The organism is Amycolatopsis sp. NPDC104587 (genome assembly GCF_055583645.1).
Map to the genome: position 1 here is coordinate 253,256 of NZ_JBVJNO010000009.1, position 57,671 is coordinate 310,926.

The 57,671-nt window shown below is 70.5% G+C and carries 43 protein-coding genes and 4 pseudogenes (2 of these 47 running past the window's edge); 22 read left to right on the top strand and 25 right to left on the bottom strand.

Annotated elements, in window-relative coordinates; translation table 11 throughout:
* The 3 genes in view from ACZ61C_RS28655 to ACZ61C_RS28665 are tightly spaced (each overlapping or abutting the next) and all read right to left on the bottom strand, a layout consistent with a single transcriptional unit that may run on beyond the window.
* A protein-coding gene (locus ACZ61C_RS28655; RefSeq protein ID WP_465310944.1) for a glycosyltransferase family 2 protein crosses the window boundary here: on the bottom strand, nt 1-622 show its 5' portion. The gene continues 677 nt to the left of window position 1, outside the view; 622 of the gene's 1,299 nt are visible here — the first part of the coding sequence; its start codon is at nt 620-622; the stop codon falls past the left edge of the window.
* Nucleotides 616-1,608 (bottom strand): glycosyltransferase family protein, encoded by a 993-nt coding sequence (locus ACZ61C_RS28660; protein ID WP_465310945.1) that lies wholly within the window; start codon nt 1,606-1,608, stop codon nt 616-618. Before ACZ61C_RS28660 ends, ACZ61C_RS28655 begins: the two co-directional genes overlap by 7 nt.
* Nucleotides 1,602-2,654 (bottom strand): glycosyltransferase family protein, encoded by a 1,053-nt coding sequence (locus ACZ61C_RS28665; RefSeq protein WP_465310946.1) that lies wholly within the window; start codon nt 2,652-2,654, stop codon nt 1,602-1,604. The genes ACZ61C_RS28660 and ACZ61C_RS28665 overlap by 7 nt, the downstream gene beginning before the upstream one ends.
* Nucleotides 2,655-2,983: 329 nt before the next feature.
* Here ACZ61C_RS28665 and ACZ61C_RS28670 point away from each other — a divergent pair, with 329 nt between their 5' ends.
* The 5 genes from ACZ61C_RS28670 (at nt 2,984) to ACZ61C_RS28690 (ending at nt 8,508) form a co-directional block, all read left to right on the top strand.
* Nucleotides 2,984-4,051, top strand: a complete 1,068-nt coding sequence (locus ACZ61C_RS28670; protein WP_465310947.1) for a glycosyltransferase — start codon at nt 2,984-2,986, stop codon at nt 4,049-4,051.
* Nucleotides 4,048-5,073, top strand: coding sequence for a glycosyltransferase (locus ACZ61C_RS28675; protein ID WP_465310948.1), 1,026 nt, complete (start codon nt 4,048-4,050; stop codon nt 5,071-5,073). Before ACZ61C_RS28670 ends, ACZ61C_RS28675 begins: the two co-directional genes overlap by 4 nt.
* Entirely contained in the window at nt 5,070-5,951 is an 882-nt protein-coding gene (locus ACZ61C_RS28680; protein ID WP_465310949.1) for a glycosyltransferase family 2 protein, read from the top strand. The genes ACZ61C_RS28675 and ACZ61C_RS28680 overlap by 4 nt, the downstream gene beginning before the upstream one ends.
* A 9-nt stretch (nt 5,952-5,960) precedes the next feature.
* Nucleotides 5,961-7,343: a UDP-glucose dehydrogenase family protein gene (locus tag ACZ61C_RS28685; protein ID WP_465310950.1), complete on the top strand. Its 1,383-nt coding sequence runs from the start codon at nt 5,961-5,963 to the stop codon at nt 7,341-7,343.
* Nucleotides 7,344-7,419: 76 nt separating this feature from the next.
* Nucleotides 7,420-8,508, top strand: coding sequence for an iron-containing redox enzyme family protein (locus ACZ61C_RS28690; protein WP_465310951.1), 1,089 nt, complete (start codon nt 7,420-7,422; stop codon nt 8,506-8,508).
* Here the strand turns inward: ACZ61C_RS28690 and ACZ61C_RS28695 are convergent.
* Nucleotides 8,470-8,592, bottom strand: a pseudogene (locus ACZ61C_RS28695) (hypothetical protein); the annotation flags it as partial. The gene ACZ61C_RS28690 and the pseudogene ACZ61C_RS28695 overlap by 39 nt on opposite strands.
* 48 nt (nt 8,593-8,640) lie before the next feature.
* Here ACZ61C_RS28695 and ACZ61C_RS28700 point away from each other — a divergent pair.
* A complete protein-coding gene (locus ACZ61C_RS28700; protein WP_465310952.1) occupies nt 8,641-9,774 on the top strand; it encodes a carboxylate-amine ligase in 1,134 nt (377 codons plus the stop codon).
* On the opposite strand, the gene ACZ61C_RS28705 is transcribed toward ACZ61C_RS28700, so the two are convergent.
* From ACZ61C_RS28705 to ACZ61C_RS28750, 10 genes and pseudogenes are all read right to left on the bottom strand, one after another.
* Nucleotides 9,722-9,946 carry a DUF6480 family protein gene (locus tag ACZ61C_RS28705; protein WP_465310953.1) on the bottom strand — a complete coding sequence of 75 codons (225 nt, stop codon included), beginning with the start codon at nt 9,944-9,946 and terminating at the stop codon, nt 9,722-9,724. The two genes, ACZ61C_RS28700 and ACZ61C_RS28705, sit on opposite strands and share 53 nt — an antisense overlap.
* Nucleotides 9,947-10,016: 70 nt before the next feature.
* Nucleotides 10,017-11,205: pseudogene (locus ACZ61C_RS28710) on the bottom strand (zinc-dependent alcohol dehydrogenase).
* Between the two features lie 22 nt (nt 11,206-11,227).
* Nucleotides 11,228-11,812 (bottom strand): alpha/beta hydrolase, encoded by a 585-nt coding sequence (locus ACZ61C_RS28715; RefSeq protein WP_465310954.1) that lies wholly within the window; start codon nt 11,810-11,812, stop codon nt 11,228-11,230.
* 556 nt (nt 11,813-12,368) lie between these two features.
* The gene (locus ACZ61C_RS28720) at nt 12,369-13,880 is read right to left on the bottom strand and encodes a hydroxysqualene dehydroxylase (RefSeq protein ID WP_465310955.1); all 1,512 of its coding nucleotides are present in this window, start codon (nt 13,878-13,880) and stop codon (nt 12,369-12,371) included.
* A complete protein-coding gene (locus ACZ61C_RS28725) occupies nt 13,877-14,584 on the bottom strand; it encodes a class I SAM-dependent methyltransferase (protein WP_465310956.1) in 708 nt (235 codons plus the stop codon). The genes ACZ61C_RS28720 and ACZ61C_RS28725 overlap by 4 nt, the downstream gene beginning before the upstream one ends.
* The gene (locus tag ACZ61C_RS28730; protein WP_465310957.1) at nt 14,565-14,897 is read right to left on the bottom strand and encodes a lycopene cyclase domain-containing protein; all 333 of its coding nucleotides are present in this window, start codon (nt 14,895-14,897) and stop codon (nt 14,565-14,567) included. Before ACZ61C_RS28730 ends, ACZ61C_RS28725 begins: the two co-directional genes overlap by 20 nt.
* A complete protein-coding gene (locus tag ACZ61C_RS28735) occupies nt 14,897-15,232 on the bottom strand; it encodes a lycopene cyclase domain-containing protein (protein ID WP_465310958.1) in 336 nt (111 codons plus the stop codon). The genes ACZ61C_RS28730 and ACZ61C_RS28735 overlap by 1 nt, the downstream gene beginning before the upstream one ends.
* Nucleotide 15,233: 1 nt before the next feature.
* Complete coding sequence (locus tag ACZ61C_RS28740) at nt 15,234-16,181, bottom strand: phytoene/squalene synthase family protein (RefSeq protein WP_465310959.1); 948 nt, start codon at nt 16,179-16,181, stop codon at nt 15,234-15,236.
* Nucleotides 16,178-17,689 (bottom strand): phytoene desaturase family protein, encoded by a 1,512-nt coding sequence (crtI, locus tag ACZ61C_RS28745; protein WP_465310960.1) that lies wholly within the window; start codon nt 17,687-17,689, stop codon nt 16,178-16,180. The genes ACZ61C_RS28740 and crtI overlap by 4 nt, the downstream gene beginning before the upstream one ends.
* Complete coding sequence (locus ACZ61C_RS28750; protein ID WP_465310961.1) at nt 17,686-18,765, bottom strand: polyprenyl synthetase family protein; 1,080 nt, start codon at nt 18,763-18,765, stop codon at nt 17,686-17,688. The genes crtI and ACZ61C_RS28750 overlap by 4 nt, the downstream gene beginning before the upstream one ends.
* A gap of 143 nt (nt 18,766-18,908) precedes the next feature.
* Between ACZ61C_RS28750 and ACZ61C_RS28755 the strand changes: the two genes are divergently transcribed.
* On the top strand, nt 18,909-19,901 hold the full coding sequence (locus tag ACZ61C_RS28755) for a DUF5914 domain-containing protein (protein WP_465310962.1): 993 nt from the start codon (nt 18,909-18,911) through the stop codon (nt 19,899-19,901).
* Between the two features lie 393 nt (nt 19,902-20,294).
* Here the strand turns inward: ACZ61C_RS28755 and ACZ61C_RS28760 are convergent, their stop codons facing one another.
* Both ACZ61C_RS28760 and ACZ61C_RS28765 read right to left on the bottom strand, forming a co-directional pair.
* Nucleotides 20,295-20,774: a hemerythrin domain-containing protein gene (locus tag ACZ61C_RS28760; RefSeq protein WP_465310963.1), complete on the bottom strand. Its 480-nt coding sequence runs from the start codon at nt 20,772-20,774 to the stop codon at nt 20,295-20,297.
* Nucleotides 20,775-20,924: 150 nt separating this feature from the next.
* Nucleotides 20,925-21,401 carry an Lrp/AsnC family transcriptional regulator gene (locus ACZ61C_RS28765; protein ID WP_465310964.1) on the bottom strand — a complete coding sequence of 159 codons (477 nt, stop codon included), beginning with the start codon at nt 21,399-21,401 and terminating at the stop codon, nt 20,925-20,927.
* A gap of 151 nt (nt 21,402-21,552) precedes the next feature.
* Between ACZ61C_RS28765 and ACZ61C_RS28770 the strand changes: the two genes are divergently transcribed.
* Complete coding sequence (locus tag ACZ61C_RS28770) at nt 21,553-22,710, top strand: MBL fold metallo-hydrolase (protein WP_465310965.1); 1,158 nt, start codon at nt 21,553-21,555, stop codon at nt 22,708-22,710.
* A gap of 449 nt (nt 22,711-23,159) precedes the next feature.
* On the opposite strand, the gene ACZ61C_RS28775 is transcribed toward ACZ61C_RS28770, so the two are convergent.
* Nucleotides 23,160-24,035 carry a TIGR03621 family F420-dependent LLM class oxidoreductase gene (locus ACZ61C_RS28775; protein WP_465310966.1) on the bottom strand — a complete coding sequence of 292 codons (876 nt, stop codon included), beginning with the start codon at nt 24,033-24,035 and terminating at the stop codon, nt 23,160-23,162.
* A gap of 471 nt (nt 24,036-24,506) precedes the next feature.
* Here ACZ61C_RS28775 and ACZ61C_RS28780 point away from each other — a divergent pair, with 471 nt between their 5' ends.
* From ACZ61C_RS28780 to ACZ61C_RS28835, 12 genes are all read left to right on the top strand, one after another.
* Nucleotides 24,507-24,755 carry a hypothetical protein gene (locus ACZ61C_RS28780; RefSeq protein WP_465310967.1) on the top strand — a complete coding sequence of 83 codons (249 nt, stop codon included), beginning with the start codon at nt 24,507-24,509 and terminating at the stop codon, nt 24,753-24,755.
* A 45-nt stretch (nt 24,756-24,800) separates the two neighbouring features.
* Nucleotides 24,801-26,123 (top strand): crotonyl-CoA carboxylase/reductase, encoded by a 1,323-nt coding sequence (gene ccrA / locus ACZ61C_RS28785; RefSeq protein WP_465310968.1) that lies wholly within the window; start codon nt 24,801-24,803, stop codon nt 26,121-26,123.
* A 43-nt stretch (nt 26,124-26,166) separates the two neighbouring features.
* Nucleotides 26,167-26,433: an acyl carrier protein gene (locus ACZ61C_RS28790; RefSeq protein WP_465310969.1), complete on the top strand. Its 267-nt coding sequence runs from the start codon at nt 26,167-26,169 to the stop codon at nt 26,431-26,433.
* 54 nt (nt 26,434-26,487) lie between these two features.
* Entirely contained in the window at nt 26,488-27,840 is a 1,353-nt protein-coding gene (locus ACZ61C_RS28795; RefSeq protein ID WP_465310970.1) for an NAD(P)/FAD-dependent oxidoreductase, read from the top strand.
* Between the two features lie 117 nt (nt 27,841-27,957).
* Nucleotides 27,958-36,222 (top strand): type I polyketide synthase, encoded by an 8,265-nt coding sequence (locus tag ACZ61C_RS28800; protein WP_465310971.1) that lies wholly within the window; start codon nt 27,958-27,960, stop codon nt 36,220-36,222.
* Nucleotides 36,222-40,817, top strand: a complete 4,596-nt coding sequence (locus tag ACZ61C_RS28805) for a beta-ketoacyl synthase N-terminal-like domain-containing protein (protein WP_465310972.1) — start codon at nt 36,222-36,224, stop codon at nt 40,815-40,817. The genes ACZ61C_RS28800 and ACZ61C_RS28805 overlap by 1 nt, the downstream gene beginning before the upstream one ends.
* 55 nt (nt 40,818-40,872) lie before the next feature.
* Nucleotides 40,873-42,543: an NAD(P)/FAD-dependent oxidoreductase gene (locus tag ACZ61C_RS28810; protein ID WP_465310973.1), complete on the top strand. Its 1,671-nt coding sequence runs from the start codon at nt 40,873-40,875 to the stop codon at nt 42,541-42,543.
* Nucleotides 42,544-42,650: 107 nt separating this feature from the next.
* Nucleotides 42,651-44,132 (top strand): NAD(P)/FAD-dependent oxidoreductase, encoded by a 1,482-nt coding sequence (locus ACZ61C_RS28815; protein ID WP_465310974.1) that lies wholly within the window; start codon nt 42,651-42,653, stop codon nt 44,130-44,132.
* Nucleotides 44,133-44,210: 78 nt separating this feature from the next.
* Nucleotides 44,211-45,350: an acyl-CoA dehydrogenase family protein gene (locus ACZ61C_RS28820; RefSeq protein WP_465310975.1), complete on the top strand. Its 1,140-nt coding sequence runs from the start codon at nt 44,211-44,213 to the stop codon at nt 45,348-45,350.
* The gene (locus tag ACZ61C_RS28825; RefSeq protein ID WP_465310976.1) at nt 45,347-46,816 is read left to right on the top strand and encodes an amino acid adenylation domain-containing protein; all 1,470 of its coding nucleotides are present in this window, start codon (nt 45,347-45,349) and stop codon (nt 46,814-46,816) included. Before ACZ61C_RS28820 ends, ACZ61C_RS28825 begins: the two co-directional genes overlap by 4 nt.
* Entirely contained in the window at nt 46,813-47,334 is a 522-nt protein-coding gene (locus tag ACZ61C_RS28830) for a flavin reductase family protein (protein WP_465310977.1), read from the top strand. Before ACZ61C_RS28825 ends, ACZ61C_RS28830 begins: the two co-directional genes overlap by 4 nt.
* 86 nt (nt 47,335-47,420) lie before the next feature.
* Entirely contained in the window at nt 47,421-48,656 is a 1,236-nt protein-coding gene (locus tag ACZ61C_RS28835) for a cation:proton antiporter (protein WP_465310978.1), read from the top strand.
* Nucleotides 48,657-48,793: 137 nt separating this feature from the next.
* Here the strand turns inward: ACZ61C_RS28835 and ACZ61C_RS28840 are convergent.
* A pseudogene (locus ACZ61C_RS28840) lies at nt 48,794-48,901 on the bottom strand (IS481 family transposase); the annotation flags it as partial.
* A gap of 83 nt (nt 48,902-48,984) precedes the next feature.
* Here ACZ61C_RS28840 and ACZ61C_RS28845 point away from each other — a divergent pair.
* Nucleotides 48,985-49,155, top strand: a pseudogene (locus ACZ61C_RS28845) (lipase); the annotation flags it as partial.
* An 86-nt stretch (nt 49,156-49,241) separates the two neighbouring features.
* Here ACZ61C_RS28845 and ACZ61C_RS28850 read toward each other — a convergent pair.
* Nucleotides 49,242-50,069: a DUF3592 domain-containing protein gene (locus tag ACZ61C_RS28850; RefSeq protein WP_465310979.1), complete on the bottom strand. Its 828-nt coding sequence runs from the start codon at nt 50,067-50,069 to the stop codon at nt 49,242-49,244.
* Between the two features lie 139 nt (nt 50,070-50,208).
* Here ACZ61C_RS28850 and ACZ61C_RS28855 point away from each other — a divergent pair, with 139 nt between their 5' ends.
* Entirely contained in the window at nt 50,209-50,442 is a 234-nt protein-coding gene (locus tag ACZ61C_RS28855; protein WP_465310980.1) for a hypothetical protein, read from the top strand.
* A 733-nt stretch (nt 50,443-51,175) separates the two neighbouring features.
* Here ACZ61C_RS28855 and ACZ61C_RS28860 read toward each other — a convergent pair.
* The 6 genes from ACZ61C_RS28860 to ACZ61C_RS28885 all read right to left on the bottom strand — a co-directional run.
* On the bottom strand, nt 51,176-52,432 hold the full coding sequence (locus tag ACZ61C_RS28860) for a COG1470 family protein (protein ID WP_465310981.1): 1,257 nt from the start codon (nt 52,430-52,432) through the stop codon (nt 51,176-51,178).
* A gap of 33 nt (nt 52,433-52,465) precedes the next feature.
* Nucleotides 52,466-53,386, bottom strand: coding sequence for a discoidin domain-containing protein (locus ACZ61C_RS28865; RefSeq protein ID WP_465310982.1), 921 nt, complete (start codon nt 53,384-53,386; stop codon nt 52,466-52,468).
* A 968-nt stretch (nt 53,387-54,354) separates the two neighbouring features.
* Complete coding sequence (locus ACZ61C_RS28870; protein WP_465310983.1) at nt 54,355-54,894, bottom strand: phage tail protein; 540 nt, start codon at nt 54,892-54,894, stop codon at nt 54,355-54,357.
* Complete coding sequence (locus ACZ61C_RS28875; protein ID WP_465310984.1) at nt 54,894-56,846, bottom strand: putative baseplate assembly protein; 1,953 nt, start codon at nt 56,844-56,846, stop codon at nt 54,894-54,896. The genes ACZ61C_RS28870 and ACZ61C_RS28875 overlap by 1 nt, the downstream gene beginning before the upstream one ends.
* Nucleotides 56,847-56,848: 2 nt before the next feature.
* Nucleotides 56,849-57,253: a GPW/gp25 family protein gene (locus ACZ61C_RS28880; RefSeq protein ID WP_323333550.1), complete on the bottom strand. Its 405-nt coding sequence runs from the start codon at nt 57,251-57,253 to the stop codon at nt 56,849-56,851.
* Nucleotides 57,253-57,671 carry the end of a phage baseplate assembly protein V gene (locus tag ACZ61C_RS28885; RefSeq protein WP_465310985.1) on the bottom strand. 1,894 nt of this gene lie beyond the right edge of the window, so only the last 419 of its 2,313 coding nucleotides appear in the window; its start codon lies off the right edge, out of view; its stop codon occupies nt 57,253-57,255. The genes ACZ61C_RS28880 and ACZ61C_RS28885 overlap by 1 nt, the downstream gene beginning before the upstream one ends.

Below are 57,671 nucleotides of genomic sequence, written 5' to 3' on the forward strand. Positions count from 1 at the left end.
AACCGACGAACCGCTCGTCGAAGCCGGCCACGTCGTGGAAGAGCTCGCGGCGGCAGGCCAGCACCGCGCCGATCACGAAGCGGAAGCTGCGGCCGTCGGCGTGCAGCAGGTTTCCCGAGGTGGCGTAGGCGTCCTTAAGCCAGGCGGGCTCCGGCAGCTCGGCCGAGACGTCCGGTTGTTCGTCCTCTGCCAGCTCGGCGAACGAGGCGTGCCGGCGACGCCCCACCGCCAGCACATCGGGACACACGGCGATGTGACGGACTATTTCCTGGAGGTAACTCGCCTCCGGCACGGTGTCTGCGTCCAGGAAGACGAGCACTTCACTCGTGCTCTCGCGAGCGGCCAGATTCCGAGCGGCTCCGGCGCGGAACCCCTCGTCCGGCTGGCTGACGACGGTGGTTTCGACGCCGGGCACTGCGAAGACCGGAGCAAGCGCCGAGCCGTCGTCGGCCAGCACGACCTGGGCGGGACGCAAGGTCTGGCGGCTCAGCGCCGAGGCCATGCGGGGCAGCAGGTGGTGCTGCTCGTAGTGGGTCACGACCACGGTCACGGTCGGGATTCGCCGTGGCCGGCCCGTCAGCAGGTCCCAGCGGTTGTGCGGAACCAACACGTCGGTCAGCACGAGAGCACCCGGCTTCCGGCGAGCACCGACCGGTAGAGCGCGACGTGCGCAGCACCGACGTCACGCCAGCGCGGGTAGTCCGGCAACCGCGTCGCCTGCGGCTCGTCGAGCGCCCGAGCGGTCTGCTCGACCACTTCTGCCTCGGTCGCCGCCAGCAGGAGGTTGCCCGGGTAGCGGCGCTCGATTTCGCGGCCGTAGGGGCCGGCCGAGGTGATGGGCCGCCGCCGGCAGGACAGCCAGGACAACAGCGAGCCGCTGGCACTGACCTCGCGGTTGAGCACGAGCGGCGCTCCTGCCGCACGTGCCACAGCTGCGAACCGCGAGTCGGTCAGGTGACCGGTGATCGCGAACGGGACGCGGCGGACCTCGGCGTAGCGGCGCAGCTCGCCTTCCAGGTCGACGTGACCGGCGCTCGTGGCGCCCGCGGCGATCACCTCGGGTGGCCCGCCGGACCGGACCCGGCCCAGCGCCGCAGCCACGTCGATCGCCTCGCGGTGCCCCTTTCCCGGGTAGAGGTAGCCGAGCACGACCAGCGACGACGCCAAGCCGGCCGGAACTTCGAACGGGACGGGGCCCGGCTCCGCCGGCAAAGGGAGGTCGATGTGGTGCGGCGCGCTGCCGGTCAACCGGCTGATCTTGCGGGCCTCGTGCTCGGCCGAGACGACGACGACATCGCTGGCTGCCACGACCGCGGCGTAACCGGCCGACCGCACCACGTCCCGCCGGCCGCGGCCGGCGGGATCGGGGACGTCGTGCACCGTGACCACCAGCGGGCGCCGCGCTCGTGCAGCCCAGCTCCGGTAGGCCCGGGCGGCTTCCGCGATCGACGGGCCGAACAGGGTGTCGGTGAAGTGGGCGTGGGTCAGGTCCGGTTCGCGATCTGTCTCCAGCATCCCGTGGGCCGCGCACAACCGGGCCACCGAGCGCGCGTGCCGGACCACTCCGTGGCCCGCCGGGCCGGGCGCATAGGTGTGCACTTTCACCACGAGCCGCCCGCCGCCACCCCGGCCGTGAGCACCGAGTGGTAGACGGCGAAGTGGGCGTCGGCGATGACCTCGCGCTCGGCCGCCCGCCGCACTGGGTCGGCGCGCCACCGGGGACGTCGCCCGTAGGCCTGCCGCAGGACCCGGTCCAGGCTTTCGCGGTTCACTTCGGCTTCGGTGCGGTGGTACAGCAGGCACGGGGCCTGCTCGTCGAAGAACCCGCAGTCCGGCGCCAGCACCGTAGTGCCCAGGTCATAGCACGCTTCCAGCCATCCCGAGTGAGTGCCGAACCGGTGCGGGAGCACGGAGACGTCGAGGCCTTCGAGGTAGTCGAACAACTCGGCGTCGGAGAAGCGCGGTCGCACGGCGACCGGCACGCCTCGCCGTGCGAGTTCGTCGGCAGCGCGTCGGCCGCCGTCGTCATCGTGGGCGTGCACGACCAGCCGAGCCTCGGGCAAGGTGGCCACGGTGCGGGCCAGCTGTTCGGCGACGGCCACCGCGTCACAGTTCGCGCGCACGCTTTTCGCGTGCACCCCGACGACGAAGGAGTCACCACGCCGGGAAACCCGTCTTGCACGAGCGGGTTCCACCACGTGGGGATGCGGGATCACCTCCGCCGTGCGTCCCCACGCCTGGGCGATCCGGGTGGCCGCTCCCGGGGTCAAGGTGATCACGGCGTTGGCCGCGGGAACCAGGGTATCCAGGGCGGCGCGGTGCGGGCGGGGATCGGCATGGTGCGGATTGCGGAGGTCGTGGACGGTCAGCACCAGGGGCTTCCTCAGGGCGCGCACGGTCTCGACCATCGCCCGCAGCTCCGAAGTGGACCGGTGCTCGTACCCGAAGTGCAGGTGCAGCAGGTCGAACCGGTCTTGGTGAGCGTGCAGCCACGCGGGTTCCAGCGAGCGGTGCGGCCACCACTGGCCGACGGCGGCCCCGGGCACCGGCGGATCGGGCAGCACCCGGAACCGCGGTTCCGCACGCGTGTCCGCGATATTGCGAATATAGGAATGCCCCGCCGGGACCGAAGCAATCGTCAACGGCCTGTTCACCGAGGGCGAGTATCCACTCCTCCGACGGGTAAACACCGGTTCACCCCCATCGGGTGCTCCGCGAGGTCCTCCCGCAACCCGCGTTTATCGTTCCACCGAAGGGGAACCAGCCAACAGCTTGAGCGGTAAATTCGACGACTTGAGATTTCACGGGACCTCAGCGAGTGGAAACAGTTTCGACCGCAGGTAGCGGGCACCTGCAGGATCGTGAATGAGCAAACCCCCCAGAAGGAGCACAGGCGGTGGTACGCGCAACACCCACAGTGGACCGAACCGAACGGGATACCCGGCCGGTCGCCGAGATACTCGTCGGCTCAGCGAGCCGCGAGATGTGCACCGGCCCGGTGCTGACGGTCGGCCTGGTCGCCTCGGCGCGCTACCCCATTCGCGAGCCGTTCGCCGGCGGTCTGGAGGCGCACACCTGGCAGCTGGCCACCGGGCTGCGGAAGAGAGGCCACGACGTGACGGTGTTCGGCGGGACCGGATCCGACCCTGAGCTGGACGTGAGAGCCATGCCGGCCCTGCCCGGGTTGTCGGCGCAAGCCCGGCTCGACGTCAGCATGCCCGCCGACTACTTCATGGCCGAGCACCACGCTTACCTCGGCCTCATGCTCGACCTCGCCGCCACCTCGGAATGCGACGTCGTGCACAACAACTCCCTGCATTACCTACCCATCGCGATGGCGCCCGCCCTCGGCACCCCGATGGTGACCACACTGCACACCCCGCCCACCCCGTGGCTGGAGTCGGCGATCCGGCTGCGGTCCGCCGGCCGCAACCGCTTCGCCGCCGTCAGCGCCCACACCGCACGGCAGTGGTCGTCGCTGGTTCCGGTGGCCTCCGTGGTGCACAACGGGGTCGACCTGGACCGGTGGGTCCCCGGCCCCGGCGGCGCCCCACCGGTCTGGTTCGGCCGTTTGGTGCCTGAAAAGGGACCCGAGCTCGCCATCAAGGCCGCGAGAGCGGCCGGAACCGGGCTCAGGCTGGCCGGCCCGCGACCGGATGCCGGGTACTTCCGGAACTGCGTCGAGCCGTTGCTGGGGGGTGACATCGAGTACCTGGGTCACCTCACCCACTCCGATCTGGTCCGGCTGGTCGGCTCGGCGGGCGTCGCCGTGGTCTCGCCGCGGTGGGAGGAGCCCTACGGCCTGGTGGTCGCCGAGGCGTTGGCCTGTGGCACGCCGGTCGCCGGGTTCGCCCGGGGAGCGTTGCCCGAGATCCTCGACGAGTGCACCGGCGCCCTGGCCGCCCCCGACGACGTGGCCGGGCTCGCCGCGGCCATCACCGACGCTATGACGCTGGACCGTGCCGCGGCGCGCCGGCGGGCGGAAGACACGTGTTCGGTGGACCGGATGGTCGACGAGTACGTGCGGATCTACCGGGAGCTGCTGTCGTGATCGCCTATTATGTGCACCACCACGGCTCCGGGCACCTTCAACGGGCAAGCGCCATCGCCTGCAACCTCGGCGAGGAGGTGCTCGGGCTCTCCAGCCTGCCGACGCCGGCAGGCTGGCCGGGGCAGTGGACCACGTTGCCCGACGACTCCGCCGGAGCCGACGCAGCGCAGGACGACGTCACGGCCGGTGGCACCCTGCACTGGGCGCCCACCCGGCACGCGGGTCTGCGCGACCGGATGGTTCTCGTCGGCGCGGAGCTGCGCCGGTACGGGGTTCGCCTGCTCGTGGCCGACGTATCGGTCGAGATCGCGGTGCTGGCCCGGCTGCACGGCGTGCCCGTGGTGGTCGTCGCGCAGCCGGGACGACGGACCGACCGGGCCCACCGGACGGCCTACGACCTGGCCGAGGCGATCCTCGCGCCGTGGCCACGACGGCCCGCGCCGGACTGGCCGCCCGGATGGCTGGCCAAGACCGTGCACGTGGGCGCGTTCTCACGCTTCGACGGACGAACCACCTCCCCGGCCGGCGCAACGCGACGCGCCCTCGTGCTTTGGGGGTCGGGGGGCCTGGCGGTGACGACCACCCAGCTCCACGCCGCCGCGGCCGCCACGCCGCGGTGGCGGTGGGACGTCGCGGGTCCGGGCCGTTCCGGGGAGTCTTCCGGCAGCCACCCGTCCAACCTGCACCACCACGGATGGGTAGCCGACCCGTGGCCCCTGCTGACCGAGGCCGGCGTCGTGGTCACGCACGCCGGCCAGAACGCCCTCGCCGAGCTGGCGGCCGCCCGGCGGCCCGCCGTCGTCATCCCGCAGCCTCGCCCGTTCGACGAGCAGGAAGCGACCGCGGAAGCGTTGGTCCGCGCTTCGCTGGGCGTGGTCGTGCGATCGTGGCCGGCTCCATCGCGGTGGCCCGGGGTGCTGGCCGAAGCACGAACCCGCGGCGGCGATTGGGCACCGTGGTCGTCCGGCGACGGCGCGGCGCGCGCCGCAGCCCTCCTGCGCGACCTGGCGCGGTTCCGGTGACCGGCCCGGGGTGGCGGCCACGCACCGCCGTCATCACCATCACGGCCGGGCGGGACTCCCACCTTCAACGCCAACGCGACGCGCTCGACGTCGCCGACGCCGAGGTGCACGTCGTCGTCAGCATGGCCGGCGTCCCCCGGCTGCGCACGTGCCCCTCGGCACCCCCTCTCCTCCCGGTCACCGTCCACTCCGGACACCGAGGGCTCCCCCTGGCCGCGGCCCGCAACGCCGGGGCGGACGCGGCCCTCGGCCGGGGCGCCGAGCTGCTGATCTTCCTCGACGTCGACTGCGTTCCCGGTCCCGGATCGCTGGCCCGCTACGCGACCGCGGCGGGCCGGGTGCCCCCGGCAACGGTGCTGTGCGGGCCCGTGGCCTACCTGCCACCGCCCCCGCCCGCCGGCTATCCCGCGCCACGGGAACTCGCCCGGCTCGCCGAGCCGCACCCGCGCAGGCCGGCACCGAAGGCCGATGAAATCGTGCTGGACGAGCACAATTTCGAGCTGTTCTGGTCGCTGTCCTTCGCGCTCTCAGGGGACAACTGGGTCCGCTTCGGTGGATTTTGCGAAGAGTTCGCCGGCTACGGCGCCGAAGACACCGACTTCGCCCTGCGCGCGGCCAGGCGCGGCGCCCGGCTCGCCTGGGTGGGCGGAGCCATCGCCTACCACCAGTACCACCCACCCAGCCGGCACGAGCCGCGGCACGTCCGCGAGCTGGTGGCCAACGCCCGCCTTTTCCACCGCCGTCACGGGTTCTGGCCGATGATCGGCTGGCTGACCGAGCTCGACCGGGCCGGTGCCGTCCGGTTCGACCGCGCCCGCGACACCCTCCGCCTGCTCCCCGGGTTCGGCGACCGGCTCGCGGCCCACCCCGTCCAGTGAGGAACCATCATGTTCGCTCGAAACGTCGCCGTCATCGGAACCGGGTACGTCGGGCTCACCACCGGCGCCTGTCTGGCCTCGCTCGGTCACACGGTGCGAAGTGCCGACTCGGACGGGGCCAAGGTGGCCCGGCTGCGCGACGGTCACGTGGACATCCTGGAACCGGGCCTGGCCGACCTCGTCGCTGAGGGCACTGCCGCGGGCCGGCTCACCTGGGTCACCGGGGCCGAAGCCGTCTTCGAGCAGTCCGCACCGCCGGTGGAGATCGTTTTCCTCTGCGTCCCAACGCCCATGGGTGTCGGCGGTCTGGCCGATCTCTGCATTCTGGAGACGGTGGTGGACGACATCCGCACGCTGCTGCCCCCGGGGTGTGTCGTGGTGACCAAGTCCACCGTGCCCGTCGGCACCGCGGACCGGCTCACCCACCTGCTGGACCGCGAGGACGTCGCGGTGGTGTCCAACCCGGAGTTCCTGCGGGAGGGCACGGCGGTGCACGACTTCCTGCACCCGGACCGGATCGTGGTCGGCTCCGCCCGCCAGGACGCGGCCGAACGGGTCGCGGCGCTGTACGCGCGCCTCGGCGCGCCGACCGTGTTGACCGACAGCCCGTCCGCCGAGCTGGTCAAGTACGCGGCCAACTGCTTCCTGGCGATGAAGCTCTCCTACGTCAACGCGGTCGCCGAGCTTTGCGACCGCGTCGGAGCCGACGTCACCGACGTCACCGAGGGCATGGGTTACGACCGCCGCATCGGCCAGAAGTTCCTGTCCCCCGGGCCCGGCTGGGGAGGTTCCTGTCTGCCGAAGGACACCTCCGCGTTGCTGCAGCTGGCCGACTCGGCCGACTTCGAGTTCCGGCTCGTCCGGGCGGCGATCGACACCAACGACCGCCAGCACAAGCGGATGGTCGACAAGATCCGCGCCGCCGTGACAGGCAGCCGCGCCGGGTCGCTCAGCAAAGTGAAACTGGCCTTGCTGGGCCTGACCTTCAAGGCCGGCACCGCCGATCTTCGCGATTCCCCGTCCCTCGCAGTTGCCGCTCTGCTGCGCCAGGCCGGGGCCGACCTGGTCGCGTTCGACCCAGCGGTGTCCTCTGCCGAACAGCTCCCGGTGGCCGTGGCGGAGGACGCCTACCAGGCCGCCGCCGACGCGGACGCAATCGTGGTCCTGACCGAGTGGCCCGAGTTCCGGCGCCTGGATTGGCCTCGCCTGGCCGCCTGCGTGCGCACCCCGACCGTCGTCGACACCCGTAACCTCCTCGATCCGGCCGCACTGGCCCAAGCGGGGTTCAGCTGGACCGGAGTGGGCCGGCCGGCTCGCACCGAACCGCCGTCGGCGCAAGGCACCGTCCTCGACGGACGCATCCTTGCCGGTTCGGCCACCGCGTCCCGATAACCACCGAAACCGTGCGTATCCGTCACCGTCCCAGCAATCAGGAGGATCCATGCGTCTACCTCACTCCCGTGGCCCGGTGAGCGCTTTGCTCACCGACCGCCTCAGCCGGGTGCCGGACGACCTCACCCCGGTCCCCGTCGCGGACGACCGCGCCCGTCCCGTGGTGCACGACGACGACCTGCAGCTCGCCCTGTGGATCTGCTACGAGCTTGGCTATCGCGGCTTCGACGACGTCAATCCGTCGTGGGAGCACGCTCCTTTCGTCACCGCTCTGCGAAGCCGGCTCGAGCGACGGTGGGAAGCGGGACTTCGCGAGCTCGTCTCCCCGGTTGCCGTCGAGCCGGAGACGGTGCCGAATGCGCTTGCCGAACTGGTCCGGGCCGACGACGGACCTTCGCTGGCGAAGTTTCTGCAGCGACGGGCGTCCTCGGCACAGTTCCGTGAGTTCGTCGTCCATCGTTCCGTGTATCACCTGAAAGAGGCGGATCCGCACAGCTGGGCCATTCCCCGGCTGTCCGGCGCGGCGAAGGTCGCGTTGCTGGAGATCCAGACCGACGAATACGGCACCGGACGGCTGGACCGCATGCACTCCGAGCTGTTCCGGGCCACCATGCGCGGACTGTCTCTCGATGACAGCTACGGCCACTATATCGAGCACGTCCCGGCGGTGACGCTCGCGGTCAGCAACCTGATGTCGTTCTTCGGCTTCCACCGCCGCTGGCTCGGTGCCACGCTGGGACACCTGGCGGCGTTCGAGATGACGTCGTCGCTGCCGAACCGCCGCTACGGCAATGGGTTGCGGCGCCTCGGCGGAGACGAGCCGGCGACTCGATTCTTCGACGTGCACGTCGAAGCGGACGCCGTCCACGAACAGATCGCCGCCCACGACCTCTGCGGCACGTTCGCGCGGGAGAACCCGGCCGCCGCAGCCGATGTTCTCTTCGGCGCAGCGTGTGGGCTGGCAGTCGACGCCGAGTTCGGCCGGACGTTGCTGGCGGCCTGGGCGAACGACCGGTCGTCGTTGCGCTCAGGAACGGTCGCCGCCGGACGCCCGGAATCCGCGGACCTTGTGGGTACCGTCGCAGAAGGGTTTGACGGCCGAGAGCCCGCAGCGGCAGAGCGCGACCGTACTACGGCCGGGATCGATGACCTCGCCGTCCGGTGAGCGGATTTCGAACTCGCCGCGGACCAGCAGCGGCCCGTCGTCGTACGGGGTGATGGTTGCGGGTGCCGCCGTGGTGTCGTTCATCAGCCCCGGATACCCCGGCTCGGCCGGGTCCACGCCACCGGAGCCGACGTGACCGGCGGGCTCACCGTCGGCGTCGAGGAAGAGTTCCTCATCGTCGACGCCCGGACGCGGCGACCGGTCTCCCGGGCTGGTGAGATCCTCGCCCGGCTCCCGGGCGAGGAGGGGTTTCATCGCGAGTTGTACCAATCTCAGGTCGAGACGACGACCGACGTGCTCACGGATCTGTCCGACGTCGGCCGGGCGTTGACCGCATCTCGCACATCGTTGGCGACCGCGGCGCGAGAAACCGCGGCGCTGATCGTGCCGCTCGGCACGCCGCCGCTGGCCGGGGACCGGCCCCGGCTGACCGACACCCCGCGCCACCACGCCATCGGCGCCCTTTACCAGGGTGTCCTCGCCGACTACGAGACGTGCGGCTGCCACGTCCACGTCGGCGTCCCCGACCGGGAGCTCGCCGTCGCCGTCGTCGACCACCTGCGGCCCTGGCTCCCGACGCTGCTCGCGCTGTCCGGGAACTCCGCCGTCCACCACGGACGGCACACCGGTCACCAGAGCTGGCGCGTGATCCAGCAGGCACCGCTGCCCGGTGGTGGCATCCCGCCTCGCTTCGGCGACCTCGCCACCTACGAACGTTGCCTCGGACGTCTGGTGGACAGCGGCGTGCTCGTTGACGACCGCATGACCTTCTGGGCCGCCCGCCCATCGGCGGTGTACCCGACTGTTGAGGTGCGGATCGCCGACGTCGCCGGCACCGTCGACGAGGCGCTGCTGCAGGTAGCGCTGACCCGAGCCCTGGTCCGCACGGCGCTCGCCGACCTGGACCGCGGCGTCGAAGCGCCCGAAGTGGACGGTCAGCTCGCCGCGGCCGCGTTGTGGACCGCCGCCCGACACGGCATTCACGGACCGGGCGTCGACCCGCTGACAGGCCGGCGCGTCCCGGCTGCAACCCTGCTCGACAACCTCTTGTCCCACATACGCCCGATGCTGACGGCGTCCCGCGACGACGTGTTCGCCGACGCTCAGCTCAGCCGCGTGCTCGCCGGCGAAACCGGCGCCGAACGTCAGATCCGGATCGCGCGAGACGGTCTTCACGCCATTATGGACGACGCAGCAGACCGGTTGCTGACGCTCAACCAACCAGATCGAACGCTCGCAGCAGGAAGAACGCGGCCATCCCGATGACGAGGACACCAACGATCACCAGCGCGATCACCGGGATCGTTTTCGACGGCATCGGCTGCGGGTGGGACAGCCCGGACGTCTGGCCGGCGTCGGGCGGGGTGTCCCCCGGGGTCACCGACCCGCCCGCTTCCAGGCCGGGTACCTCCTCCGGTTCCGGCCCCGGCGCCGTCATGACCTCGTCCCGATCATGGTCGCGGAGTGCACGACGACACCGGTCCCGGCGATGAACACGTCTCGTCCGGTCACGGCTTCAGCACGACCTTGACGCAGCCGTCGTGCTTGTCGCGGAACATCTCGTAGCCGTGCGCAGCCTCGGCCAGCGGCAGGTGGTGCGTGGTGAGGTCCAGGGTCCCGAGCGGGTCGGCCGGATCGAGCACGAGCGGGAGGATTTCCTCGGTCCACCGCCGCACGTGGGCCTGGCCCATGCGCAGCTGGATGCCGCGGTCGAACATCTCCATCATCGGCATCGCGTCGACTTCGCCGCCGTACACACCCGACACCGATGCGGTGCCTCCGCGCCGCACACCCTTAAGAGCCGCGTGCAACGCGTCGAGCCGGTCGACGGCGAGCTTGTCGGTCATCTTCCGCGCGAGCGCGTCCGGGAGGAGGCCGGTGGCTTTCTGGGCCACGGTGGCAAGCCGCCCGCCGTGCGCTTCCATACCGACGGCGTCGATCGTGGCGTCCGGGCCGCGGCCGTCGACCAGCTCGATGAGGGTGGTCGCGACGTCTTTCACTTCGTCGAGGTTGACCGGTTCGGCGCCGTAGCGCTCGGCGAGCGCGAGCCGTTCGGGGACCCGATCGACGCCGATGACCCGGCCGGCGCCGAGGTGCGCGGCGATGCGGACGGCGAACTGGCCGACCGGGCCCAGCCCGAGCACCGCCACCGTGCCGCCCGGAGGGACGTCGGCATAGCGGACAGCCTGCCACGCCGTCGGCAGGATGTCCGACAGGAACAGGAACCGCTCGTCCGGGGTCCCTTCGGGGACGACGATCGGCCCGAAGTGCGCCTGAGGCACCCGCAGGTACTCGGCTTGGCCGCCGGGAACCGAGCCGTAGAGCGCCGTGTACCCGAAGAGGCTGGCGCCTTTGCCGTGCTCGCGGACCTGGGTCGTCTCGCACTGGGCGAACAGGCCGCGCCCGCACATCCAGCAATGCCCACAAGAGATGGTGAACGGCACGACGACCCGGTCCCCCACTGACAGGTGAGCGGCAGCGCCGGAGCCGACCTCCTCGACGATGCCCATCGCCTCGTGGCCGAGCACGTCCCCCGGCTTGAGGTACGGGCCAAGCACCCCCGTAGAGGTGCAGGTCGGATCCGCAGATCGCGGTCGAGGTGACCTTGATGATCGCGTCGGTCGGCTCTTCGATGCGTGGGTCGGGAACGTCGGTGATCTCGACGTTCCCGGTGCCTTGCCAGGTGAGTGCTTTGATGTCGGCTCCTCCGTCGGTGGATTCAGGCGACCGCGAACGCGGCGCCGGCCAGGATCCGGCCCAGGGGACTTCGCGGATCGCCCGGCGCTTCACCGAGCAGGGTGGCGGCCGTGAACCCTGCCGCGAGCCCGTCGAAGGTCCGGTGGCGGCGCAGCATTGCGTGCCGGCCGTTCCGGACGCGGACGACGCCGACCCGCGCGGTGCGGGCGAGGTGTTCGGCAGCGCCGAACGCCCGCTCCGGCCGGGCGACGCGGTCCGCCGTGCCGTGCACGAACAGCACTCGCCTGCCGACCGCCGGGACGTCACCGTCTTGGGGGTGCACCCACGGCGCCGGCGCGACGACGCTGCGCACGTCGTGTTCGCCCGCGCTCAGGATCGCCGCCCGGCCGCCGAGGGAGTGCCCGATCAGGCCGACCGGCGTCCCGGACGGCAACCGGTCCCGGATCTGCGCGAGCGCCCAGCGGACATCGTCCACCGGGCTGTGAGCGCTGTCCCAACCGCGCATGGAGTTCAGCAGCCGCCACACAGCCAAGTGGCCGTGGCCGGTGCGCGCGACCCGCTGCGCGATCGGGATCATCCGCACCACCGACAGCTGTGCTGGGCTCACCGGCATCGCGCCGCCACGGGCGCCTCCTCCGTGGAGGACGACCACGGCCGCGGCTGGAGATCGCGGAACCTGAGTGGCGATGAGGCGGGCGGTCGGCAAGGGGACACCTCCGCGTTCGACGCGTCGATTGTGATGATCAACCTGTTCCGCCAGACGTACCCGTGCCGGCCTGCGACAAACGGATTTCGCTGTCGTATTCGAAACCCCCGAGACGACGACGCGTACTCGATCTGGTCGCTCTGGTACGTGGAGGCGATGGCCCGCGGTGGCCGCGTGGAATCGGTGTCATTCGCCAAGCCCGGTGTGCTTGCAAGCGATGAGAGCGGGGTGTCAGCGGTGTGCTCGGGGAGCAAAACGGTTTGTGGAAGGGAGGTGGTCCGGTCCGGAACCACACCCGGTGAGCTGGGCGGAACTCGACTTGGTGCGAGCGGTGAACTGGCTGGCCGAAGCGCTCTGATTCCAGCGTCCGTTCCGCCCGCGTTCTTGTTGCTTCGCTCCTCGAGCGGCACTTCGAGCGTGGCGTCCGCGGCCTGACACAGGTGTCGCGTGACCGGAGCTACCACGTCCGGGCGGCGAGCCGGTCGAGTACGGCGATCCGGCCGCGGTTCGGCACCGAACGCAGTGCGTGGCCCGCGAGGCCCCAGCTGCGCAGCAGAACGTTCGCGGCGATCCAGCCGGTGGTGGCCGCACGCTCCATGAGCGCCACCGGCAGGTCGACGCGGATCGTGTCACCGGCCAGCACCAGTCCGGGCTGCGGCGTCTCCACTGGCGGCCGCCGGGCGAAGCCGCCGACCGGGAACAGCGGGCAGTCCTCGCGGACGAGGGTGCTCGAGCCGACCACCCGGGCATCGGCGGTCTCCGGGTAGAGCCGGTGCAAGACCCCGTCCAGTTCCTTCGCGACGCGGTCGGTGTCGCCACCGGACGCATAGGCGTGCAGTTCGACGACCGACCCGCCGTGAAGGTGCGCCCATCGCCGCGCCTCGCCCTCGTACCGGTCGAGGACGCTGATGTTGTCGAGCGGCGGCAACCCTCCGGTGCCCAGGAACGCCGGCCAGGCGCCGCTCACCGGCCGGTCCAGCCACAGCCGCCGCACGACGAACGGCGGCGCGGTACGCAGGTCCGCCACGGCGGCACGCCACTCCGGTGTGCCCAAGCCGGGTGAGCCGGCCACAACGCGCCGCAGGCCCGGGACGTCGCACGCGAGCACGACCGCGTCGAAAGGCTCGCCATCGACGAAGAACCCGTCTGAGCACGGCTCGACGGTGGTCACCGAGACACCGGTCCGGACCTCGGCACGGCGGTCGGCGAGGTACTCCCCCAGCGGCTCCCACAGCGCCTGCGGGAACGGCTCGGCCGGGACGTCGAACAGCAGGCCTTCGGAAGAACCCAGGAAGTACAGGTGGAACATCGTCGCCAGCTCCGCGGCGGACAGCTCGCCGGGATCGGCGAAGAAGCTGCGGGAGAAGACGTCGAAGGCGAGGTGCCGGGCGGCGGCCGGAAATCCGATGGCGGTGAGGAAGGACGCCGCGTCGGTGTCGTCGAGCTGGTCGTAGATCCGCGGTACGCGGACACCCGCCAGCGGCAGCGCGCGCCGTCCGTTGAGCCGCAGCAGGTCGCGCGGGCGGAAGGTCGGGCTGCGCAGGGCGAACGCGAGCGCGTTGAGCGGCGGGGTCAGCGGCAGCCCGGCGAAGGTGTCCGTGCGGCCGTGCGCGTCGACCAGCGGGTAGTCCGCGACTGCCGTGAGCCGCTCCAGGCCGGGGTCCGTGCGGGTCAGCAGCGCGCGGAGGTTGTAGTACTGGCGGAAGAACGCGTGGAACCCCCGGCTCATGGTGACGGGTGTGCCGTCCGGCAGTCGCTCGGCCCATCCTCCGGCGCGCCCGCCGAGGTACCGCTCGCGTTCGAGCACCGTGACCTCGACCCCGCGCTCGGCCAGGCCGGTCGCGGCCGTCAGCCCGGCGATCCCGCCCCCGACGACCGCGACGCGGGGACGGCCGTCGAGCTGCCCGGCGTCGGCGAGCCCGCCGGGCGCCGGGTGGGTTTCGGCACGGCGGTCGCGTCCCGGCTTCACGGGCGGGTGCCCAGGACGGTGTGGACGATCCCGCGCGGCCAGCCCGGCACGGTCCCGGTCCGGACATCGGTGAAGCCCGCGGCGGCCACGCGGGCGCAGAGATCGGCGACGCCGTCGAAGGCGTGGACGCTGCGCCGCAGGTGCCGGTACAGCGTCGCGTCGCCGGTGACGAGCCGGCCGGCCGGGATCACGATCGTCCCGCACACCGCGTTCCACACCCAGCGCGCCCGCCGGGAGTCGCGCACCGAGTACTCGTGCAGCGCGAGGCGCCCGCCCGGGCGCAGCAGGCCGTACAGCCGCTTGAGCTGCGTGTCCGGATCGTCGAGGTTGCGCACCAGGTAGGCGGCGAAGACCGCGTCGAACGGCCCCTCGTCGGCCAGGTCCTCCACCGCGGTGTGCCGGAACTCGACCCCCGCCGGCCACGGCTTCGCGCGGGCCCGGGCCAGCATGCCCGCGGACGCGTCGATCGCGGTGACCCGCGCGGCCGGGACCGCGGTCAGCAACGCGGCCGTCGAAGCGCCGGTGCCACAGCCGGCGTCCAGGACGCGCGCACCGGGGGACGCTCCGAGGCGCCGGGCGGAAAGGCGCAGGTGCCGGTGGTAGCCCGGGTTGAGGCCGACGAGCCGGTCGTACGCCGCGGCGCCGCCGTCGAACGCCGCCGGTACCTCGGCACGCGGCAAACCGTTATCGGGCAACAGGGTCATCACTGTCCTTTCGCGACTTCCCGCGTTCCCACAGCAGCAGGACCGCGGTGACGAGGGCGTAGCCGTAGAGGAAGTCCTCGACCGGGATGTCCCACGGGAACCGCCAGCCGGTGATGCCTTCGGGCGCGTACCGGACGATCGGCGCGGACAGCTTGGTCAGCCAGCCGTCGACGGGGATCTGGAACGCGGTCACGATGGCCATCGTGACCCAGTACTCGGGACGGCGGAGCAGGCCGGTGCGCAGCACGAGCAGCTCTCCCGCAAGCACCAGAACCACCGCGGCGACGGCCGGAACCGTGTAGCCCCAAGGCATCAGCGCGTCACCCGCGACCGGCGGCGCAGCAGCCGCGCCGTCACCTGCACGCCTTCGTAGGTCAGGACCCCGCAGATCGGCACCACGACGAAGAACAGCACCTCTTCGAGCGGGATGCCCAGCGGCACCCGCAGTCCGGTGACGAACTCAGGGGCGAAGTCCCAGACCCCGGCGGCGACGGCGATCGCGTCCCAGACCAGGAAGACCGCGGCGACCGGCAGCACCGCGCGGGCCAGCAGCCGCGGCCGGCGGTACACCCGGGCCCCGGCCAGCTCCAGCGGCAGCGTGACGGCCACGCAGGCGGCCAGTACCAGGAGGTATTCCAGCTTGCCCACGTCAGGCCACCGCCACCGGGTGGCGGTGGCGGGCCCACCGGGCGCGGACGAGCGCGTCGCCGGCGGCGAGCAACCGTCGATGGCGCGGCACGCGCGCGCGGCCGGCGAAGACGTTGTACCCGGCCGCCTCGATGCGGTCGAGAATCCCGCCGTAGAGCGTGAAGGCGGTCCACACGCACGGCCGGGACGCCGGGTGCAGCATCGTGATGCCCGGTTCGGCCTCGGCGTAGATCCGGCGCGTTCGCGCGACCTGGTCGGCGAGCGCTCGCCGGACGAACTGGTCGACCCGCCTGCTCCGAGCGCACCAGGCCAGCCGGTCGCGGTCGACCCCGGTCGCCGCGAGTTCGTCGGCGGGCAGGTAGACCCGGCCGCGATCGAGGTCTTCGGCGACGTCGCGCAGGAAGTTCGTCAGCTGGAACGCCTTCCCGAGCGCCGCCGCGTGCGGGGTCGCTTCGGCGCGGGGGACGACGGTGTCGAGCACCGGCAGCATCTGCAGCCCGATGACTTCGGCCGAGCCGTGCACGTACTCGTCGAGCGCGGCCCGCGTCGGGTAGCCGGTGACCGTGAGGTCCATCCGCATGGACGCGAAGAAGGCGCGGAAGTGCGGCTCGGGGATGGCGTACCGGGTCGCGGTGTCGATCACGGCGGTGCGCAGCGGATCGTCGCTGCGTCCGGCGGCGAGGTCGGCGAAGAAGTGCCGTTCGACGTCGTGCAGCGTGGCGGCGATGTCGTCCGGGGTGGCGCCGGGCGCCGGTTCGTCGACGAGGTCGTCCAGCCGCCGCGCGAACGCGTAGAGCGCGTGGACGGCGGGGCGCTGAGCGGGCGAAAGCAGGCGCGTGGCGAGGAAGTAGGTCCGGCCGTGCCGGGCGTTGACCTCGCGGCAGCGCAGGTAGGCGCCGCGCAGAGCCGGTTCGGTGATGCCTGCGGCATCGAGTTCGCGGTGCGTCATCGGGTTCCTTCCGCGGCGAGGTCGAGGGTGACGGCCGTGGCCGGCCGTCCGCCGGTGATCCGGTCGGCGGCGAGGCGGCCCGAGAGCAGCACCGTCGGGACGCCGACACCGGGCACCGTCCCGCCGCCGGCCAGGACGACGTTTTCCGTGCCGGGTGGCAGGTTCCGTGGCCGGAACGGTCCGGTTTGGACGAACGAATGCGCGTAGCTGAATGGCGTGCCTGCCACCAGCCCGCGGCGCTGCCAGTCCGCCGGGCTCAGGACGTGGGACAGCTCCGGGGTGAACCCGGGCAGCAGGCGGGAGCGGACGTGGTCGAGGATCTCCTCGGCGTACGGGCCGGCATCGGCGTCCCAGTCGCGCGGGCCGCGGTCGAGGTTCGGCACGGGCGCCAGGATCGAGAACAGGTCCCGGCCGGGCGGGGCCAGGGACGGGTCGGTCGCCGTCGGGCGGGTGATCAGCAACGACGGATCGCTCATCGGCCGTCCTTCGGTGATCAGCTCACGGAACGTCGACGCCCAGCCGTCGCCGAACGAGATCGTGTGGTGCCCGAGGGGATCTCCGGCGCGGCCGCCCGCGTGCAGCACCAGCGCGGACGGCGCCGCGCGCAACGGCACCGGACGCCGGGGCGCGCGCCCGAGCAGCCGGTAGCTCTCGTGCGGCTCGGTGGTCAGCACGACCGCGTCGGCCGCGATCCGTTCGCCGCCGGCGTGCACGGCGGTCACGCGCGCACCTCGGCGTTCGAGCGCCGTGACGGGCGCGCCGAACCGGAACTCCACCCCGGTGTCGGCGGCCGCCCTGGCCATCGCCCGCGGGACGGCCGCCATCCCGCCGTCGGGGAAGTACACGCCGCCGACGGTGTCCATGTAGGAGATGACCGCGTACAGCGCGAGCGCGCGCATCGGCGACTCCCCCGCGTACAGGGCCTGGAAGGTGAAGACGCGCTTGAGCCGTTCGTCGGCCAGGAACGCGCCGATCCGGGCGTCGAGGCGACGGAACCCGCCGAGCGCCACCAGCCGGGCCAGGTCGGGGGTGAGCAGGCCCAGCGGCGAGTCGAAGTTGGTGGCGACGAACCGGTCGAATTCGGCGCGGTACAGCCGGGTCAGCCAGTCGCGCAGGCGGCGGTACCCGGCCGCCTCGGCCGGGCCGGCGAAGTCGCGTACGGCGTCGGTCATCCGGGCCGCGTCGGAGTGCACCGGCAGGACCGAGCCGTCGGCGAACCGCGCGGTGTAGGCGGGGTCGAGGCGGGTCAGCGTCAGGTGCCCGGCCAGGTCGGCGCCCACCGCGGCGAAGGCGTCGCCGAGGACGGCGGGCATGGTCAGGACCGTCGGGCCGGTGTCGAGGTGGTAGCCGTCGAGGTCGAGGCGCCCGGCTCGCCCGCCGGGCCCGGAATCGCGCTCGACGACGACGACCGACCGGCCCCGCCCGGCCAGGTGCAGGGCGGCGGACAGGCCGGCCAGCCCGGCGCCGACGACGACCACGCGGCCGGTGCGGCCGGGGACCGTCCTCATCGGACGCGCTCGGTGCACCGCACCGCGAGCGTCGTCAGCGCGGCGGCCGGCCACGGCGGGAGCCCGGCCAGGTCGGCTGCCTCCAGTGCGTGGTGGACGCGTTCGTCGATGAACTTCTCCAGCTGGTCGGCGGCCCCGGTCGCGGTGATCAGCCGCTGCCAGCGCGCCACGGCGGCGTCGTCGATGACGTCGAGGGCCAGCAGACCACCCAGTTCGGCGCGCTGCCCGCGGTCGGCCAGCTCGGCGGCGAGCACCACCACCGTGGTGGCCTTCCGCTCGCGCAGGTCGTCGCCGACGGGCTTGCCGGTGACGGCCGGGTCGCCGAACACGCCGAGCAGGTCGTCGCGGAACTGGAAGGCTTCGCCGATCAGCCCGCCGTAGGTGCTCAGTGCGTGGACGACCGGCTCGGCACACCCCGCGAGCGCGGCGCCGAACTCGAGGGGCCGGCGCACGGTGTAGTTGCCCGACTTGCGCCGGACCACGTCGAGGACGTCCGCCCACGCGGGCAGCGCGCGGGCGTCGTTGACGAGGTCGCCGAGCTGGCCGAGGGCCAGTTCGGAGCGCAGGTGGTCGTAGCCCGGCCAGCCCCGCGCGAGGACCTCCGCGGGGAGGCCGCTGGTGCGGAGCAGCTGCTCGGACCAGACGAGGAACAGGTCCCCCGCGAGGATCGCGGCCGACTCGCCGAACCGGTCGGCGGATCCGGCGAGTCCGGCGTCTTCGTGCCACCGGGAGAAGGTGACGTGCAGGGCCGGCCGGCCACGACGTCGCTTCGAACCGTCCATGACGTCGTCCTGGGCCAGCGCGAAGCAGTGCAGCAGCTCAAGCGCGGCGGCCGCTCGCAGCGCCGCGTCGTCGTCCGGCGCGCCGCAGCACCAGCCGGTGTAGGCGAACAGCGGGCGGAGAAACTTCCCACCGGCTGCGAACTCGGGCAGGGCGGTGGCCGCCGGGGTGCCGGCGGGACGGCCGGTGAAGTGCTCCCGCACGCGCTCGACGACGAACCCGTGGACCTCTTCGGCGCACCGCGCGCGTAGTTCGTCGAGCCGGGCCGCCGGACCGGTGTCGGTGACCTGTGCCATCCGGGCTCCTTCTCGGTGCAGGACAAATCGACGCGAAAACGATGCAACGGTCGTCTTTACCCGGCGGAAAGGTCGATAAACACCGGTGCACCCGAAAGACGGTCCGCCGTGCGGGCACGGCGGACCGCGTCCACGATGGATCGATGAGTGTCAGCCAGCGGGTCGCCGGGCTCTGGCCGCGACGATGGCCCGTCCAGCCGTTTCGTGAGCCTCGGTGGGCCGGCCAGGAGCCGACGTACCAGGACTGCCCGCCCGCGCTCATCGAGTCCGCGGGCAAGCGGGCGTCGGCGCGTCCGTCGGGCAACTGGTACGTCGTGGGCGCCGCCCGGGCGATCCGCGCCGACCGCCCGTTCGGGGTCACCGTCGGCGGCCGCGAGCTGGTCGCGTGGCGCGGGGAAAGCGGCGATGTCCGGATCGGCCCAGGCGCCTGCCCGCACCTGGGCGCACCGCTCGCCGACGCCCGCGTCGACCGCGGCGGCCTGGTGTGCCGGTGGCACGGTCTGCGGCTGGACGGCCGACGCTGCGGCAGCTGGGCGCCGGTCCCGGCGCACGACGATGGCGTCCTGGTCTGGGCCCGGCTCGACGCACTCGGGCACGAGCCGCCGACCGACCGGCCGGTGGTACCCGCCCGCCCCGGCGGAACGGCGCGCATCGACGCCGTCGCGACGCTCACCGGGATCTGCGAACCCGAGGACGTCGTGGCCAACCGGCTCGACCCGTGGCACGGCGCCTGGTTCCACCCGTACTCGTTCGCGCGCCTCCAGGTGCTCGAGACCCCGACCGAGGACGAGGACCGGTTCCTGGTCGAGGTCACGTTCCGCGTGGCCGGCCGCTGGGGCGTCCCGGTCGTGGCGGAGTTCGAGTGCCCCGAACCGCGGACGGTGGTCATGCGCATCGTGGACGGCGAAGGCGTCGGCAGCGTCGTCGAAACCCACGCGACGCCGTTGGGTGCCGGGCTCGACGGACGCCCGCGCACCGCGGTCATCGAGGCGACGATCGCCGCGTCCGAACGGCCCGGCTTCGCGATCGCGGCCCGGCTTGCGCCGGCGATTCGGCCGCTCATGCGCCACACGGCGGCCCGCCTGTGGCGCGACGACCTCGCCTACGCCGAGCGCCGGTACGCGCTGCGAGCCTGAGCCAGTACCTGTCCAAGCTTCGATCGGCGCGCACTCATCGCGGGAAACCACCGCGCCGGTCGACGAGCGCCGGCCGACGCACGGCTGGCCGGAGGCCGCCTGCACCCGGGAGAAGACTAACCTCGAACGTCGGCTCGACGCTGCCTGCAGGTCGTGCACAACGCGGACCTCGCCGACGCGATCGCCCCCGCCACCGTGCGGCCAGTCGCCGCCGACCTTCTCGGTGCGCAATGCTGCGCCTGCCGGCGATGAGGACCGAGCGGACCGAGACAGGGCTGGGCTGGCGGCGACACCGCTCCCCTGGCTCCAGACGACCGGCGCGCACACGAGCTCGCGACCGCTGTCGGCCGCCGTCCCTGAGCCGGCCCGGACGTCGCTACCCGGGCCCGGTCGTCACGCGTGCGCGCTGGCGATCTTCAGGGGGTCGTTCGGCGCCTTCGGGCGAGCGTCCAGCATGCGCTGGCCCACCTCCTGCAGGCGTTTGCGCCCGAGGGCCTTGCGCACCTCGGGGAACCACTCCTCTTCTTCCTCTTCCACGTGGTGGCGCACGTTTTCGATGAGCACGGTGACCTTCGCGTCGAATGTTTCGTCCTTCGCGTCCAGGTCCCGCAGCTCGGCCATCAGCCACACCATCACGTGGTGCTCCTCGACGCTTTCCAGCACGTGGTCGCGCGTTTCCGGAACCGCCTCCTTCGCCACCGGGTAGAAGATCTCTTCCTCGATGTAGGTGTGCGTCGTCAGCTCGCCGATCATCGCGTCGACGATCTTCCGCTTTTCCGCAAAGTCTTCGTCACCGGCCTTTTCGAACTGCTTGAACAGCTTTTCGACGGTCCGGTGGTCGTTCTTCAGCAACACGATCGCGTCGGTCGACACGGCGGCCTCCTCGGGGTCTTCCCGGGAATACCCGGCGGCGCACGGCTCAACCGGTCGTCGTTTCCGGCAACCTGGTCCCGCTCACGGCCGAGCGGGACTCAGGCCTTCCGCAGGGCCGCCTCCGAGGGGCCTTCCCGCAACGGGCGGTGCTCAGCGGGACGCGTCGCCATTGACCGCGTCGGCCGGCGGAGCCACCGACGAGAGCGTCTTCATGGTCACGTAGCTGGTCGCCGTCGCGACCCCGGGCAGGCTTGCCAGGCGGTTGGCGTGGAAGTCCTCGAAGGCTGGCAGGTCGGCGACCTCCACCTGGAGCAGGTAGTCGTAGTTGCCGGTGACGTGGTGGGTCTGCACCACCTCGGACAGCTGGACGACAGCGCGTTCGAAGGCCGCGACGTCCGCGCGAGCATGACGCACGAGCCGGACGCCGGCGAACACGCGCAGGCCGCGACCGACCGCCGCGGGGTCCACCAGCGCCTGGTAACCGCGGATCACGCCCGTTTCCTCCAGCTTGCGCACCCGACGCAGGCACGGTGACGGCGACAGTCCGACACGTTCGGCCAGCTCGGCGTTGCTGATCCTGCCGTCCGTCGCGAGCACCGCCACGATCGCACGATCCACTTCGTCCATGGCGGCAGATTATTGCGCCAAAACCCCACCTACCACAATCCGATGCCACCCCGGCGGCGCTATTTACTGCCAAAGTTGCCCCGATGAGCGGTCGACAGCGCCCGGAACAGCCACGCTGAAGTGGTCAAGTCCGACGACCGCTGGAGGCACCGTGGCAGGCACCAGCACGACCGCCGTGCACGCCGACCGCGACGTGCACCCCGATCGCGCCGTCGCGCCGCCGATCTTCCAAACGGCGGCGTTCTCAGCCGACACCGGCGAGCAGTTCGCCCGGTCCGCGATCGAACGGCGCGGCCGAGGCTTCTACACCCGCTACGGCAACCCCAACCACGCGCAGGTCGCTTCGGTCGTCGCGGAGCTGGAACACACCGAGGCAGCGCTCGTGACCGCGTCGGGGATGGCCGCGCTCACCACCGCCGTGCTCGCGCTGGCCTCGGCGGGCGACCACGTGATCGGGCAGCAGGCGCCCGCCAGCCACGATTCTCATCCGGAGGAGCCCGAGCTGATCGGTGACATCGACATCCACCCGCTCACGGACGGGACGTTCCGCGCCTCCCCTGCCTACTTCGGCGACCACGTCCGCCCCGAAGGTCACGAGCACCTGTTCCTGCCCCGCGACGGCATGGCCTGGCTGCCCATCGGCAGCTTCCTCGTCCGCACCGGGGACCGCACGATCCTCGTCGACGCCGGTCTCGGCCCGGCGATCGACGACGCCGGCCCCCGGCGGCTGCTCGTCGGCGGGCAGCTGCTGCTCGGCCTGCGCGCCCTCGGCGTCGCACCCGCCGACATCACCGACGTCGTCTGCACCCACCTACATTCCGACCACTGCGGCTGGCTGTTCGACATCCACGCGAACCCGGTTTTCCCGCACGCCACCATCTGGTTCGGCGCGCGCAACTGGGACCACTTCGTCGACGGCGACGGGCACCTGGCCGACCACATCCAGCGCGGCCTCGTCACCACGCGCGAACGCGGCGAACGGCTGCGGCTCGTCGGCGAGGACACCACCATCGCCCAGGGCCTCACCCTGATCATGACGCCCGGACACACCCCAGGGCACCTGTGCGTCGTCGTCTCCTCCGCCGGTAAGCGCGCGATCCTGCTCGGCGACGCGATCATCTGCCCGGTCCAGCTCGACGAGCCCAGCTGGCGCTCGATGGGCGACGTCGACCCCGAGCTCGCGCAGCGCGTCCGCGACCGGCTGTTCAAGGAACTCGAAGACAAAACCACCACCGGCGTCGGCGCCCACTTCCCCGAGCTGCAGTTCGGCCGGGTGCTCACCGGGCAAGGACGACGCTGGTACACGTGAGCGCGCACCGGGTCACGCGCGCTGAGCAGCCGACGGTCGCCGATCTCAACGCCGGCACCCGTGTAAGTCGACCTCGATACCTGTCGCAGCCTCGGCCTGTCGCCAGAACACCCGCCCGGACTCTTCGCTCGCGCTTGGCCCGACAGGACGGACGCAACGGGCCAGCCGGTCGTGCCGTGCCGTGGGCCGGAGAACTGCCCACCCCGGGCATTCGGGTCGATGGCCGCACGCACAACCGGCCAGGCGCCTCGATCCCTTCCCTGCGCGATGACCGCGGTCAGACACTCCGACGGCTGTCGCCGCCGGATTTCGAGGCGGTCACTTCGCCGCCTTCCCTCTGAGCCTGGCTGAACGCCCGCTGCCGACCCCATGCCCGGAACGCCGGCTGCCGTGAAGCACGGACGAACGACGCTCCGTGGTCCCCACGACCTTCTCGCGTCGGCTGACCATCAACGCAAGAGTTCGATCAGCGGCGCGAACTTGGTCATGTTGCGCTCGAGAACGGTAATATAGTTGATACCCCAAGCGTCACGCCGGTCGCGCAGTCGGCCGGCCATCTGCTCCGGCGTGCCGACGAGCAGTCCGATGTACTCTTCCAGCCGCTCGTTGTCGTCGACCGTGAGATAACGCTTGAGCCGTCCCAGCGCGCTGTCGCGCTCGTGAGGTCGGATCAAGGCTTGGACCAAGATGTTGATCTCAACGTGTTCGGACCGGTCGCCCAGGAGTTCCCGCACACGCCCCAGACGGCTCGCCGCCTCGGCCTCGACCGCCAGCGTCAGGTGCCCACTGTCGGCGGTTCCGGCTCCGGTGATCGCGACGATGTCGGCGTGCTCGGCGGCAACACGAAGCATCCGCTCTCCCCACCCCGCAATCAGCAGGGGCGGACCGCCGTTCTGCACAGGGCGAGGCCGGTAGCCATCGTCGGAGTAGAGCCGCCGCAGGGTTTCGGCGATCTTCGCCACCTGGTCGACACGCTCGGCCCCGTCGGGAAACGGGACACCCACCTCGTCGAACTCCGCCTTCACGAAACCCGCGCCGAGTCCCAGCTCCACCCGGCCACCCGTCAGCTGGTCGACCGTTGCCACTTCACGTGCCAGCAGCCCCGGGTTGTAGAAAGGTGCATTGAGTACAAAAGTGGTGATCCGCATCCGTTGCGTCGCTTCTGCCGCCAGCACCATCGCCGGAAACGGCGCCGGTCCCTCCAAGTGATCGGGAAGACCGATCACGTCGAAGCCCAGTCCTTCTGCCTTGCGACATTTTTCGATCCACTCACTCCGGGACCCCACGGACGTCATGGTCACCCCGAACCGGAAACCCTTGGCCATACACCCAATCTACCGACGACGAGCGGAGGCAGCCCACCGGGCTCTGACGGCGAGACCTCGACCCTCCGCGCGCCGCTTCGATCGTGCCGCAACCTCGGCCTCGACTTCCCCTCCGGTTGTTGAACAACCGACAATATGAGGCAGGGAAAACCGTTCCCAACAAGAGGGAAAGCCATTTCTCCACAGCTTGCGCTTGCACGCACACTTTGCGCATGTTAGTATAGCTAACTGTACAAACAGTGGCGGGCACGACTCGGTGTTTTACGGTCGAGCCCTGGCAAGGCTTGTATCAAGGGGGGTCTGGGGTGTTGCATTTTTGCCTGGTCAATGTCGATGACACGACCGGTTTGATTTTGAAAAAGGTGTGCCGGTCATCGACACACCTGGAGCGCAGGACGTAACCGCCTGCCGCGAGTCCCACTTCACCGAAAATTCAACTCGTTAACGCGCGATTGAATTTTCGTTCCGCGCATGGATCAAGCCTGCGCGCCCGCGCGCGCCGACGCGGACGAAGATACGAGGCCGCGTTTTCCTGATGTGGACTCATTCTTCCGAGAAGAGACTTCCGACGCAGGCCGCGACCATCCGGCCGTACTGTTCGCGGTGATCACGACGCGGCCCACATCGGCATGCCCGCCGAATGAAGCTGGATTCAGCATTCATCGCCGGAAACTCCACGCGCCGGAGATCGTGCATATCACGGCAATCAATTCGGAATGAATTCACCTCAATCAGCGCGCGCACCTGGCGCAGAAGAAGGATGAAATGGACGAACTCTCTGCCGCTGTAATTTCGGGGGCCGCTCGCGACACCCTGGAGCACATTCCGGTTCCTGCCGAGTACACCGCAGCCCACTTGCGCGTCGAGGACATCGACGTGTTCACCGGCGTCGAGGACAAAGACGTCAGAAAGTCGATTCACGTCGGCCCCGTACCCATGCCGGAACTCGCGCCCGACGAGGTGCTGATCGCCGTCATGGCATCCGCGATGAACTACAACACCATCTGGTCAGCCAAGTTCGAGCCCCTGCCGACCTTCAACTTCCTTCGCTACTACGGAAAACAGGGCGGCTGGGCCTCGCGGCACGACCAGCCGCACCACGTCCTCGGTTCGGACGCCGCCGGAGTGATCGTGCGCGTGGGCATCGGTGTCCGGAACTGGCAGGTCGGCGACCACGTCGTGGTGGCGACGGCGCACGTCGACGACCAGGACCCGCTCACCCACAACGACGGCATGCTCGGTGCGGAACAGCGTGCCTGGGGGTTCGAAACCAACTTCGGCGGGTTGGCAGAGTACGCGGTCGCGCGGGCAAGCCAGCTGCTTCCCAAGGCCACTCAACTGAGCTGGGAAGAGGCCGCGTGCAACCCTCTGTGCGCGGGCACGGCCTACCGGATGTTGATCAGCGAACGAGGCGCCAACATGAGACAGGGCGACGTAGTCCTCGTGTGGGGCGCAGCCGGCGGCCTGGGCGGGTACGCCGTGCAGTTCGCGCGAAATGGTGGCGGAATTCCGATCGGAATCGTCAGTTCGGACACGAAGGCCGAAGTGGCGCGCAAACTCGGCTGTGAGCTGGTGATCGACCGACGCGAGATCGGCGAGATCTCGGCTGACCCGTCCGTGACCGCCGCGGCGGCAAAGCGGCTGGGAAAGATCATCAGGCGGGAGATCGGCGAGGATCCACACATCGTGTTCGAGCACGTCGGCCGGGACACTTTCGGCATTTCCGTACTGGTGGCCCGGCGCGGCGGGGTCATCGTGACCTGCGGATCGAGCACCGGCTACCACCACACCTTCGACAACCGCTACCTCTGGATGCGCTTGAAGAAGATCATCGGCAGCCACGGCGCGAACCTGTACGAGCAATGGCAGACGAACCGGCTCATCCAGCGTGGCGGCGTCCTGCCAATGCTGTCCGAGATGTATCCACTGGAACGGGTCGGCGAAGCCGCGCGTGCGATTCAGAACAACGAACACTTCGGCAAAGTCGGAGTGCTCTGCTTGGCGCCGTCCGCTGGCCTCGGCGTCACCAATACTGATCTACGCGCGAAGATCGGCGAAGAACGCATCACTCCACTGATGCCGGTATGACCAAGTCTCACTTTCACCGCAACGCTCGGCGAGGAGAAGCCTGGTGGTCCCTGCCCGCGAACAGTTCATCGCACAGTTGACAAGCTTTTTCAAGGACCAGTTGCTTGCCGAGCCCGACGCCACCGACTTGGCCCCCGACACACCACTCCTGGAATGGGGAATTCTCACGTCGATCAACACTGTCCGGCTTATCGCCTTCATTCGTGGCGAACTGGGCGTGGACGTGTCGGCCGCCGACCTGAACGGCAGCAACTTCCAAGATCTGGACAGCATCGCCACCCTGCTGCTGACGCGTGCAGTGCACGCCTGAGCCACCGAGACCGCGACCTCGAGGGCATCCATCGAAAATCGAACGGAGAGTGCAGTGGCTGCTGGTTTCGACTTTGACATCGGCATCATCGGCGGCGGTCCGGCCGGGTCGACGATCGCCTCTTACCTCACGAAAGCAGGACTCTCCGTCGCCGTCTTCGAAAGTGAGACGTTTCCCCGGGCGCACGTCGGCGAATCCCTGGTCCCGGCCACCACACCCGTGCTGACCGAAATCGGTGTGATGGACAAGATCGATGCTGCCGGTTTTCCGCACAAGTACGGCGCGGCGTGGACTTCGGCGGAAAAGCGGCCCGTCGACCACCTGGGTTTCCAGGGCCTCGATCACGACTTCCGGGCCGCCGAGGTGATGTTCGCCGAACGCAACCAGAAGGGCGTGGACCGCGACTACACCTTCCACGTGGACCGGGGTAGGTTCGACCAAATCCTTCTGCAGCACGCCGAAAGCCTCGGGGCCACGGTCTACCACGGTGTCCGGGTCAACCGAGTCGACTTCGGGACGCCGGAGCGTCCGGTTCTCCAGGCAAAGATCGGGAACCAGCGGGTCGACGTCCCGGTCAGGATGGTGGTCGACGCCAGCGGCCGGCGGACCCTCCTGGGCTCCCAGCTCAAGGTGAAAGTACCGGACCCGGTATTCGACCAGTACGCCGTGCACGCGTGGTTCGAAGGCTTCGACCGCAAGGCTTTGGCGGTCGAGAAGCAGCAGTCCGACTACATCTTCGTCCACTTCCTGCCTCTCACCGACACCTGGGTCTGGCAAATCCCGATCACCGACACCATCACCTCGGTCGGTGTAGTCACCCAGAAGGCCCGGTTCAAGGAGCACCACGGAGATCTCGACAGCTTCTTCTGGGAAACTGTCGGCAGCCGACCACCGGTCTTGGACGTGTTGAAGAACGCCAAGCAGGTCAGGCCGTTCAAGACCGAGGGCGACTACAGCTACGGCATGTCCAGGATCGCCGACGACTCGCTCGTGATGATCGGCGACGCCGCGAGGTTCGTCGACCCGATCTTCTCGAGTGGAGTGAGCGTGGCACTCAACAGCGCGCGGATCGCGGCCACGGACATCATCACCGCGGCCGAAGCGGGCGACTTCCGCAAGGAACGGTTCGAGACCTACGTCAGCGCGATCCGGCGGGGAGTGTCCAACTGGTATGAGTTCATTTCGATCTACTACCGCCTGAACATCCTGTTCGCCGCGTTCGTGCAAGACCCGCGGTATCGGTTGGATGTGCTCAAACTGCTCCAAGGCGACGTGTACGACGAGCAAGAGCCCCAGGTTCTGGCCGCGATGAGGCAGGTCGTCGAGGCGGTCGAGAACGATCCGACCCATTTGTGGCACAAATTTCTGGGAACGTTGAAGGCGCCCACCGTGGCCCCGCGTTTCTGAGTCATCCGGCCGCGTGGTGGCGCACGAGAGACGCGTCTCCGCGCCGGCCTCAATCGTCTTGGGGGAACTCCTATGGCCGCCGTGCGGCGAACGAATCAGGGACCTCCCGTCGCCATCGTGGGCATCGGCTGCCGTTACCCGGGCGGTGTGGTCGACCTCGGGTCATTCTGGCGCACCCTGCGCGACGGCGAGGGGGTGATCGGCGAGCTACCTCGGACACGGTGGGCCCAAGGGAGCTCGGGGGAGGACAGTTCCGCGCCCGGAACCGCCTACGGCGGCTTCCTGCCGGACGTCGACCAGTTCGACGCGGACTTCTTCGGGATCTCGGCGCGCGAGGCTCGGGAGATGGACCCGCAGCAGCGGCTGTTGCTGGAGGTCTCCTGGGAAGCGCTCGAACACGCCGGGGCGACCCGATCGGGACTGTCGGGCTCTCGCACCGGGGTGTTCTTCGGCCTGCTCGCCATGGACTACATGCTGCTCCACACGAAGACCCGCGGAGTCAGGGGAATCGGCCCCTACTTCGCCAGTGGTAAGGAGTTCAGCTTCGCGGCCGGGCGGGTGGCCTACGCGCTGGGGCTCCAGGGCCCCGCGATGTCGGTCAACACCGCGTGTTCCTCCTCTCTGGTGGCAGTTCACCTCGCCTGCCGCAGCCTCGCCGCCGGCGAGAGCGACATCGCACTGGCCGGCGGCGTGAACGTGCTGGTTTCGCCGGAGATCTCCGTCTTCATGAGCAAGGTGCAGGCGCTCTCCCCCACGGGCCGCTGCAAGCCGTTCGCGGCCGACGCCGACGGTGTCGTCCGCGGTGAAGGTTGCGGTGTGCTCGTGCTCAAGCGGCTCGAGGACGCATTGGCGGCCGGGGACCGGGTGCTCGCCCACGTCCACGGCACCGCCATGAACCAGGACGGCCGAAGCGCCGGGCTCACCATGCCCAACGCCTCCGCGCAGGTCGCATTGCTGCGCGAGACGTTGCGGCAGGCGGAGACTCCAGCCGATCAGGTCGTGTACGTCGAAACACACGGCACCGGCACGCTGCTCGGCGACCCGATCGAGGCCGCTGCGCTGGCCGAGGTGTTCGGCCCCGGACGAGACCGCGAAGGTCCCCTTCACATCGGTTCGCACAAGGCGAACTTCGGTCACACCGACGCGGCAGCCGGAGTGACGGGAGTCATCAAGGCTGCGCTCATCGCTCGCCACCGGACGCTGCCGCCGCAGCTGCACTTCGACACGCCCAGCCCGGCCGTCGCCTGGGCCGACGGGCCGCTGCGGATCACCACCGAAGCCGAGAAGCTCGTCTGCGACAACGAGGCTCTCTTCGGCGTGAGCGCGTTCGGCCTCAGCGGCACGAACGCGCACCTGCTGCTCTCCGCCCCGGCGGTCGAGGACTTCCCGCGCGCCCCGGAGACCACCCACCAGCCTGTGCTGCTGCTCTCCGGTTCCACCGCGGAGGCACTCCGGACCAGAGCCGCCGATCTCCTGGAGACCGTCACCGACATCGACCCCGCCGGGCTTCCCGATCTGCTGCACACAGCCGCTGTCCGCCGCAGCCATCACGAGCACCGGGCCGCTGTTGCCGCTTCAGGTGCCGATGAGCTCCGTGACTCCCTGCGCGATCTGTCCGAAGGCAATCCGGACGAGCGCACGGTGACCGGGTTCGCCACCTCACGCCGACGCCGCCAGACCGTCTTCGTCTTCTCCGGCCAAGGCCGGCAGTGGCGCGGAATGGGACTCGATCTGTGGGACCGGGAACCGGCGGCCGCGGTCGTGCTCGACGAGTGCGACCAGGTGCTGCGGCGCAACGGGTTGCTCCCGCTGCGCGATCTGCTGAGCGAGCTCGACCCGACTGCCACCGAGCTCTCCCAGCCCGTCTTGGTGGCGGTGCAAGCGGCTCTCGACGCGGTTTGGCGATCACGTGGCGTGGAGCCCACCCTCGTGCTGGGCCACAGCGTGGGAGAGATCGCGGCCGCCCTGAGTGCGGGCGCGCTCGACCTCGCCACAGCCTTGTCCCTCGCCGTGCGCCGGGGACGGATCACGGCGGGAGCAGCGGGCAGCGGACAGATGCTCGCAGTCGCACTGTCCGAACAGGACGCCATCGATGCCCTCCACGGATCTCCGCTCCACGTGGCCGCGGTCAACGGGCCGAACTCGGTGGTGCTCGCCGGCACCTCCGCCGACGTCCACGCCGCTGCCCGAAGGTTGGCCGCGCACTCGGTCAGGTGCCGGTTGATCCCCGGTGCCCACGCCTTCCACAGCCCGGCGATGGCCCCCTACGCCGAACGGCTGGCCGAGGAGCTGGCGGACCTGGTCCCGCTCGGCGCGGCGCCCGCGTTCCGCTCGACGGCCGATCCCGAGCACCACTCGGGCCCGCTCGACGCCGCGTACTGGGCCGCCAACGTGCTGAACCCGGTTCACCTCTGGCCCGCGGTGCGCGGCATCCTCGAATCCGGCGACGCCGACTTCATCGAGATCGGCCCGCACCCGACGCTGGTCCGCCCGCTCACGGAGAGCCTCACCGCCTGCGGCAGGAGGGGCATTGCGGTTTCCTCACTGCGCTGCGACCGGGACAGCCGGACGACCCTCCTGGCCGGTCTCACCGAACTCCACTGTGAGGGCGCGACCGTCCGGTGGGACGACCTGGTGCCGGGAAGGCTCACGGACCTTCCGCGTCATCCTTGGCAGCACGAGTCTTTCTGGCTTCCAGGCGTCGTGCCGGGAACGCAGACCGCGCCGGGGACCGACTCGGCAGGCCCGCAAGAGGATGCCCCGGCGGCGCCCGTGAAATCCGCCTTTCTCAGCGAGGCGGCACCGCCGGCGGACTTCTCTCCTCAGGCCGCGCCGACCCGCAAGGCGCTGCTGCAGCGGCTGAGCGTGATCTTGGCCGAAGTCCTGGGCGAACGGCCCGGCAAGCGGATTCCGGTTCGACGGGGTTTCACCGACCTGGGACTGGACTCGCTGAGCGTGGTCACCTTCACGGACCGCCTGAGATCGGCCTTGGGAGTGGAAATCCCCACCACCGCACCGTTCGACCACCCCTGCCTGGAAGACCTGGTCGACTTCGTGCAACCGCTGGTCACGGTGAAGGCCAAGGGCACACCGCCGGGCCGGACCGGCGCCGGTGCCACGGCACCCGACGACGACGTGATCGCGGTGGTCGGCCTGGGCTGCCGGTTCCCCGGCAGCCCTACTCCACAGGACTACTGGCGGATGCTGCTCGACGGCCGTGAAGTGATCCGCGATCTCCCCGCCGACCGGTGGGATCGGCTCGCCCACCTCTCGGAAGGAGACTGGAGCCCCGGCACCATGTCCACTCCGTACGGCGGCTACCTGGACGACGTCCACGGCTTCGACGCCGCTTTCTTCCGCATCTCACCGCGTGAGGCGCACAGTCTCGATCCCCAGCATCGGCTGTACCTGGAGGTCGCCTACGAGGCACTTGCCGACGCAGGCACTCCGGTCGAGCGGCTCCGCGGCTCCGCCGTCGGCGTTTTTGTCGGCATGAACAGCACGGACCACGCCCAGCGGATGAGCGGTCGCCTGCAGGACGTCGACTTCTACTACGGAACCGGTAACTCCTTCGCCGGCGCAGCTGGGCGGCTCTCCTACTTCCTCGGGTTGACCGGGCCGAGCATCGCGGTGGACACCGCCTGCTCGTCTTCGCTGACGGCCGTGCACCTGGCCGGCCAAAGCCTCCGCAGCGGGGAGAGCGAGGTCGCCGTCGCGGGTGGTGTCAACGTCATCCTCGGTCCGGCGATCCCGATCTCGATGTCCGCCGCCGGAGCTCTGTCGAGCAGCGCACACTGCCGCACCTTCGACGACGAAGCCGACGGCTGCCTCCGCGGCGAGGGGGCGGGGGCGGTGGTGCTCAAACGTCTGTCCACGGCCCGCGCAGACGGCGACCGGGTCTACGCCGTGCTCCCGGCGACCGCCATCAACCAGGACGGGGCCAGCAGCGGGTTGACCGTGCCGAACGGAACCGCACAGGAGCGGCTGATCCGGCAAGCCCTGGCGCAGGCCGGGCTGCACGGCTCGCAGGTCGGTTACGTCGAAGCCCACGGCACCGGGACCCCGCTGGGTGACCCGATCGAACTGCAGGCGCTCGCCCAGGCACTACGACCGGAGGCGGCCGCCGAGGACGAAGCGCTCCGGGTCGGCTCGGTCAAGGCGAACATGGGCCACCTCGAAGCCGCTGCGGGTGTCGCCGGTCTGATCAAAGCGGTGCTTTCGGTTCACCACGGCCGGATCCCGCCGCACATCGGAGCGCGGACGCCGACCCGCAAGATCGACTGGCCGGGCCTGCGGCTCGCCCTCGCCGGCGAGGACCCCGGCTGGCCGAACCCCGGCAGCCGCCGGATCGCCGGGGTGAGCGCCTTCGGCTTCACCGGCGCCAACGCACACATCCTCGTCGCCGAGCCGCCGATCGACGCCGAGCCGCCGGCCGTAAACCCGGTCCCGGCTCCTTCGCGATTCGTCCTGCCGCTGTCCGCCGCTCAGCCCACCGCCTTGCGGGACGCCGCCGGACGTCATTCGGTGGCCCTGGCCGGCCTGGAGCCCTCGCAGCTGGCGGACTTCGGGTACACCGTCGCCGCCCGCCGCAGCCACTTTGACCACCGGGCCACGATCGTGGGACGCGATCTCCCCGAGCTGCAAGCCGCGCTCACATCCGCAGCCAAGGGCGAAACGCACTCCGGGCTGGTTACCGGCTCCGCCGAAGTCCCACGCAGCTGCGTCTTCGTTTTTTCCGGCTACGGGTCGCAGTGGCCCGGTATGGGACGCCGGCTGTTGGCTGAGGAGCCGGTGTTCGCGGAAGCGGTACAACGCTGCGAAGAAGCGATGCGCCCCTGGATCGACTGGTCTCCCCTGGCGACTCTGCTCGGCGAACCCGGCAGCCGTTCCTTCGACACGGGCGTCTCGCAGGAATTGATCTTCATGGTGCAGGTCGGCCTGGTGGAGCTGTGGCGCGGCTGGGGCGTGCGCCCCGATGCCGTGGTGGGACACAGCATGGGCGAAGTCGCGGCGGCCTGGACCGCCGGAGCGCTGACCCTCGCCCAAGCGGCGAAGGTGCTCTGCCTGCGCTCACAACTGTTGGAGACCATGCAGGGAACCGGTGGTTCGCTGACCGTCGGTCTGTCCCCGGAGGCCCTCGCCCCGTACTTGGTCATCTACGCGGACCGGCTGCACGTCGCCGTGGTCAACAACCCGCACAACGTCATGGTCTCCGGCGAGGTGACAGCGCTGGACGAGCTCGCCGAGGAGCTCGCCGGTGAGAACATCTTCGCCCGGCGGACCAAGTTCTCGGTGGCCGCGCACAGCCCGCTGATCGAGCCGCTGCGTCCCCGGCTGATGGAGCGCCTGGCCGAGCTGACCCCGGCCGGAACCCGGATCCCGATGCACTCCTCGGTAACGGGCTCCGTAGTGCCCGGTTCGGAGCTCACGTCGCGGTACTGGGGACGCAACCTGTGCGAACCGGTGCTGTTCCAGGCCGCCATCGGCTCGGTGGAAGACCCCGCGGAACGGGTGTTCCTGGAGGTGTCGCCGCATCCGGTGCTCACGCCGTCGGTCGAAGACTCGCTGGCCGCAGCCGGCAACGTGATCCCGTGCGTCGTGCCGTCGTTGGTGAAGGACGAGGACGAGGTGGGCTCGCTGCTCGGCAGCCTGGCGGCCCTGCACACGAACGGCGTGCCGGTCGACTGGCGGTCTTTCTACGGAGCGAGCAGGGCGGTGGTGAGCACACCCGGCTACCCGTGGCAACGGAGCGAGTACCGGATGGCAGACGACGCGCCGGTGCGCTCCGGCGCACCGCTGGTCGGAGAACCCATCCGGCCGGCGTTCGCTCCCGGCACCAGATTGCTGCCGGTGGCCGTCGACGGGGTCCGCAACCCGTGGCAGGTCAGCTCGGGGACAACCGGCTCGTCGGTCAGCGCGGCCGCGCTGCTGGACTCGGCGCTGCAAGGCGCCGCAAGTGCCGGCGCCGCCGCCCTGCGCGGCGTGTTGTTCGGCCCCGCGCCGACGGTCGACGCGAACGACCGGGCGTTGCTGCAGCTGGCAGTCCGATCGGCGGAAGGCGCCCTTTCCCTCGACGCTGAGGGCGGTCTGGGCGCGGCTGCGCTGACAGCCTCCCTGGTGAACGCTCACGACGAGGAGATCACCGTCCCCTGGTCCGATGGGGCGCCCGACGGCGCGCTGCGAAGCCGGCTCGCGGCGGAGTTCCCGGCACTGCGGGTGACCGAAGCGCGAACCGGTCCGCTGGGCGTCGAAGTCACCGCGGTCCTGCCTCCTTCGGCCTCCCGCCACCGGATCCCACCAGCGCTGCTGGGAATGGCACAAAGGCTCACGGAAGGGATGGAGGGCGGTTCTGCCGAACCCCACTCCATCGGCGCGGTCCGGGTCAAGGCCGCGATGGACGGAGTCGTGCGGATGCGCCGCGGCATCCTGCGGCAAGACGCCGAGGGACGCAAGGAGGCCGACCTGGTCGTGCTGGACCCGGCGGGGCGGGCGATCCTGGAGCTGGGCTCGCTTTGTCTCTCAGGAGCGGCCGATTCGACCCCCATGGACGAAGACCCGGCCACCGGGGTGTTCTACCGGATGGCCCGCCGCTCCGAGCGGCCGCCTCGAGCGGCCGATCCGGCTCGGCGGTGGCTGGTCTGCGGTGACACCGGACACCTGGCCGGCGCCGTCGCCGACCAGCTGGGTGACACAGGCCTGGAGGTCGTCCGGATCCGTTCCGGGAGCGCCGCCGACGGAGTGGACGGCAGGCGGATCGACCCAGCCGACCGCGACGCCTGGCAGGCTCTGCTCGCCGAGTACGCCGACGAGGTGCCCACAGCCGTGTGCGTTCTGTGGCCGCTGGAGCAGCTGGACACCGACTCCGAGGGCCGGCGGGTGACCGCGGCTCTGGCCGGAGCGCTGGCCCGGGCAGTCGGTCCGGTGGCCCGGATGTGGGTGGTCACCCGGAACGCGCTGATCACCCACGCGCGCGGCGGCTGCCCGGACGGCATCCAAGGTGCCCACGCCGGGATCGGACGGGCTCTGGCCATGGAGCGGCCTGACGCCTGGGGCGGCCACGTCGACCTCTCCTGTGGCAGCGGCGAAGAGATCTCGGCTCTGGTGACCTGGCTGTCATGCGGCCCGGCGCACGACCACATCCGGCTCGAACACGCCGCCGCAGAGGTCGGCACGATCACCCCGGCTCCGGTTTCTTTCGGGTCGCACAGGTGGCAAGTGCCCGACCCGGCACAGTGGTACCTCGTCACCGGTGCCGGAGGTGAGCTGGCCGGTCCCGCAGTGGACTGGCTTGTCGGAGCGGGCGCGAAGCGGATCGCGCTGGCGGGTCCGGTACGCGAAGCCGAGCCCCGGGTCACGGCCTGGCGGGCAAGCGGTTGTGAGGTCGAGGAGCTCGCCGACACCGATCCGACCGGCCTGGTCAGGCAGCTGAACGCCGATGGCGGCCTGGGCGGTGTGGTCTGCGCGACGCCGCCCTTCCCGGCCACTCCGCTGGAGGAGATCAGTGATGCGCGGCTGCGGGCAGAGCTGCGGCGAGCCGAGCTGGCCGAGCAGTTGGACCGGATCACCGCCGAGGCACATCCCGCCCTCTTCGTGGTGCTCGGGTCGGCCGCGGGCACGTGGGGGTTCATCGGGTCCGGCGCGATGGCGGCGGCCGACTGGCGGCTGCTGGCGCTGGCCCACCGCCGGCTGCTGGCCGGCCTGCCGGTCACCCACCTGGACCTGATGCCGGTGGAGGGCTCGGCCACGCTCGACGAGCGCACCAGACGGCTGTTGGCCGGCAGTGGTGTCACCCCGCTCGGCGGGGCTGCCGTCACCACCGCCTTGGCCCACCTCGGGGGCACCCGGTCGATCGGGCTCACCCTCGCCGACATCGACTGGGACACCTTCGGCGCCCTTTTGGCCGATTCTCCCCATCGCAGCCTGTTCGCCGGTGTGCTCTCCGACGCGGGCGGACAGGAGGACGGCACCCGCTTCTTGGCCACCTTGGGCCGGCTCGAGCCCGCCCACCGCCGTGACCTGATGCTCGACCGGATCTGCGCACACGCGGCGAAAGTGCTCGGACTCACGGACGGCGAGTTCCCGGCGCAGCAGGGCTTCTTCGACAGCGGCATGGATTCGGTCACGGCGCTCACGCTGCGACTGGGGCTGGCCAAGGATTTCGAGCTGGCGCTCTCGGCCACGGTGGCCTTCGAACACCCCACTGCCGCCGCGCTCACCGACCACCTGCTGGACCTGCTGGGGCTCGGGCAGTCGCCGCAAGACCGACCGGAGCCCGTCGGGCCGCCGGACTCCGAGATCACCGACGACCTCTCCGACGAAGAACTGCTTCGCCTGCTGGACGCCGAAATCTCCGGTTCTCCGGAGCACGGAGAGGAAAACTGATGCCCGAGACCGGAAATTCAGTCGACCAGAACGCACTTCGCAGCCGTGTCAAGGAATCGCTCGGCACCATCCGGAACCTCCGAGCCAGGATCCGGGAGCTGGAACGCGAACGGTCCCAGCCGCTCGCCGTCATCGGCGTCTCCTGCCGGCTTCCCGGAGGCGCCTCCCCTGCCGAATACTGGCAGTCGCTGACCGAGGGGCGCGGCCACGTCTCCCGCTTCCCCGAGGACCGGCATCCGACCACGGGCTACCACCATCCCGACCCCGATCACCCTGGTACGGCCTACTCCCTCGCCGGCGGCTTCCTCGACGCTCCGGTGGACGGCTTCGACCCCGCGGTGTTCGGCATCTCGCCTCGCGAGGCAGTCGGCATGGACCCGCAGCAGCGGCTGGTGCTCGAGCTGGCGTGGGAGGCGTGGGAAGACGCCGGGCTGCCGCCGAGTTCACTGCGAGGAACCCGGACCGGGGTGTTCATCGGGGCGAGCACCTCCGACTACGTGCGCATGCGCCAAGAGGAAGGAGCGATCGAGGACGCCGACCCCTACCAGCTGATCGGTGAGCCCAGCTTTCTCGCCGGCCGGATTTCCTACACCTTCGGCCTCCAAGGCCCCGGCCTGGTCGTGGACACCGCGTGTTCGTCGTCCCTGGTGGCGGTGGAGCTGGCTTGCCAGTCACTCCGCACGGGCAGCAGTGACATGGCGCTGGTGGGTGGGGTGAACTTGTTGCTCACCCCTTACGGCTTCGTCCTGGTGAGCAGGCTACGGGGATTGGCTTCCGACGGTCGCTGCAAGACGTTCGACGCCTCGGCCGACGGATACGCCCGCGGGGAAGGCGGCGCGCTTTTCGTCCTGAAACGGCTGGAGGACGCCCAAGCCGCAGGCGACCGCGTGCTCGCGTTGATCCTCGGAGTGGCCACCGCCCACGACGGACGCAGCAGCGGCCTGACCGTACCCAACCCCGCCGCTCAGCAGAGCGTGATCCGCTCCGCTCTCAACGACGCCGGCGTCCGAAGCACCGAACTCGCCTACGTCGAGGCCCATGGCACCGGCACCCAACTCGGCGACCCCATCGAACTGGTGGCCCTGGGCGCCGTGACGGGCCCGGGACGATCCGAAGACCGGCCGCTGCTCGTGGGCTCGGTGAAGACGAACATCGGCCACCTCGAGCCGGCGTCCGGAGCGGCCGGGCTGCTCAAGACGGTGCTGGCGCTCGGGCACCGTTCGATCCCCCGGCACCTGCACTTGACGCAGCCCAACCCGCAGGTGCCGTGGACAGAGCTGAACCTCCGGATCACGACCGAGGACACTCCGTGGCCGGAGGGGCCTCGGATCGCCGGTGTGAGCAGCTTCGGCGCGAGCGGAACCAACGCCCACGTGGTCCTCGGCGAAGCTCCGGCGCTGCCCGCGCGCGGGGGCGTTCCCCGCACCACCTGCGTCCTGACCTTGAGCGCCGATTCTCCCGAGGCGCTGCGCGCGACGGCCGAGGCCTACGCTGCCTTGGTCGAGCCGGCCGATGCCCGTGCGCTGTCCGACATCGCCTACACCACCCACGTCGGCCGCGATCGGATGAAGTACGGCCTGACGGCGGTGGGCGACAGCAGGCAGGTCGCCTCGGCCCTCATCGCCCACGCCACCGGCCGCCGGCACGATCACGCGGTCACCCTCGCGCCCGCCCGTGCCCGAGCGAGCAGGCTCGGCTGGTTGTTCACGGGTCAGGGCTCGCAATACACGGGGATGGCCGGCGGGCTGTTCAGGTCGGAACCGGTGTTCGCGGCAGCGCTGCACGCCTGCGCGGCAGCCCTGGACCCATTGCTCGACCAGCCACTGTTCTCGGTGCTCTTCGACAACAACGACTCCCGCGGGATCGACCGCACCGGGTTCACCCAGCCCGCCCTGTTCGCTGTGGAGTACGCGCTGGCCCGGCTCTGGGAGCACTGGGGCGTCACACCGGCGTGGGTGCTGGGACACAGCATCGGTGAAATCACGGCGGCGTGCGTCGCCGGTGTGCATTCCCTGGAAGACACCGCCCGGCTGGTCGTCGCGCGAGCTCGGCTGATGGAGGCGCTGCCGTCCGGCGGTGCGATGGAGACCCTGGCGTGCAGTGAGGACATCGCCCGCGCGGCGTTGACGGAAGCCGGCCCGCTGCCCTTGGTGACGCTCGCGGCCGTGAACGGACCCACTGATGTAGTGGTTTCCGGGCCCCGCAAGGATCTTGACGAAGTCGTCGCGATCCTGGCTTCGCAGGGCATCAAGCACCGGCCGTTGAACGTGTCGCACGCGTTCCACTCGCCTCTGATGGCGCCGATCCTCGACCGGTTCAGGGCGGCCATCGCGGGTCTGACCTTCGGCCGGCCGAGGTACCGGCTGGTGTCCAACGTGACCGGGCGCGAATGGGGCCCTGACCAGGCCCGCCCGGATTACTGGGTGGAGCACGTGACGGCGACGGTGCGCTTCGCCGACGGCATCGAGGAAGTGGTGGCGCAGGGCTGCCGCACGTTCCTGGAGCTGGGCCCCGCCCCGGTGCTGCTCGGCCTGGCGGCCCGTGCGGTGCCCGACGACGGCATGGCCTGGGTACCCTCGTTGCGCCGCGACCACGACGACGCGCTCGTGCTGGCCCAGGCGCTCGGCGCCCTGCATCACCGTGGTGTGGCGGTGAACTGGGAGCAGGTGCATCAGGCGGAAGAGCCGCGACGCACAGCAGTGCCTACCTACCCATGGCAACGTCGCAGCTATTGGTTCCCGCAGCGTCGGCCGAACAGCGCCGAGACCGCCACCCCGAAAGGGGTGTCACCATCGGGGGCAACGGACCCTGTGCCTCGCACGCCGTCCGAGCAGACAGCCTGGGACCTGGTCTGGCGCCCGTACGCACCGGCGTCCGGCTCGGGTTCCCTGGCCGGACGACGGCTTCTCCTGGTCGGTGGCGGGGAAAGCGGCGACAGTTTGGTGACGCGTTTACGCGAAGCCGGCGCCGTCGTGCATCAATGCCCGGCCGAAGCCAGCCAGGTCGTGGACTTCGTCGGCTCGGCCCGCGTGGACGATGTTGTCCTGCTCGGTGCGTTGAGTTTGCCGGCCGGCGATCTCGACGCTGGTGTGCTGGAGCAGGCCAGAGCAACCTGCGAACACGTCTTTCTGGACACCGTGCGCAGTCTGGCCGGGTCGGCGGCCGCCACCCGGCTGTGGGTGGTGACCCGCGGCGCCCAGTACACCGGCCCGGGCCAGACCGGCGTGTGCCTCGCCGCGGGGCCTTTGTGGGGTTTGGGCAAGGTTGCCGCGCTGGAGCACCCGGAACTGTGGGGCGGGCTGCTCGATCTCGACCCGGCAGGCGGCCCGGAAGAAGTGGCCCGGATCACGGCTTTCCTGCAGCGCGAGGACGTGGAAGACCTGGTCGCCGTTCGGGGCTCCGAGAGGAGGGTGCCTCGGCTGGTCGCCGCCCCCGCCGCACGAGAACCCGGCCTGCCCGACTTCGCCAAGCCAGGCAGCTACCTGGTCACCGGCGGCCTCGGCTCGCTCGGTCTCGCGACGGCCGGATGGCTGGCCCGCCACGGGGCCGGCACAGTGGTGCTGGCCGGACGTACCGGCCTGCCGGATCGCTCGCGGTGGCAGGACGGTTCGCTCGGCTCCGCAGTCCTCGACCGAATCGCCCTAGTGCGGCGGATCGAGTCCCTGGGTGCCGAGGTCAGAGTCGTGACCTTGGACTGCGCCGACCCCGTCGCGCTCCGGCGTCTGGTCGAGGATCTCGCGGAAGCCGGGCAGCCCTTGCGCGGAGTGATCCACGCGGCAGGCGTGTCCGAGCCGCAGTTCCTGCGTGAGTACGACCAGCCGACCTACAACCGGACCGTGCACGCCAAGGTCGCCGGCACCTGGGCCGTGCACACCGCCACCGCCGGTCTGGATCTTGACTTTTTTGCCTGTTACTCCTCGATCGCCTCCGTCTGGGGCTCCCAGCACCTGGCCGGCTACTCCGCCGCCAACGCCTTCCTCGATTCGTTCGCCCATTTCCGCCGGCTGCGGGGGTTGCCGGCGACCACCGTGAGCTGGGGCCCGTGGGCGATGCCGTCGGGCATGGCGGACGACGGTGTGCTGCGCTTCCTGCGCTCGATCGGCCTCCATCAGCTGAACCCGGACCAGGCGTTGGAGCAGCTCGGCCACGCGGTGGCCTCCGGTGTCACGCACCGGACGGTCTGCGCCGCCGACTGGTCCGTGTTCTGCGACTTGATGTCGGCTCGTGGGGAGCGGCCGATCCTGCGGGAGCTCCGGGCCGGGCCCGTGCCCGTCGCCCGCGCGGAGACCGCCGACGGGCTGACCGCACGTCTGCTCCCCCTCACCGCCGAGGAGCGCGTGACAGTGCTCGACGGCTACGTCAAGGTGCAGCTTTCCGAAATCCTGGGCGTGCCCTCCACCGATCTGGACGACGACACCAGCCTGCTCGACCTGGGGATGGACAGCCTGATGGTGATGGAGCTGATCAAACGGTGCCGAGACGACCTCCACCTGGAGATCGACAGCGGCGAGTTCTTCGCCTGCCCCGGTTCCGCCTGGGGCTCCCTTCTGCAGCGCCTGGTGCAGCAGCAGTACCCGGCCGACGCCGCGACCTGATGGCCGCCGACGCTTCGGTCCGTCCACCCCGTCCGTTCACCCTGGAGGTAGTCCGATGAGCGCCAAGCCGAACCAGACAACCTACGACGTCGCCATCCTCGGCGCCGGAATCTCCGGATCGATCCTGGCGGCCATCCTCGCGCGCAACGGGGTGAAGACAGTCCTGGTCGACGCCGGCATCCACCCGCGCTTCGCGGTCGGCGAGTCCACCATCCCCTACACGTCGATCATGATGCGGATCATGGCTCTGCGGTACGGGGTGCCGGAGCTCGCCAACCTCAGCGAATTCGCCCTCATGCGCACCAAGGTGACCTCCAACATCGGGCGGAAGCGAAACTTCGGTTTCATCTACCACGAGGAGGGACGCCGGCAAGATCCGAAAGAGATCAACCAGTTCGTCATCGCGTCCGCGCTGCCGGGCGAGTCACACATGTTCCGCCAGGACGTCGACGCCTACGTGTTCAACGTGGCGCTCGGTTATGGGGCGGTGCCGAGGCTGGGCAGCCGGGTCGACGAAGTCGAGGTGGCCGGTTCCGGGGTCACCCTGTCCGTCGTCGGTGGTCCGGAGATCCGGGCGAGGTACGTGGTCGACGCCGGTGGCCACAATTCACCGCTGGCCAAGAAGTACGGGTTGCGCGACGAGGTACCACAACAGGAGACACACTCGCGGACGCTGTTCACGCACATGGTGGGCGTGCGACCGTTCGACGCCTGCCCGGCCGGTGCCAAGCACGACAACCCGAGCCCTTGGCACGAGGGAACCCTGCACCACGTCTTCGACGGCGGCTGGCTGTGGGTCATCCCCTTCGACAACCACAAGGCGGCGACCAACAAACTCTGCAGCGTAGGCCTGACCTTGGACCCCCGTCGGCACCCCAAGGGCGACGAGCCTCCCGAGCAGGAGTTCGCCGCGTTCCTCGAGCGGTTCCCGGACATCGCCCCGCAGTTCGAGGACGCGGTGGCGGCCCGGCCGTGGGTCTCGACAGGACGGCTGCAGTACTCGTCCAGCAAGGTCGTCGGCGACCGCTTCTGCTTGACCTCGCACGCCGCCGGTTTTGTGGACGCCCTCTACTCGCGAGGACTGACCAATACCACCGACGTGGTCAACTCCCTGGCCTGGCGGCTGATCGAGGCGACCCGCGACGACGACTGGTCAGCCGAGCGCTTCGCCTATCTCCAGCGACTGCAGGACGGCCTGATCCGTTCCCACGACGAGGGGGTGGCAAGCTCCTTCACCTCGTTCCGGGACTACGGCCTGTGGAACATGACCTTCCGGCTGTGGGCGCTGGGCAGCGTGTTGGGAGGCATGAACCTCCAGGACGCTCTCGTGCGGTTCGAGCGGACCCGGGACCCGATCATCTGGCGAGAGCTGGAGGCTCAGCCCCACCCGGGTGCGGTGTTCGCCGCGAGCGACCACTTCACGAAGTCCATGGAACCCGCCTGGGCGGCTTGCCGCGACGTCCAGAAGGGCCTGATGACCCCGGACCGGGCAACCGGCATCCTGCACGACGTGCTCCAGGACGATAGTTACGCGCCGCCGGCGTTCGGTCTCAGCGATCAGGCGCACCGTTTCCACAACCCGAATCCTGCCCGCATGCTGCGCACCATGCGCTGGGCGCGCCGCGGAGCGGACCCGGAGATCGGAGTGATCGTCAACAGCGCCCTGGGCGGGTTTCTGCGGTCCAAGCCGAAAGAGCTGGTGAAGGGGCGGACGGCATGGCAGTGACCCGTCCAGCGGACGAACACCAGCACCGCGTCGCCGTGCTCGGCGCACACCTCGGCGGGGCGATGCTGGCGGCCATCCTCGCCCGGGCCGGCCTGGAGGTCGTGCTGGTGGACGCCGCCGAGGACCCGACCACCCCTTCCGGTGAGGACACCGTGCCCTACACCGCCGAGGTGTTCGGCTTGCTGGCGCGGCGCTTCGAGCTTCCCGAGCTGTCGGCTCTGGGCCACTTCGAGCTCCTGCCCGAAGAGGTGCGGGCGAGCTCGAAGGCCAAGCAGAACATCGGCTTCGTGTACAGCGAGCCAGAACGTCGGGTGCGCGCGCATCACCTGGTGCAGTTCACTGTTCCCGGCGAGCACGGCGAGGCGCACCTGTTCCGCCCGGACATCGAGGCGTGGGCGCACCGCGTTGCGATCCGCCACGGTTGCCAGGCGCCGGCCGGCAGGCCGGCGGTGACCGCCGTGCGCGGCTCGGCCGGCGATTTTGTCGTCGAACTGTCCGACGGCGGAGAGGTGCACGCCGAGTTCGTGGTGGACATGGCGGGCCGGAACGCACCGATGCTGGACCGGCTCGGCCCCGAACCGGTCCGCCGGCCACTTCGGCACCGCGCCCGGGTGCTGACCGCTCATCTGCGAGGGGTACTGCCGCTGGAGTCTCGGGTCTCCCCCGGCGCCAGGGGCACCGCGTGGAGCGAAGGGACCACCCACCTGGTCTTTCCGGGTGGGTGGATCCAGGTGGTGCCCTTTGCCGAGGGGCAAGTCACCAGTGTCGCGGTCACCCTGGAACCGGGGGCTTGGCCGGAGCACGGGGGCTCGCCGGAGGAGGAGTTCCACGACCTGGTCCGGGCGTTCCCCGATCTGGCCCCGGCCTTCGAGGCGGCGGTGGTGACCCGACCGTGGACCCGCGAGAACTCCTCGCAGTACCAGATCACGCACTCGACCGGTGAGGGTTTTGTGGTCCTCGACAGGTCGGCGTCGCGCAACGACCTGATGCTCTCGCGCGACCTGACCTTGACCGCCGAGCTCGTGCACGCCGCGGCCGTCAGCCTGCTGGCGGCGAACCGCACCGGCGACTGGTCGGCGGACCACTTCGCGCCATTGGAGCGGTTCCAAGCGGAGCTGATCGACCACGGCGACCGGCTGATGGCATCAGCCCTCACCGCGACCGCCGACTTCCGTCTCTGGAACGCGTTTTGCCGCGTCTGGCTGCTGCACACGATGTTCGCGGCGCTCTCCCTCAAACGAGCCCGCAACGACGCCCTGGCCCGCCCTGGACGGCTTCGGCAATGGGAAGCGGTGGACCATTACCGAGGCAGTGGCATGTGGTTTCCGGTCTATCCGGGTATCACCCTGCTGTTCGACGACACCGTCGGAACCGTGCAGAAGGTCGCGGACGGCGTGCTCGCTCCGGGTGCGGCGGCAGAGCGGATCTTCGCGCAGCTGCGGACATCCGCTTTCCTGCCACCTGTTTTCGGCTTCGACAACCCTTCGGACCGGTACTACAACCTCACTCTCTCGAAACGGCTGAGGGCCCTGCTGTGGGCCAGGCGCTCGGCGCCGCCGGCGGTCCGGCGGGTGCTGACCGGGCCCTGAGCGCGCTTCGTCCGCATCGGTACGCACGGATCTTTGGTGGCCCGGCGCCCGCCGGAACCCACCGGACAAGGAATGACCATGGAGTTCGGCTGGAGCAAAGAGCAACAGGACCGCTACGACCGGGTGCTGGCGGCGACCCGGAAGTGGTTCCCTCCGGAGAACCGCCGGCAAGATGGTTTCTACGACCGCGAAGACTGGCTCCGGCTGGGTGAGATCGGCCTGCTCGGCAGCAGCCTGCCCGTCGAGTACGGCGGCTGGGGTCTGGGGGCGCTGGAAACCGCGCTGGTGGTGGAGGCGGCGGGCCGGGGCTGCGTCGACACGGGGCTGGTGTTCGGAGCGGCCGCGCATACTTTCGCCTGCGCAATGCCGATCCTCGGCTTCGGTCCGGACACGCTCAAACGCATGCTGCTGCCCGATCTGGCGGCCGGGCGGCTGATCGCGGCGAACGCGATCACCGAGCCCGAGGCCGGCTCCGATTCCGCCCGGCTCCAGGTCACCGCCGAACCGGTCGCAGGCGGACTTCTCGTCAACGGCACGAAGAGCTTTGTCAGCAACGCTCCCGCGGCCGACGTCTTCGTCGTCTATGGCACCACCGACCCGAAGGCCGGGTTTCTCGGCGTCACCGGCTTCGTGGTGCGTCGAGACTCCACCGGCCTGACCGTGGGGCAACCGATGGCGAAGATGGGCTTGTCGTCCTGTCCAGCGGGCCCGGTGACCTTCGAGAACTGCTGGGTCCCCGACGAGCAGGTACTCGGGGCCCCGGGACAGGGCACTGCCGTCTTCCAGTACTCGATGGGGTGGGAACGCGCCTGCCTCTTCGCACTCTACCTCGGTCTGATGGATCGGCTGGTGACCGAGTGCGTGCAGTTCGCCCGCGACCGGCGCCAGTTCGGCCGGCGAATCAGCGAGTTCCAGTCCGTGGCGAACCGCATCGTCGACATGAAGGTGCGGCTGGAGAGTGGACGGCTGCTGCTGTACCGCGCTTGCTGGGCCATGGACCAGGGACGTCCGGCCGGGTTGGAGATCGCGCTGTCGAAGCTGGTGGTCTCCGAAGGGGTGCTGGCGTCGGCCATCGACGCGGTGCGAACCTTCGCCGGGCGCGGCTACCTGAGCGCCGACGGCGTCGAGGCGACGCTGCGCGACGCGGTTCCCAGCACCCTTTTCTCCGGCACCTCCGACATCCAGCGCCGACTGATCGCCGAGGAGATAGGCCTGTGAGGCTGCACCAGCTGGTCACCGATTCGGCACGGCGCCGGCCCGATGCCGCCGCGGTACACACCGGCGACGGCACGTGGAGTTACCGAAAGCTCGACGAGGCCGCCCATCACTACGCTGCAGCTCTCGTAGGACGCCGTGTACGGCCGGGTGACCGGGTCGTGCTCTGGACCGGGAAGAGTGCGGAAGCGATCGCGGTGATGCAGGCCGTCCTGCGGGTCGGAGCGGTTTATGTGCCGGTGACCGGATCCAACCCGGCTGCCCGGGTCGCGAAGATCGCCGCGGACTGCGCGGCCGCGCTGGTGGTGGCCGACGAGCAGAGCTTGCGCCGGGCTGCCGGCTGGTCCGGTTCGACGCCGTTGACCGGACTCGGGTCGCTGTCCGAAGAAGTGTCCGAAGTGGACGCGCCACCGCCGCACCCGAGCAAGCCGGACGACCCCGCCTACGTCCTCTACACCTCGGGCTCCACCGGGCAGCCGAAAGGCGTGTGCATCAGCCACCGCAATGCGCTCTTCTTTCTCCGGTGGGCTGTCGGTGAAACCGGCGTCACCGCGGACGACCGGCTCGCCAACCACGCCCCGTTCAACTTCGACCTCTCGGTTTTCGACCTCTACGCCGCCTTCCTCACCGGGGCCTCGGTCCGCCTGATACCCGAGGTGCTGGCCTACGACCCGGCGACCCTGGTTCACGTGCTGCGCGATGCGCGGATCAGCGTCTGGTACTCGGTGCCCTCCGCGCTGGTGATGATGATGCAGCGCGGCGGCCTGCTGGACGAACCGGTCCCACCCGACCTGCGGGTCTGCGTCTTCGCCGGCGAACCGTTTCCCATCCGGCACGCTCAAGACCTGCGCAGGGCCTGGCCCGGAGTCCGGTTGCTCAACTGGTACGGCCCCACCGAAACCAACGTCTGCACGAGCTACGAGGTCACCGAGCGGGACCTCTCCGGTTCGCGCCCGCTGCCTATCGGCACCGCCGCCGCCGGCACCAGCGTCACGCTGCACCCTTCCGCGGCCACGGAAGGCGAGATCACGGTCAGCGGGCCCACGGTGATGCTCGGCTACTGGGGGGCCGAGCCGCAGCGGGGCCCGTACCGCACCGGCGACTGGGGCAGGATCGGTCCCGACGGCGCCTTGGAGTACCTCGGGCGGCGAGACGAGATGGCCAAGGTTCGCGGCCACCGGATCGAACCCGGCGAGATCGAGGCGGTGCTCGCCGGGCACCCCGCCGTGTCGGCAACGGTCGTCCTGGTCGTCGGCACCGGGCTCGACGCCTGCATCCACGCCGTGGTGGTCGCCGCCGGCGAACGGCGCCCTGGCCTGCTGGAGCTCAAGCGCGAGTGCGCGACGCGGCTCCCCACCTACATGATCGTCGATGCCGTCCACGTCGTGGCGAGTCTCCCGCGCACACCCAACGGCAAGACCGACCGCAAGGCGCTGGCCACCGCCATCGAGTCCGGAGTGCTCGCGTGACCGGGCCGAGCCGGGATGAGCGGATCGAGGTGGATCTGGCGACCTTCAAAGAGGTGATGGGCTCGCTGGCCGCCGGGGTCACCATCGTGACCACCCGGGACCAGAACGGGGGACCGCGGGGGCTGACCTGCTCGGCCGTGTGCAGTGTCTCGGCCGCACCGCCACAGCTGCTGGCCTGCATCCACCAGCGGAGCTCAACGCTGGCGGCGATCCACCGCAGCGGCTCGTTCGCGGTGAACATCCTCGCCGCCGGGGCCGTCGACCTCGCACGGGTGTTCGCGTCGCCCGGGCCGCAGCGGTTCTCCGGCGCGAACTGGTACCCGGGGCGCCGGACGGGCTCGCCGCTGCTGGAGCAGACGGCCGCCTGGGCGGAGTGCGCCTTGGTGGAAGCCGTGCCGATGGGCGACCACCACATGGTCGTCGGGCGGATAGTCAACGGCCGGGCGCGCCAGACCGAGCGTCCGCTCACCTACTGGCGGGCCAAGTTCAGCGAACTTCCGGAAACGTTCCCCGACTGAGGAAGTCGTGAGCGAGGCAGCGGGTCGAGGCGAATCCCGTCCTGCATCGATGAGCGGCAACCAGCACGATGGCCGGGGGGATCTCTGTGACAGGCCTCAACACCATTCAGTTCTTGTTGACCCTTGCGGTGGTGCTCGTAGCCGCCCAGCTGTTCGGCGCGCTGGCGAAGCGGATGGGCCAGCCGGCCGTGGTCGGTGAGATAGTGGCAGGCGTCCTGCTGGGCCCGACGTTGCTCAGCGGCACGGTGCGGGCGCTGCTCTTCCCGCCGGATGTCCGCTTGGGCCTGAGCGCGCTGGCGAACGTCGGCGTAGGCGTGTTCATGTTCATCGTGGGCCTCGAGTTCGACCACCGGTTGCTGCGCGGTAGGCGGGGAGCCGTGGCGGGAGTGGCGACGGGGTCGATCGCACTGCCGTTCGCACTCGGTTGCCTGCTGGCGCTGTACCTGGTGAGCAGACACCAGCACGGGAGTTCTCTCGTTGCGTTCGTGCTGTTCTTCGGCGCGGCGATGTCGATGACCGCGTTCCCGGTGCTGGCCCGCATCCTGACCGATCGAGGCATGCACCGAACGGCCGTCGGCGGCCTGGCCATGGCCGTCGCGGCCATCGGCGACGTGGTGGTCTGGGGCTTGCTCGCCGTCGTGCTGACGTTCACCGGCGGTCATCACTCCTGGAGAATGCTGTTCGCAGTGCCCTACGTCCTGGTGATGCTGCTCGCGGTTCGTCCGGTGCTCGCCCGCTTGGCGATGGCGCACGGGCGAACCGGCCGGCCACTGGGCGCGGGCGCGGTGGTCTGCGTGATCGTGCTCGCGGTGGTCTCCGGCGGGGTGACCGAATGGTTGGGCTTGCACTTCATCTTCGGCGCCTTCTTCGCGGGCATGGTCATCCCGCGCACGGGCACCGAGACGCTTCGCGAGGAGTTCATCGGCCAGATCTCACCGCTGGTCTCGGTGCTGATGCCGGTCTTCTTCACCGTGGCGGGATTTGGTGTCAACCTGTCCACCGTGGATACCACCGCAATCGGTGAGCTGGCGTTGATCCTGGTGGTCGCCATTGCCGGCAAGGTCCTCGGCGCGTACGTCGGCGCACGCGCGTGCGGCCAGTCCTCCCAGTACGCGGGCACACTGGGCGTGCTGATGAACACCCGCGGCCTCACCGAGCTGATCATCTTGGGCGTGGGCCTGCAGATCGGTTTGCTCGACACCTCGGTGTACTCGCTCATGGTCGCCATGGCGGTGCTGACGACCACCATGACAGGCCCCTTGCTACGCCTGGTCTACCCCCCGCACCGCATGGCCGCCGACCTGGCAACCGCCAAGGACTGACCCGGCCGCGCACAGGCCCGAGAGTGGCGCCCACCGCAGGTTTCACGGAGCGCAGCACCCCAGCGCTTTCCGAAGACTCCAGGCCGGCGGCAGCCGACAGCGTATGTTCCAGACGGCCAGGGCTGTGGTGCGGTGGCTTCGCTGGTCCAGACGTGGGCGTAGAGGAACTCTTCGGCGAGGATCCGGTTGTAGCGCTCGACTCTGCCGTTGTGGCGTGGGGTGCAGGGCGTGATCCGCTGGTGGCGGGCTCCGCGCAGGACGGTGGCGAAGTCGGCGACGGCGCCACGGCAGCGGCCGAACTCGACGCGACCTACGCCCCGGCCTCGACATCAAAGGCGTCTACGCCGGCGCCGTCCCCGCGGACAAGGCCGCACTCGCCAAGAGCCTCGACGGCAGCCTGTACTTCGCGTTCCTCGGCTACTCCCTGATCGGCACCAACGCCGCCTACCCCGAAGCCCGCCTGCTCGACCTGACAAACCAGGCCGGCGCCGAAACGATCGCGGAAGCCAACCAGACCTGCACCATCGACGCGGTGTTCGGCTTCATGTTCAACAACAGCAGCTCGTTCACGAAGGGTGGATTTACTCAGTCTTCCCCGTACTGCGATGAAGCCCCTGGTCGTGGTGAGGGTTTCCGCCCGGCGCGAGGCGTTCGTCCGAACGCCGGAACCGCGAACGGGCGCCGACCGCCTCGCACGAACAGGACCACCATGTCCGAGCCCCCGCCGCCCACCCAGGCCGGTCGTTCGGGCTGGTGCCACAGGTGCGTGCTGCCGTGACTCGACACCGAGGCCCGCAGCTCGGCCCGGCTGCCGTCACGGTACTCGACGAGCAGGTCCGGCAGATGCCTGAGCGTGCGAACCGGATAGTCGGGCCGAACGGTGACCGAGGCCGCTCGCCAGCCGGTCCGCAACACGGCGCGGTACCTTCGTCGCCACCGGAAAGAAGCGACGACGGCGAACCCGGCCGCAACAAGCAGGCACAGGCCGAGCATCCAGAACAACGCCGACAAGCGGGAATCCATGCCGTCTTCCAGCGTTGTACGCACCCGCGACGGGTTCGCCGGGTCGTAGATCACCGTAAGGGTCCGGCCCTTGATGTAACGCCGTCCCGAGTTCACCGGGATGGTGGCGTAGCGCAGGTCGCCCCGCACGTCGTAGGACACGCGGAGTGCATTCGGGCGCTCGTCGAACCGCAGCACCGTCCCGGTCACCCGGACACCGTCGTCGAGGAGCTGCCGGGCCGGGTGCTCGTAAGCGATCAGGCCGGCGAACACGCCTCCGGCCGCGACCAGCCACAGCACCGCGATGAACAGCGCGCGGAGGCCGAACTTCCGAAGCTCGGCACCACGGGCGGCCCCATCCGGCAGTGCCTCGTCTTCCTCTCGAGGCAGCCAGGCCGTGTCGCGGTCCATCCGCCGACAGTAATCGATGTCACGAGCGGACAAGGCATCCCCCGCCCGGGTAAGAACGACCTCCGACCGGCAAGAACTTGTTACAAATGACGGTCGATACACGATAATCCTGTAGACGATGAGCGGGGAAGGGAGTCGCGTGACAAGCGAACGGCGGGCGCGGCTGGTTCCCGCCAGCCGCGAAGTCAGCATCTCCGACGAACGCGGCGCCGAAGTCCTGCGCTACCGCGGAATTTGCGTCGTCCACCTGGAAGGCAACGAGCAGGTGAAGCAAACCTGGCTCCCGCTAGGCACCTCCCCCAGCTTCGCCGACGACGAAGCCTTGATCGCGACCTGGCACGCAGCCCTGCGGTGGTGCCAGGACTGCGCCTGAGTACCCGGCGGCTCGGCCTTCCCGACCCGTCCGCGGGACGATCACAGCCCGCGAGTCCCGATGGAGTGTGGTGACGCGGCGGGCGAGCCTGACGAGAAGGTGGTCGCTGCCGTCGCCGTCACGCCGAGCGTTCATCGCCGTCCCCGGACCTTCACGCCGTCCGGCGTCGGTATGGCATCGATGTCCGTGACCGCGCACACGGCCAGGACCGGCGCCTGGTGGCGATCCAGCTCGTCATTCGCGGGCGGCGAGCAGACCAGCCGCGTGCCATGGAGGCGGGCCCGGTCATCAAGGGGGGAGGTAACGACCGGGCCCGCGCGCAGAACATACCCAGGTCCACGACCATAAATGCGTCGTCTCCGGAATTTCCTCCACCTGGATGTGGCTGAGGACCCCGAGAAACCCGCGGCGCGGACACAGCGGATGCCGCAAGTCGCGCCAGGCCGCGCAGAAGACTTCGATCACCCGGCGCTCGACCTCGAACGGGTCCACAACACCAGAGTTGATCATGTGGGTCACCGCGGCGCAGTACCGCTGCACCAGCTCCCCGAACGCCTCGACGTCCCCGCCCGAGCTTAGGTGCGGCAGCCTGAGGAGGCGAACGCGAGCCGGAGCGCGATCCACCAGCACGTACCGATCGCGCCGAGGACCGCTCGCGAGCAGACGTCGAGGGCGCCGACCGAGCGACCGGCCGGCGGCCCGGGAATGAGGCCCACCCCGCTTCGCCGCCCGCTCAGGACGCCGGCTGAGCGGTGATCGTCGTGGTCGGCGTGCAGGGCCGGTCCGCGTTCGCGCACGTCACCGCCATGGTGATGACCTGGCCGCCACCTGCGGTCATCGAGCCGGGCAGCTCGCGGGAGACCTGGCGGGTCGTGGCGAGGTCGTAAGCGGCGAGCTGGGTGTTGCCGAGGCTGACCCGCACCGAGCCCTGGTCGCCGCCGGGGTTGGCCAGCTCCAGGCCGGTCAGGCGATAAGTGCGCCCGTCCGGCACCACGTAGGAGAACAGCTGCGGGCCGGACACGCCCGGGTACGCCGTGCCGGTGATGGTGAGCCGCGTCGTCGTGGCGGCGGGGGTGAGCCGGACCGGCGAGGCGCCCTGACCACCCACCCCCGCGGCCGTCGGGGTGGGCGCCGCCGGGGTGATCGAGGGCGCGGACGACGTTGTCGAACCGGGCGTGCCGGAAGGCGAGGTCGAGGTGGACGCCGACGACGTCAGGGGAATCGACGGCGACGGTCCCGCCATCGTCTTCGGAGCCGCCCGCAGGAGCGTGGACAGCAGCACCGCGAGCACCATCAGCAGCATGACCAGCAGCGAGAAGATCAGGAACGTCCGTCGCGGCACCATCGGCCGCTGCTGGAACGTCGCGTCCAGGTCGACCGGGCCGGTCAGCTCGGAGAGCACGGTCACGGTGAACGGCCAGGTGCGGTCCGCGCCGCGCCAGAAGTACTTGCGCGGCCGGGCGCGCAGCTTGACGAACGTGGTCGTCCCCGGCCGCAGCACCGGCACCTTCGGCCGGCCGGTGAAGGTGAGCTTGTCATCGGGGTCGGCGGCCCGCACGTCGACGGAATGTTCGACGTTGCCAAGGTTGTCCAGGGCCAGCGTGTGCTTTCCCTTGCGCGCGCCCGAAGAGTTGACCGGCACCAGTTCCGCGCTGAGCTCGGCGTACTCGGTGACGGTGACCAGGCCCTCCTGGACCACTGAGCCACCGGGGTCCTCGCGGGAGGCGACCTGCACGGCGAACGGGTACTCCCCCGCCAGCACCTCGTGCCCGCGCGGCGGTGAGAAGGTCAGTTCGACGGTGACCTCCTGAGCGGGCATCAGGTTGGCCCGCCCGGGTTTCACGACCGTCCAGTCCCGCGCCTCGCCGAGCACGGCGAAGCGGAACTGGTCCACCACCGCGCCGTTGTTGCGGATCAGCACGTGACACCGCGCGTCACTACCCGGGTCGACGGTCACTGCCGCGACCCGCAGCACCGCGCCGACGCCCATCCGGTCACCTCCTCGTGTGCGTTTCCTCCGCGTTCACTGCAGCGCGAAGAACTCGATCTCCGACATCGCGACGTTGGGACTGCTCTGCCCGTCGAAGATCTCCGCCACCTCGATCGTCGCGGAGTTGACCAGGGTCGTGTTCTTCAGCGACAGCGTCTGCTGACCGGCGACGTCCTGGGGCAGCAGGTTTTCGGTGACCCCGTTGGAGAGCGTCACCTTGAGGATCGACGGCCGCGCGTTCGCGACGAACGCGTCGTGGGCCCCGGAGTAGAGGATGATGCTGCGCAGCAAGCGGGTCTCGCCGAAGGTGAAGGTGATCCGCGGGTGTTTGCGCGAGTCCCACGGCGTGGCCCAGTACGTGTCGGTGTAGGTGTCGGCGGCCGCGCCGGGCGGGTGGCCGGGGATCATGGTCGTGGACGTGACGGTCACCGGGTGCACCGGCTCGAGCTGCGGGGTGACCTTCCGGTAGAGCGCGGAGATGTTGTCCAGCACGGTGTTGCGCATCGGCGGGTAGAAGGCGTAGGCGAGCCCGAGCACCAGCAACGCGATGCCGAAGACGACCCGCACCTTCCGGAAGGCTGAGTAGGTCAGCCACTTGCGGTGCCCGCCGGTGCCCTTCTGCCCCGGCCGGGTGCCGATCCGGTAGGCCTTCGGACGCCGCTTCAGCTTCGCGAGCAGCCTCCGCCACCAGACGGGCCGCACGACCGAGGCCCGCTCGAGGGATTCACCGCACCGGCTGCAGAAGTGCCGGCTCGGCACGTTGCCTTCGCCGCAGGCCCCGCAGACGAGGTCGCCGAGTTCGAGCCGCCGGGTGGGCTTGGACCGGACGATGGCCCTTGTCTTGATCTGCACCGGCTGTGGTTGAAGTTCGGGCGGTTCTTGATCGGCGGCCAGCGCCCGGCCGACGACAGGCTGGGCGAGGGCGGCGATGAGCTCCGCCTTCTCAGGCGACACGACGACGGCAATGGGAGTACCGGCGGGCGCTGTTCCGGCGGACGCGCCGGCTTTTCCGGGTGGCGGCGGAGGTGGGGCAGCCACCTTCGCCGGTGGCGGCGGCGCAGCCGCACCACCTCCCGCTCCGGCGGGCGATGGCACTCCTCCCGCGGAGGCACCCGCCTTCCCCGGCGGAGGCGGCGGCGCACCGGCTCCCGGCACGCCGGCGCTCGCTTTCCCCGGCGGGGGTGGCGGTGCAGCCGGAGCAGCCACTCCGCCCGGCGGCGGCGGAGGTGCGGCCGCAACCGTCCCCGGCGAAAGCGGCGCAGACGCACCGGCAGCCGGAGCGGCCACTCCCCCACCCGGCGGCGGAGGCAGTGTTGCTGCGGCCTTCCCCGGCGGGGGCGGCGGTGCCGCCACAGCACCCGGCGGCGGTGCGGCAGCGTTTCCCGGCGGAGGCGACGGAACTGCCTTTGCCGCTGGTGGCGGCGCGGCAGATCCACCCGGCGGCGGAGGCGGCGGAGCGGCAACCTTCCCGGTCGGAGGCGGCGGAGGTGGCGCAGCGGCTTTACCCGGCGGGGGCGGCGGAGGTGGCACGGCAGCCTTCCCCGGCGGAGGCGGAGGCGGAGGTGGCACGGCAGCCTTCCCCGGCGGAGGCGGAGGCGGAGGTGGCACGGCAGCCTTCCCCGGCGGTGGCGGAGGTGGCGAAGCCGCCGGAGCAGCGGGTTCCGAGTCGAACGTCTCCACCCCGGCCGCCACCGCGGCGGGCCGGGCCTCCAGCCGGTAGGTCGGCACCCAGCTCCGCACCCGGGCCTTCACCCGGCTCCACCACGACGGCCGGGCCTCCGGCACCGGCACTGGCTCCTCGACGATCACGATCTCCGGCTCCACCACCACGATCCGGTCGCCGTTCCACTCCAGGAACTGCCCGCAGTCGCCGCAGAAGGCGGACTCGTCGGCGTTGTGGTTGCCACACATCCGGCAGACGATCACGGCTCGATCACCTCCACGCTGTGCAGCACTCCCACGGGCTTCGCGGCCCGGATGACCGCCTCCACCGCGGCCTCCGAGGTCAGGGACCCGGGGCCGGGTGTCACGATCACCCGGACCCGGTGTTCGACGTCGGCGGGCGGTTCCGGGCGGGGCCGCACCGACCACGACACCCCGCCGCTCTCCTCGATGCGGACCTCGCCGTCCACCACCAGCTCCAGGTGGCGGCGCAGCCCGGCCATCGTGCCGCGCATCCGGTACAGCGCGACCGCCTCGGCGATCACCGCCCGTTGCGCGGCCATCGACCAGCTCTCGTCCAGCAGCACGCCGAACCAGCCGGCCAGCCAGCGGGTGAAGTCCTCCGGGGCCAGCAGCGGATCCACGTACGCGCCCAGGCAGTCGACCGTGCCGATCACCGGCGCGAGCACCTGGTCGAACCCCTCGGTCCAGCGGACCGCGAACGAGTCGTCGGCGAAGATCGACGGCAGCAGGCCGATCAGCGGGTGCGGGGTGGCCAGCTCGGCGATTCCGGCGCGCATCAGGACTTCTCCACCCGGACCTGGTGGTCGAACGAGAACACCAGCCCGCCGGCGCCGACCGGGACGCGGTCGGCTTCCGAACCGCGCTCGCCGGTCACCGGGTTGGCGCCGTAGACCCGCACGTCCTCGACGACGTCGACGCCCCGCACCGACTGCAGCAGCGCGAACAGCTCGCCCCGCACGACGCGCCGGCTGAACGGCCAGCCGGTGCGGTCGGGACCGCCGGTCAGCGGGTTGAGGAACGCGTACAGCTCGGTGAGCGCGCGCTGCCGGATCTCCTCGACGTCCAGGCGGGTCCGCGCCACCAGCCGGGCGACGACGGTGATGCCGCGGTAGCGCGGCGGCTCCACCAGCACCCGGGTGCCGACCAGGCGCACGTCGTCCAGCCGCTCGGCCACGCGGCGGAGCGTGTCTTCCGCGGGCACGAGGTCGGCGAACTCGAGCCGGTGGCCGGTGGCCGACGCCGCCGGCACCACCATCACCTTCACCGCGCCGTGCGGCACGTCGTCCTCGCCGGCGGTCAGGCAGTGGATGCGCGCGACCTCCGGCGCGGCTTCGCGGGCGATCGCTTCGTAGTCCTCGGCGGTGACGGCGCGGCTGCGCGTGCGCAGCATGATCGGTCCGCGCCGCTTGGCCTGCTCCAGCGTTTCGCCGTCGACGCCGCCCTGGGCGGGTTCGAGGTTCTCCACCCCGGCGATGAACGGGATCGACGCGCGCAGCGTGTTGACCGCGCGCACGGCGACGTTGCCCTTGCTGCCGCCCCCGCTGTGGTAGCGACGCATCCGCACGGGCGCGCCGCGCTGCGGGACCGCGCCGTACTGGCGCAGGGTGCCGTCCTCCTGGCGCACGGCCGGCCCGAACTCGACCTCGCCGGACACGGGGTCCAGCAGGTAGTGCCGGTCGTCGGCGGTGCTGGCCGCGAAGTGCTCCACCGGCGTCCACTCGCGCCACGCGCCGTCCTCGCCCACTTCGAGCGACGACGGGTTGCGCCCGGCGAGGACCGGCGTCCGGCTGAGGGAGAACCGTTGCCCCGGAACGCCTTCGGCGAGCCCCAGCTCCTCGCCTTCGACGATCTCGCCGTGCATCGCGGGCACGGTCGCCCCGACGGTGCTCGCCACGAGCGTGCGGACCACCGGCGAGGAGCTGTAGGCGGCCTGGCCGGGCAGCGGCTCGACCACCCGCACCCGCAGCCAGGCAGCGCGCTGCTCGCCGATGGCGCTGGTCTCGTGCCCGTCGGGCACGTGCACCACGATCCGGCCGGGCCGGTTGAGCCCGCCCGTCTCGTCGGTGCTGACCCGGCACTCGCGCCAGTCCTGCGCCGACCACGCCTCCCACACCAGCGGCGGGTGCTTCGGGTTGACGCCGATGCCTTCGGTCCGCCCGTCGAAGTCCAGCCGCACGGCGCAGCCCGGCACCGGTTCGGCGAACCCGATCAGCAGCGCGTCGCCGAGCTGCGGCGGGTCGGAGAAGGCGGCGAACTCCTGGCTCAGCTCCACCGACGGCGTCAGGTCCTCAGTGGACACTTTGCCCGCGCGCAGCCGCCGCACCGCGCCGAGCCGCGAGGGCACCACGGTCAGGTCGCGCAGGGTGGCGAACACCGTCGGCTCCTCGGTTTCGGTGCGGGTGGTGGAGACCTTGGTGCCGGTGCGCAGCACCATCGGGCTGCGCGCGGGCGCGGTCAGCCAGAAGGTGACGGGCACCGTCGCCGGGGTGGGCGGCAGCATGCGCAGCCCGAGCAGCTCGAGGAACTTGACGTACAGCCGGTCGGGCACCCGGTTGAGCCGGTAGGTGAGCTGCTCGGTCATGAAGGCGAAGGTTTCGATGAGCGTCACGCCGGGGTCGGAGACGTTGTGGTCGGTCCACTCCGGACAGCGGCGCTGCACGAACCGCTTCGCCTCGTCCACCAGGTCCTGGAAGCGGCGGTCGTCGAGGTTCGGCGCGGGCAGGGCCATCGTCAGTCACTCCCGTTCTCGGGGATGGTGTAGAAGGGGAACACCAGGTTGCGGGGGTCGTTCTCGCCCTTGACCACGTACGCGATGTCGATGAGCAGCACGCTCTCGTCGTCGGGGTGCGGGAAGACCTGGATGTCGGCGGGCACCACGCGCGGCTCCCAGCGGCGCAGCGACCGGCGCACTTCCCCGGCGATGGCAGCCAGCACGTCGGCGCCGGCGCCGCTGAAGACGTAGTCGCGCAGCGGGCAGCCGAACTCCGGGCGGAACGGCCGTTCACCGGGGTGGGTGCCGAGCACGATCCGCATGGCCTGCTCCAGTTTCGCGGCGCCGCCGGCCATCGCGATCCGGCCGCCGGTGTCGACGTCGAGCGGGAACGACCAGCCGCGGCCGACAAAATCGGTGCGCATCAGATCGGGAGGGGGATGCCGTTGACGGTGACCACCGGCGCGGCGATGTTCAGCGCGGTGGTGGCCTTGAGGGTGAGCATGGTGCCGCCGTCGATCTCGACGGTGCCCGCCGGGCCGGCGGAGACGATGACGACGCCGTCCATCGCGGCCAGCGTCATCTGCGGCAAGGGGGACTTGCTCACGCCCAGCACCGGGTTGCAGGTCAGGCTGACCGCGGCGTTGACCTGGTCCATGGTGAGCGCGACGGCGCCGTTCTGCGTGCCGACCGTGACCGACGACGCCAGCGCCCCGAGCGCGCCGCCGGTGCCCATCGCGGGCGCACCCGCCCCGCCGCCGCCCCCCGAGGAGCCCAGCGCGCCGGACAACGCGCCGGTGGCCGCGCCGGCCGCTTCGGCGGCACCCGGTTCGGACCGCAGCA

Coding starts and splice junctions, on each gene's coding strand:
- ACZ61C_RS28750 (WP_465310961.1), bottom strand. CDS start 18,765: ATGGCACAGGTCACCGACACCGGTCCGGCGGCCCGGCTCGACGAACTA.
- ACZ61C_RS28810 (WP_465310973.1), top strand. CDS start 40,873: ATGAGCGCCAAGCCGAACCAGACAACCTACGACGTCGCCATCCTCGGC.
- ACZ61C_RS28740 (WP_465310959.1), bottom strand. CDS start 16,181: ATGACGCACCGCGAACTCGATGCCGCAGGCATCACCGAACCGGCTCTG.
- ACZ61C_RS28805 (WP_465310972.1), top strand. CDS start 36,222: ATGCCCGAGACCGGAAATTCAGTCGACCAGAACGCACTTCGCAGCCGT.
- ACZ61C_RS28725 (WP_465310956.1), bottom strand. CDS start 14,584: ATGACCCTGTTGCCCGATAACGGTTTGCCGCGTGCCGAGGTACCGGCG.
- ACZ61C_RS28780 (WP_465310967.1), top strand. CDS start 24,507: ATGGATCAAGCCTGCGCGCCCGCGCGCGCCGACGCGGACGAAGATACG.
- ACZ61C_RS28860 (WP_465310981.1), bottom strand. CDS start 52,432: ATGGGCGTCGGCGCGGTGCTGCGGGTCGCGGCAGTGACCGTCGACCCG.
- ACZ61C_RS28705 (WP_465310953.1), bottom strand. CDS start 9,946: ATGACGGCGCCGGGGCCGGAACCGGAGGAGGTACCCGGCCTGGAAGCG.
- ACZ61C_RS28730 (WP_465310957.1), bottom strand. CDS start 14,897: ATGCCTTGGGGCTACACGGTTCCGGCCGTCGCCGCGGTGGTTCTGGTG.
- ACZ61C_RS28755 (WP_465310962.1), top strand. CDS start 18,909: ATGAGTGTCAGCCAGCGGGTCGCCGGGCTCTGGCCGCGACGATGGCCC.
- ccrA (WP_465310968.1), top strand. CDS start 24,801: ATGGACGAACTCTCTGCCGCTGTAATTTCGGGGGCCGCTCGCGACACC.
- ACZ61C_RS28870 (WP_465310983.1), bottom strand. CDS start 54,894: ATGCGCGCCGGAATCGCCGAGCTGGCCACCCCGCACCCGCTGATCGGC.
- ACZ61C_RS28685 (WP_465310950.1), top strand. CDS start 5,961: ATGTTCGCTCGAAACGTCGCCGTCATCGGAACCGGGTACGTCGGGCTC.
- ACZ61C_RS28775 (WP_465310966.1), bottom strand. CDS start 24,035: ATGGCCAAGGGTTTCCGGTTCGGGGTGACCATGACGTCCGTGGGGTCC.
- ACZ61C_RS28875 (WP_465310984.1), bottom strand. CDS start 56,846: ATGGCCCTGCCCGCGCCGAACCTCGACGACCGCCGCTTCCAGGACCTG.
- ACZ61C_RS28820 (WP_465310975.1), top strand. CDS start 44,211: ATGGAGTTCGGCTGGAGCAAAGAGCAACAGGACCGCTACGACCGGGTG.
- ACZ61C_RS28765 (WP_465310964.1), bottom strand. CDS start 21,401: ATGGACGAAGTGGATCGTGCGATCGTGGCGGTGCTCGCGACGGACGGC.
- crtI (WP_465310960.1), bottom strand. CDS start 17,689: ATGAGGACGGTCCCCGGCCGCACCGGCCGCGTGGTCGTCGTCGGCGCC.
- ACZ61C_RS28670 (WP_465310947.1), top strand. CDS start 2,984: ATGTGCACCGGCCCGGTGCTGACGGTCGGCCTGGTCGCCTCGGCGCGC.
- ACZ61C_RS28850 (WP_465310979.1), bottom strand. CDS start 50,069: ATGGACCGCGACACGGCCTGGCTGCCTCGAGAGGAAGACGAGGCACTG.
- ACZ61C_RS28880 (WP_323333550.1), bottom strand. CDS start 57,253: ATGCGCACCGATTTTGTCGGCCGCGGCTGGTCGTTCCCGCTCGACGTC.